This window comes from Armatimonas rosea, assembly GCF_014202505.1.
GTDB lineage: Bacteria > Armatimonadota > Armatimonadia > Armatimonadales > Armatimonadaceae > Armatimonas > Armatimonas rosea.
This window is the reverse complement of the sequence record NZ_JACHGW010000010.1, coordinates 1-57,671: the sequence shown is the minus strand read 5'-3', so window position 1 is coordinate 57,671 and position 57,671 is coordinate 1. Positions and strand designations below refer to the sequence as shown.

The following is a 57,671-nucleotide window of genomic DNA, read 5'->3' as shown; positions in this document are numbered from 1 at the left end:
GCTCGCGCCGTGGTTGTACTTGCCCCAGATGCTCCGGTGATGACTAAGGTGGTAGATGTCCCAGATCCAATAGCTTCTCCAGGATTTGAGCGATTTCTGAGTGGGGCGATGGTTTCCAGTGGTCAGACACTTCCTGACTTGGAGAGGGTCTACGAGGCTCGGCGCAGTGAGGTTGCCCGGCTTGAAGAGATCGGCGCTGAGATACTGGAGCTACAAGAAGACGACAAGAAGTCTCGCTCTGGTAGATCAGGTCAAGCGGCTCGCCCCATAGCCTATAGGAGCCCCACTAGGGTGGACTCTGGAAAGACGGCTCTAGCACTGCCAGAAAGCTTGGAGGTGGACAGCGATGGAAGCCTCGCCTAATACCCCTGTATCGCGCACATCAAGGTATCGCCGCTGCCCAACGGCAAAACCGCTGGTCGCCCTTACCCCGATCAAGCGTAAGCTCCTGAGATTTCTGGTCGAGTGTCGAGTGCTCTCGCTCCCTCAGCTTATTTCCCTTGGCCAACTCTCCCCAAAGGGGACGCGCAGGCAGATGCGCCAGCTCTTCGATGCGGGACTTGTTGAGGTTGTAGCCGTCTCACGAGCGGCGCTTGCGCCAGAGGATGCCCCCGCGGACGAGACCCTTCTCTATGGCAGTGCACCTAACCTGTACGTGCCAACCACTGCGGCGGTACGAGCTTTGGTCGAACTGGGGATTGTGGACAGCCGCTATCTCGGGCATGGCTATCCAACCTATAGCCCGAAGAACGGTCTCTTCCTGCGCCATGAGCTTCTTGTGCGCGATGTGCGTGTCTGGCTGGAGGGGATGGCCTCGCAAGAGGTGGGCAAGACACTTCGTTGGGAGGATGGGACGGGGGCAGCTCTTGAACTTGGTGAAAAGCTTACCCTCAAGCCTGATGCCTGGTTTGTCTTCGAGATCACCCAGAAGGAGCGCCCTCTGGTGCTGGTTGGCCTGGTGGAGGTGGATCGAGGAACAGAGCGTGGCAAGACGCGCTGGGCGGAGAAGCTCACCCGCTACCATGCTCTGTTCAGCTCCGATAAGCTGCTGGAGCATACGGGCTACAAAAATGCCCGTGTTTTGGTGCTGTGTCCTGACGATGCACGGCGAGAGCGTCTAGCTGCCCTGATCGCCGAGCTCGCGGGTGATGAACGGCTTGCGGGAAAGTTCTGGCTGATAACGGTGCCAGCTCTGAACCAGACTGGCTTGCATGATCCACAGTGGCAGGTAGTCGGCCAAACGAGTCTACGAACGCTTCTGTAACCGCAGTGATGTGCACATCGACGATCAGTTGAAAAAATTGGTGAGTGCTGACCAGATAATGGTGATAATCCAAATAACGGCGATAATTGCGAGAATCATACCCATGTTCGACATAAATTGATTTATGGGAACGATATTGACTAGAATCGTCACTGCAAGAAACTTCAAAAATTTGATTATCTTAGGCTTGCTCAGTCTAGACGAAGTGCCAATTTTTCGGATGGCTTCTAGGGCATGGGGAGTGAGGTCAGAATCTCGGCTTGCGATAACTTGTTGGAATGCGATGGTAGCATCACTCTTATCCCCCGAGGCGACAAGAATCCTTCCTAAGGTGAAGTAGGCCAGCGGCAGCTTCTCGTACCCCAGGGCAGTGTTGGCAGCTATACGTGCCTCATTAAGATACTTATCTCGCTTTGTTACTTCTCGTGCCACTGCTACATATTCGTTTTTGGCTACTGCCATCCCATAATTTGCACGACTCTCAAGGACGTAGCTCATTGCTGTAGCGGTTCTTCGTAGGTCCGCATCGTCGAGTCGTGATGCGTCAGATCGGATTTGGGCAATGTCACTACTAATGAGACGAGAACCTGAAGCCTCAACACGGAAAGCATCCTCCCGTTCAAGCGCATCGCATCGCTCTATAACCTTCTCGATACGTGAAAAAATACGCGAAAAATTTAGGCTATCTTGAGTCTGCATAGATCTGTCCTTTGAATGTACATCTCAGATGTACACAGGCGTTATGCCCGACAGGTACAAGACGCCCTTCTCCTTGCCATCTATGTAGACGGTGTGGCTTCCTGGCGAGACGTCTTCAAAGTGAGCTAGTCCCTTGTCATCGGTGTACTGCACATGATTGCCTCCTGAGTAGACTACTACCCGGCTCCCACGCACAACGCTTCCCGTTGCCTCTGAAACCACTTTGATACTGACCATCTCCCGCTCCTTCTAAATCGCTCGTTTCGAGCCGTAACAGATTAGTCATTTTACCATGTATATATACCGTGGGTTTTATACTGTGTGATCTTTCCCGTGGTTTGTATCCGCTAATTCTTCAATCCTGTGGGGATGCAAAAGAGAAAAACCTTGGAGAATCGCGATCCGCTTCTCCAGGCGGTGGCGACAAGAATTCGAGCGCTTCGTGAAGGGAAGGGGATTGCTCAGGAGGTCTTTGCCTACGAGGCGGGGATAGATCGGAGCTACTACGGTGGGATCGAGCGCGGCAAATACAGCCCGACAGCGATCAACCTTGCCAAAATCGCCGTGGCGCTAGATGTTGAGGTAGGGGAGCTCTTTCCGGGGCGTGAGGAATTGGTAGTGCTTTTGACTAGTCATAATTAGGCGACTCCGTTTTTATATTGTCCGTTTCCATTGATCCAAAATATGGAATCGAGCGGCTAAACTGGGCATGAAGTGAAAGAGATTGGTAATGGTTATGAATAAAAAAAATCCGATGTATGTTGTTTTATTTGATGATTTTAAAAATAAAAGAGATGTATATATGCCATATATATCTCGCGAAGAGGTTAGGGAAAGCATAAGCTCGATAACAGTGCCACATGGATTATCTAAAGAATTAGTTTCGTGTATAAAGTCTATATGGTACTGCCTTCATTTACCGGCTTCATTTTTTGATTTAATTGATCTGCAGGCGAGACACATTATTTCTTTTAAAGAAGCGAATATTGCTCATCAGATTATTTTGATGCCTCTAACTCTAATTGCTGAAGCAAATAAAATTATTAAGTTTTATGATTCCGAGTTTGTTCCTGTTACTATTTTTTGTCCCGATTATTTAGTTGATTCAGCAAAAAAACTGGCCGAAGAGATTGGTAATGGAGTATTTGTAATTCAGAATTCTGAATTAAATCCGGGAAAAATTACTGATATTTGGAAAGAAATTCATAAAAATATGAATTATGAATCAGATTTTCTAGATATGAATTTTGGCTTTATAAACCGTCTAGATATTGCACCAATTTTACTGACTAATAACATTTTGAGACGCCGACTTAAACAGGATATGTTAGTTGAACCAAACGGTATTGAAGAAATAAAAAATCTCAAAAACATAGTTATAGATAACCATATCGCAGTTGCGGCCATTGCACGCTGTGAAGATGCTGAGATGAGTGTAGTGGAAGCAGAAGAGGCAATCGGTGAATTCATCGAGCATGAGTCTCGATCTTTAAAACTTCCACTCAGTATCGTCGCTCCGGGTGTTCCATCGTTATATATTGATAGCATATATGAAGATGGAACGGTATTAACGCGTAGTAATCTGTTTTTGGATCCATTATTAACTTGGAATGATGTTGAAAAGTTTGATGATAGTAAGATAGAAAATGCAATTATAAATTTTATTGCGACTCACCGTGCAATAGCACGTAATGGAACTGTAATATCGACTATGGATATTCCAAATACTCTTTTTAAGAAATTGAATAATATTGAAAAGCAATATTTAGATTCTTCATTGACAAAACGTAGACATGTGTGGCGTTGGATAAATGATATGGGAAATTCAGCTGCTAGTTTATTTGATGAAGAATCGGTGGATACTCTAAAACGTGCATCTTTTGTAAATATTTTTTCTAATTTTCCTCTAGGATTGGCAATCTTACCTGGTGATACATCTCCCTATTGCTGTCGTGTTCCTATAGCATACCGTCCCATATTGCCACTCACAAGAGCATTGCAGGTAGAATTACTAAATCCTCCATATATTGAATGGAGTGAAACAATTTCAATTCTGATTGTCGAGTGTATAAGTGAAAGTGATCGTATTGGAAAGTTATCAAGAAGTATATGGAAACATATTGCGAAAGAATATGCTAATAACGCAAATATAAAAATTATTTATGTGGAAGCTGAATCATCATCAGATGTTGCTTCACTGTTGAGTGAATATGATCCTAATGTACTGATCATAAGTGCACATGGACATTATGCTCAAGAGAGTAATAGTGCCGGAATAATGATTGGAAAAGATTTTTGTATGGGCGATGATTTAGGCGACATGCCTCCTTTAGTGATATTAAGTGCTTGTAATGTTGCACCTCGTGGTATTGGAGCTGTTAATATTGCAGATTTACTAATGCGACAAGGTGCATTAGCAGTTATTGGAACATTAGTACCTGTAGACATAAGACATAATGCCATTCTGATTAATCGCTTGTTTGTGTATATCAATGAAACAATGTCAGGTAAGAATTCAATGAAAAATTTTGCAGAAATCTGGCATCATGTAACGACTTCAAATGCAGTTAATGATATTTTATTTAGTAGTACAGGAATTTCTCAATGGGCTTCGATGAAGCATGAAGGTAAATCTATATTGGAACTTTTTACTCAGGAGCGCTCTGTGGGGAGATTACGTAATGCACATATATATAATGATACAATTACAGTTCTGAAAGAGATTGCAGTTGAAAATAAAACATTAGATAAAGTTAATGCTTGGCTGTCGAGGCCAGGTTATGCTCCGGAAACACTTTTTTATATAATGATAGGTTGGCCAGAGAAAATTACGATGAATTTTATTAATTGATATTAAAAAATGTGATATTTTTATATTGAAATGATTTGTATGTGGATAATTAAAGTTCATGAAAATCTAAAAATACTGAGTCTATATCTTTTTGAGAAATACAAAGAATATTAGTAACTAATTTTTTCCAATTGGTAGATTCATTGGTAAAAGTTCGAAACTCATCCCTCATCCTCAGCCAAAAGGGATGACCTAGGTCTAGGTTGTCCTTTTTTTCTTTCTCAGAGCTAATTTCTTCCGGTTCGAAATCTATAATTTTATTTTGGGGTGAAAATAAGGTTTTCGAACTTTTTATATCCTGTATTACATCTAACAGGTTACTAAATAGTTCCGTATACTCAACAACCGTTCCCATTGGGGAAATGCTTACACTGGAAAACATTTTTCGTAGAACTGTTCGCTTTCTGTCTGGTGATGCTTGAGAAAACTGTATGGCGCAGTTTTGCGTCAGGCTAATCAAGGTTGATATGTCATCCATAAAGCCCATCTGCCTCTCAGAGACGTTGCTAAGACGTTCGATAATGAGTTCTTTATCGTGGGAGATCTCGTGTTTTTTGCGATCAAAGTCTTGCTCGGTGATCGAATCATCGATTCGCATATCGAGTAGACGGCTCAGCCGTTGATCGGCCTTAGAGAGCAATCGCTCGAGTTCTTCTCGGCTTTCCTCATGTCGTGATCGCTCATCTTGGTGTGCTGCTTTTAGTGCAATACGTAGCCATTCGGCCATCTTTGGAGTTGTCAAAGTAAAAGCATCTAGATAAGGTAGCAGCTCTGAATCGAGAGCATCCTCACGAATAGAGGCTCGCTCTGTACAGCTCTTTTTCTGCCGACAATAGCCATATGTGTGTCCTTTTTGGATTTCCCAAGTTAGGCGTTTTCCACACCCTGAGCAAAAGACGAGGCCGCGATAGAGATGGTCGTGGCGCTGCTTTAGGGTTGCACCCACTCCCATGTTAGGGCGATTGATCCTGCGCTGTACTCGGTCAAACAACTCGTGGGACACGATTGGAGGATGAACACCCTCCCAAAGCTTGCCCTCAAATAACATCTTTCCGACGTAGAAAGGATCCTTGAGCATGAGATGAATGTGGCTTGAGTAAATCTGGCGATCCATCTTTGTTCTGAGCCCTTCTTTATAAAGGTGCTCTGATAGGCGCTGAACAGACCACTCCCCCGTGTCATAAAGAGAGAACATCTGAGCAATCAAGGGAGCCCTCACAGGGTCTAGTTGAATAGGGCTTCTGGGGTTTGCTTTATTGCGGATATAGCCGATGGGGGTCTTGTTAGGCCAGATCCCTTGTCTGAGCATGGCATCAGTAGATTTGCGTATTTCCTCGCGCAGATTGTCAGTGTAGTTCTTTGCAAGGACGACGCGCATTCCCCAGTTAAGTTTGTCTCCTGATCGGGAGAATTTGTGCAGATCGATACCATCCTTTACGCAGTGGAGGTGGCGATTTGCATCGGTCTCAAGCCAGTCATCGATCATTACCCCCTCTTTTAATCCTGAGCGAGTCAGGCGATCTACCTTCTCGACCACAATGTGCTGGATTTTAGTCCTATTGACCTCATCCATGAATGCCTTGAACTTCTTTCGGCGTAGATGTTTTGATGCTGTCTCCGAAAGTCTTAACATGAGTGGTACATCAAAGCCTCGTTTTGTACTAAAATCACGCAAGAGATGCTCTTGGGCATCGAGACTATAACCATCTTCTTGTTCTTTTGAACTAACTCGACATATAATTGCTGCTGTTTGATTCATATAATCTAAATTAAATAATAATTAATCGCCAAAAAAGGGCAGCTCTGTGCTATCCCATCCAACGACTCTCGTACGCTTTCTGGCAGAGCTGCCCTTAAGAGGCAGAAAATTGTGTAGCTTAAGGATTGGGATAGCAAAAAAAAGATAGCAAATTATTTATGCCCCTAATAGGGCTTGGTATAGTTCGACAAGCCATTCAGCCATCGCTGCTGCTTCTTCTTTAGAGAACGAGCGACCCCACTCTTCTTGAGCAATAATAATAAAGTTATCTATGAGCTCAGGGGAAAGCATGTCGAGAAATAAATAGTAATAATGATGTGTTGCATGGCAATAAATGTTAAGAAAAAGCCTGCACATCGACGTGTGTCATAGTGCAGGCGAGTTGTTGGTTTTGCGCTTCCGCATCTCCGTAAATGCGTAGATGCGGATTTACGTATCTGTGGATAGTTTTAGTAAGTCTGATCCGACGAGTTTCTCGACCTCGGTGCGCGGGATTCTGCGCCACCTTGGTTTCTCAAAGCTGCCATCAGGCTTCCTGTCGAACTCGACGATGTCGAAGCTCTCGGGGAACTGCCATCTGTCACGGGTCGGATTGTAGACCCCGCGATTGAGGTAGTGCTCGATGACGATAGGGGGCTTCTCCGGCTTTTGGAGGTATTCCCAGGCAGACGTTGCCAGCACCTCGATCCGATTGGTTATCGAAGTGCCTTCGTTGTTATGTGCCTCGGTGAAGAGGGCGACAGCAGGAGGAAGAGTTTCAGGGGTGTCTAGCGCTCCGTCCTCGGCCCGTGGCTGGTAGAGCCTCAGGATGCAGACAGATGGAGTGTTATGGTAGCCCTTATAGTGCCAACCTCCCGCGTAGATCACTACGGCGGGTTCAGACTCGTTCAAGCTGCTACCAACCTCTCCAGAACCGTATAGGTGATCTCGGAGCTGTCAGTAAGAGCTTCAGGTGGCACTGGGGAATCTAGCGACTCGCCCACTACATCCTCGACCGCCTCACGGCAAAGGGGAGTCCAGTGGAGCAGGCGACGCTCGCGCACCGCAGGGGCATTGTCTGCCGCCTTGGGCTTGCGCCGTCCTGTCCGTAGATTAGTGGCGGGGCTGTTGCAGTTGGGCACGGTGTTCTTAAAGAGCACCAAGCCCAGCTCCTCGTCGAAGTCCATCAGGATGCTACCCATTTGGTACTTGCGACCCGCATAGTGCTCGATGAGCAGGAAGTCCAGCTCACTCTGCACGTCGGCCAGGCCACCACGGAAGCTAGTGACGATGGTCTCCAGCCAGGGGCCAGTGGGAAAGTCGGGCACTTGTGGTGCCCAGCTCACCAGCACGACCGCCTCGGACATCTGCTCATCAGGCACGGGTACGAAGACCCGAACCCGACAATCGGCCTTGCGCTGCTTGCTGTCTTCCAGCTCGAAGCGCTGATCCAGTGTCTTCTTCACGAGTCCCCTCCTTCCGATTGCTCGGGTGCAAGGTGAAAGACCAGACAGCCTTCCGCGTCCTCGACGCTGAGCCAGTAGGCGGGAAGCTCTAAGACTCCCTCGCGCACCGCTCTGAAAAGCCGCATCCAGCAGCACAGAATCACGGTTCGATCTTCCAGCGTTGCGACGATGTGTGGCACGGTGAGGTCAAGGCTCATCGCCCGTCCCTCATCCATGTCTGGTCGCCACTGCCGACAAAGCTCCTCTGTGATGCTGTAGTCTGCTAGAACCAGTGGGCTCTCTGGTCTCTTGCTTGTGGTGACAATGTGGGCAGCGTGCCCGACGTTCCACAGGTAGGTGTGGCCAAAGAGATCTTCTCTGAGGATCACGTCGCCAAAGGCTCCGTACTCAAGAGTCTTGGAGGCGATAAGCGCCTCACGGTCAGTGGCCTCATGTAAGGCCGTTCCTTCTTTCAAGGCTTTCGCCGTCCTTTCTTGGTGTCCATCGGTGCCAGCTTGGGGCGTGGCGGAATCTTCATGACGAGCACCTGCTGGGCTTCCTGTGGGGTGAGCTCGTAGCAGGGGAGGAAGGGAATGCCTTCCATCACGCAACGAGCCAACCTATGCCAGCCATCAATGAGCACCGAGGTGCCATCATGGAAGGGAAGGAACAGAATGGGCTTGGACAGATCGACCGTCCGTGCATACTGCTCGTCGAGGTCGGGGTAGCGGTGGCGAAGGTGCACCAGGTCTATCCCGTGGTCGCTCGGGTGCAACTCTAAAGCTTCGCGGGGAGCTTGCTCGATAAGCCGATAGCCCTTGGAGGCGTTCCAGTGCCACTCTGTGCCGGTCGCGTCAGTGAAGGTGAAGACCTGATCACTCAGATTCAACTCGATCACTTTGGGAATCTGCTTGGTTGTGGGAGAGGACATTTTCAGTAATCCTCCCTGACCATGGCGACGCTTTCTTGCCAGCCTGCGCTCGTGATGATCCAGATGACTGTCTTATCCTTGAGCGTGTAGCTGGAGAGAACGCGCCCTCCGCGCTTGATGGATTCCTCGTTTACGACTCGGTCGTCGTAGCACATCTCCGCTCCGTAGTCGCCTTCCCGATGCCGCTTGAGTAGGTGCATGAGCTCCTCCTCATTGCGGATCAGGGCCTCGACTGCGGCTTGGGTGACATAGACCTTGCCCAGAGAGAACTTGATGGGCCGCTGGTAGGCGCTCATGTGGTTTCTCCCTTGGCCTCGTAGACGAACGTCTCGCGTCGTTTGCGCTTGGTGGGCTCGGGGACTTGTCCCGTGAGCCTCCGCACAACTTCGGCAGCGCCCTTTCGGTAGACTGCCACGACGACGATAGTGCCCGTGTCGGCTTCACGTACCGCCCAGTGCCTCCCGCCCTTGTAGCGGGAGATTGTCAGGAGAGACACAGTGGTACCTCCAGACGAGCGGACAGGGCACGAGACGCGCTCAGGAGCACCTGCTCGATGGTGGCCGCTTGCTCATGAGTCTCCCAGCGAGCCGATAGACTCGCCAAGTGGAAGCGCTGAGTGATGAGGAGCTTCTTGAATCCTAAAACATGCTTGCAGGAGTATCGCCCGCTGTTCTTGGTGAAGAACGGGCAGGTGCAGCTTCCTTCAGCTCGGTTGAGGGTGTAGGTGGCTCCATGCTGTGTGTGAATCAGGTGCAGGTTCCCGTCGAGGGAGCGGATTCGGTATCCGTCCTCGAAGAGCCGCTGCGCCCGCTTGTTGACGTTGGCAAGTTGCCTCGCCTCGTCTAGGTTCATGGGGAGGTGTCCTTTCTTTGGTGAAGGGGCCATGCCATGAAGTCCCATCTCATGGGCGGCATGGCCCGTAAGGTAGGGATTTAGTGTGTGATCCCAGAGTAGAAGTGTGTGATCTGGGAAATCTATCCCACTATTGGCTGTCGCTTGAGGAGATCAAGAATGTCCTGGAGCAACTCGGGGTTAGGAGCACAGGGCGAGGTGATGCCTCGTACTCCCTTGCACTCTTCCACGACCCGCCTAAGCATCAGGGAGGTCTCCTCGATGCCCAGAGGCAGCGGTACGAGCTCTCCGTCCTCGGGCTGGCCGATGTAGTCGTCTAGCTCGGGAACGGGGACTTCTATACGCCACCCTCTGTGCGCTTGAATGACGTGCTGCTCGGTAAAGAGATGCACGACACCAAAGTGCCATTTCTCCTCGATCTCTGCTGCCAGTCCACGGAGGCGCTGGCAGACGGCGGCGAGCCGCTTATCTATCGTGGGGGAAACGGCACTCACACGAGTAGCCCTCCTTTGGGGGAGAGAATCCGGGTGCGTAGCGCCTGGTCGGCTCGGCTCTCGCTGGTTGTGTCGATAAGGACACTCGCCAGCGTTTCAAGCTCGTAGCGCCCTTCCACCGACAACCGCTGAGCGGCGTTGGTAACGGCATTTACTAGCCCGTAGAGCGTGTCCTGATGCGTCTCGCCGTACAGCCCGAACTTGATGTACTCGGCGGTCTGCTTGGAGAGCTTCCAGGCATCCGCCAGCACTTCGATAGCACGGGCTGGGTCAGGAACGATGGTCTTGGTAGAGAGGATCATCTGCTCGATGAAGGCCGCCGCGACAAGCCGAGCTTGCGCGATGGCATCTTGCAAAAGAGGAACGAACTGCTCACCCACGACATGTATATGCCGCTGCTTGAGCATACTTCGCCCCGCGATCTTGCGAACCATACCGTTGGTGCAGACTTCCCTGAAGATGCAGGCGTCCACCGTCACGGCCCGAAGTCCTACTTCACTGTTTGCGATATGGATCGCAACGATGAGTGGGTCTCCAGGTAGGGCAAGCCGAGACATGCGAGGATCAATCAGGCGCAGGTGGAGGCTCTCGCTGGTTAGGTCAAAGAGCTTCACTTCGTGGCCGCTTCCCGCGATGGCTGGCAAGAGAGCGTTCAGGAGCTGACGGTTATCGAGCTTCTCGTAGCGAGCAGAGAGCACGCCGCGTACCTCCGAGTTCTTGGCTCGGATGGTCCACTGTTGCCCACCATCACCACCAGCTTTCTTGCGTAGCTCCTCGGGAATGCCTTTCCAAAAATTCCACTGGGTATCTTGCAGCTCCTTGGGGCAACGCCCGAAGTAGGCGGCAGGCATTCCGAGCTTGGTACAGGCTTGGCCCATCGCCCAGGGGGAGAGGGCAAAGCCGAAACCATCGTCATCAGCACCAGGCCAATAGAGGCGTCCGTGCTGCATGGAGACTTCATGGATAGCTACGAGGTGATCGTGCTTACCTGCATCGTCTGCGCTCACGCGGTCGCAGACCTCATCGAGGTTCATGGGAGAGTTTCCTTTCAAGTTTCCCCAAAGTTGGGGAAGGGGGTGATTGTAAAGATTCACGCGGCGTGGGGCCTCTTTGGATTTGGTGGAGAGGCGTTGCCTCGCCGCGCCAGGCAAGAGTAATGGACTTGGGGAAAATCTCCAACGAGACTGAACTAAACCTCTCAGCTTTAGTAGAAAGGCACTGAAAATAACAGATTTGAGGGCTATCGCCGTTTGGATTGAGATCAGGTATAAAGTGTCAAAATTGGGCGGGTGATGAACCACTTCTCCGTGGGTGATCTCGCCAAAATCAAGGAGTTTGAGAGATGGGAAGACGACCTAAAGCAGCGACAGAGGGTACAGAAGCAACAGCCGAGGCCGTGGCCGCTCCGATAGTGCGCCGCCGCCGCCGTTCTACAACGGTGGATCATAATGCTCAGGGACAGATTCTGATCGAGTCCCTACTGAAGTCTCGTGGTGAGCGTGGAGCCACCCAAGAAGAGGCGCTTGCTGTCGTGACCTGGGCGCGTGGTGTTCATGCAGAAGCCGCCGAGCTGAAGGCGCTTACCACCCGTGTACGCCGAGCCAAAACTGAGAACGCTGCGGAGCGTCAGATAGCCCTTGGGGTGAACCAGGCTCTTCTCGATGGGGTGCTCTCTGGAGCCCTAGCTATCGATGTGAACGAGGTGGGAGCGATAACCTTCAGGGCAGCCTAGTAGCTGCCCTGCCAGTCTCGAAAACGACCATTATTGGTATTACGATTAACACCCGTAACGGTGTCAAAGTAGTCGCGCCCTTTTGCCATTGGCGCCTTGACACTATGGGATAAGATGATTAGAGAGGACTAACATGACTTTTGAACGCGAGATTGCCGAATTTTTTTGGCCACAGCATGCGGAAATGCTTTCTGAGCGTAATTGGATTGCTCTTTCGGAGCTTATCGAGGATGAGAGACCTGTAAGTGAAAGCCTGAATGTGCCAAAAGGAGACAATCAAGATGCTTATTTTGCCTCTCTTCTCATTTTGCTTTGGACAATGCGCATTGCGCGTTGGGCATTTCAGCTTTACAAGAAGTTAAGCAAGCTTGAGGGTAAAGAAAAGACAGCGGCAATCATAGAGGATATTAACTCTCGTATCGACGAGTCGACGCCGCAAATAGTAATTGACCGAATCAAAGATATTATTGAACAGGTGCAAAGATGAGCCCGCCAGCCGCAGGTAGACGACCGATTCCTGCGGCTCAGGACACAAGCATCAAGGAAGTCGCAAGAATCTTAACGTTCTTTGTCCCAGCTACGATCCTTCCTTTGCTCGCCTATTCCATGGGAGCTGCAATGCGGGAAGCACCGTGGTTTCTAGCCGTAGGGCTGGTTGTACTCATAATTACCCGCTTCTTTTTTGTCTTTGGGTGCCTCACTTTTCTCGTGTCGATACCGATTATCGGACTGAGGGATGGGTGGATAGCTATCTTCCTTATATTGACAGGGATGCTAATACATTTGGAGTCATTATGTAATTCAGAACATACTAAACGACAATCCTCGTATTTACTTTCAGGGATCTTAGATGCTAACAGCAAATACGAGTTTGAGGAGATCGATGTACCGCAGGAATTATTAAAATCTTTTGAAGTTCTCCAACGCAAAGCGACAAATCAATCAGCCTGGGTTCGCGCGGCCAATATTACAGGTGCGGCCGGTATTATAGGTTTGTCTGGGGCATCACTCGAAAAGCCAATCCGAGTGTTTCGTTATATCTGTAAAAACCCCAGTGAATTGGCTGGTGCTGCCATTGCATTTCCCCTCTTGAAATATCCCAGCTTGATATTTGTCGAGAATTCAATAGCCGATCTCAACGATGCTCAACGGTTCCAGCTGTATCACGAGTTGGCTCATGGCTCCTATGACGGATTACAGATCAATTTGCGACGACTCCGATGGGATCTGGCACATCCTCTCAACCGAATAACGATGAATCCTGTGATATGGGGGTCAATCGCGCTTGCTTGTTTTCAGCGGAGTATCGGATCCGATATATCGGTTATCGCGGTCATAATTGCTAGCTTTCTTCGATTTTACGCGGACAAGTTGGAAGCCGATATCGCACCTGGCACTGCGGAAGCAATGGCAGATTCCATTGCCATGAGGCATCCCGATTTCCTAGATAATGACAAATGGAAGGTAAGAGCTCAAAATCTCTTCATGAGATTGTCTGATGAAAAACATAGTATGAAATCAACCGATCCGCGCTTCCGCCAGGTGTCATACCGTGCCAACTGGATAAAACGATGTATCCAGTTAGGCACGCCAGATCCTTATCACTATACAGATGTTAATCCGATACTCTTGCCGATCTTCATTCTCTATGTTATTTCGGGGTACTTTACACCTATTTCTAATAATATGGCATATTGGGGAGGAATATTCATGGTGATATTATATGTTTATACATCGAATGCTGTGGGCAAAAATTCCAAGGAATCCTACTATGCAATTAAGAATATCGATGAAAAACTCCAACCTAGACCTTCGCACGGAATGTTTGTTGCCACTTGAAGGCAAACCTGTCAACGCTACTCACCCCACTCGGTTGAGCAGGGAGTTTTCCAGAAAACAGTAGAGATTCCTGTCAAGTAGATGGCCGAAGAAGGACTCATCAATCTCCATGAGTCCTTCCTTTGTGAGACGGTGCAAGTGGGGTAGGCAGATGTTGCTCCCCCCACCTCTGGACGTGAACCAAAACCCATCTCTAAATCAAGGGGCCAATTGGCTCTCCCGAACATTTGGCGAAAATCGGTTTAGAGCTACTGCCTGTAGAAGATTCTTGTGGGAAAACTCAACCGGTAGTAGGCCATCACCAAAAGTGCGGAAGACCCGGCCAATTCCTCGGCCCCCTCCAGACTTTTGAGACAACTTTCTAGGGTGATAGAAGAAAAGCCCTCAGCAAAGTTGCCAAGGGCACAAGATCAGAGTGTCACGGTGTATTCTCCGAGAGGCCAGTTGAAGCGTAGAGGCTCCCAGCGACGCGTCCACCGACAGGCAATGGCGATAGACAGACCAGGTTTGCCCAGCTCCTTCCAAGCGGCGTGTGCCGCCTCCAGCGTGTCGTAGAGACCAAACGCCGCAGGAACCATCTTGTCGCCCAGCGGAGCGCAGAGGGCGTACTTGCCTGCCACGACCTTGAGCCGCTTGATTGGGATCTGGTAGCGACTCGGGTCGCCCTTGCTCCCGTGTGGTGGCTGGATGCGCCTCGCTAGGCGCTGCTCCTCGACGATGGCATATCGAAACGCGACCACAGCTTTCTCCTGAGCCATCGCCTCGATGCTGGCGGCATCACGGCCCAGCTCGTCCATGTGGTAGGCATAGGGGAGCTGACCGCCACCATAGTCACAGCGGAAGATATGCCACCTGGGGCCTTGCCGCGTGTAGTGGCAGGTACCTTGGGTGCCATCGGGGTAGGTGACGGGGCAGTCATACCAGCGATGGTGTAGCGGGTTGTGGCGCTTGACTTCCCACGAGTTGGGCACGTCGGCGACAACGCCTGTTTTGAGGGCGAGGGCTTTTAGAGCCTTCTCAAGCTCGCCAGGCGCGAAGGTCGTGTAGCGCTTGCCTCCTGCTGAGGAGCGCCTCGTTTTTGATGTTGGGGATCGGGCCAAGGGGGTATGGCCTCCTTTTTGTGGTGTCTCAGCAAGCCCTACCCTGGGGATAGAGCTAAGCCCGAGCGGAGACATCATAGAGAGTTTGCGGAGATATGCAACGTGGCTGAACCAAGCCTAAACACCCCGAAAATCTAAAGGCGTTTGTGGAGCTCCAATCGAATGCCTCGATGGGCGACAAAGAGCCTCAACAGGTTCAGCCTCGTTGCATGTTCGGTATCTATTCGGGCAAGATAGGCAAGTCGCGCGCAAGACACTGGCTCCCCAAAAGGAGCCTTTCCCTTATCCCTAACCCGTCTGTACCCATGCCCAGACCACGAGTTCTCATGCCAAAATTGGCATCACAACCAACCCCACCTCAAGAGCCACCGCCGCTACTTGCCTTTAATCGCCTGCGGGCTGTTCTGATCCATGTCCCGTACTACTCCATCGCTCCTAAGGCACGGCTCGCCAGCGATACGGAACTCTCTCAGAACGCTATCTCCCGCATCGTTCGGGGGAAGCTAGAGCCAAGCTACTTCACTGCCCAGCTCATCTGCCGAGCCATCCAGAAAAGAAGTCGCCTGAGGATTCCTCTAGAGGAGATCTTCTCCACAAATGGGAGCTACCCAACGGCGTCTACCTGCTCTCTGATGGGATGTCAGGGCTGTCTACCATCTGAGGCATGGAACGAGTGCACGGACAGGCTCAAGCCCCAGTGGAGGCACCAAAAGCCGGGAGATTGGTCAAAAACAAAACCAATCGCTATGGGAGAGATTCCAATCTCCACGCATTACAAACCAATTTCGATAGGAGACAACACAAAACCAGGGGAGTGGTCCCGCCTCGAAGCTGACCCAACCCACCTGGTCTGACCATTTAACTGATATTTCATGAACTTGCCTATCCCAAACAAACTCCAGCAACGACTGCTGAGGCTCCCTTTCGATGCCTACCTAAGACTACTCTCCCTTCTCCTAACTCGCCTTGGCTACCAAGACGTTCAGCTCGCAGGCCGAACCGACTGGAAAGGGCGAAACAAGGGCGGTGGCTACGACCTCACGGCAACTCTGCCCGGCGGTCTCTACCCCCGTCGCATTGTCATTCAGGCAAAGCAGTTTGATAAGGACTCGCGCATCTTTCAGCGCCATGCCGACGAGCTGCGTGGTGCTGCCATTCGGGTAAGCGCTGCCGAAGCCGTTCTCATCACCAGTGGCCCCATCTCCAAGTCCATTGATGCAGTAGGGCTCTGCCTACCCATCCTGCCCATTCGCCTCATGGGTGGGGAGCAACTTCTGGAGCTTCTCGTCAAGCACCAGATCGGGGTCACGCCAAGCGGCGAGCTCGACGAGGCGCTCTTCAAGGAGCTGGAGCGAGAAGCTAAGGGCAACCGCCAGAGCGACTGCATCGGCTCGTCGGAGCTACTGCTTACCGTCGCCCTCAAGCACGTACCTAAAAAGCGTCTGTGACCTGGCGGACGCACTTCATGGGCGGGATCGTGAGCCTCTGGCTCTTGCCACTGGGCACCCCTTACTGGTCGGTCGCGCTGGCTATCGTCTTTGCCTCGATAGGGAGCCTCTTGCCTGATCTGGATGCCAGAGAGTCTAAGCTCTCCAACGTCCAAGTTGGCGGGATCACCCCCCTCAAGCCCGCGGCTTATGCCCTGAACCGACGACTCGGCCATAGGGGACCGATGCACTCGCTTCTAGGACTGTTCTTTGTCGCCGTCATCTTTGGCATTCCTCTTGGGCTCTTCCTTGATCCGTTAGCTGGAATTGGGCTGGTTCTGGGCTACCTGTCTCATCTACTGCTCGATGCCTGCACCAAGAGTGGGATTCCCCTCTACTGGCCCAAGCCTGGCAAAATTCACCTGCTTCCTTCGGGCTTCCGCGTCGTCACTGGCTCCTGGCAAGAGGATCTCGTCTTTCTGCTACTTACCTTCGCCGCTACCGGCTTCTTGCTGGGGCAGCTATTCACCTCATCCAACCGTATCTCAAATGACTCAACGACATCACCTTTCATCACCCAATACCAATCAACTATCCATCAATCATCTTGACCTTGTTGCACTCGGACAGTCGGCAAGGCTGACCCTACGAATTCTCGCGACCCTGGACCTGGGCGAACTGCGCTTTAGAGACCGCCAGCGCCTCGCTCGCCTTCTCGTTCGCTTGGAGAAGGTCGCAGGGGATGTGCACGAGCTGATAACCCTTCCTCGCTGATGAACCCCCTCCCTCTCTACGCCACCCCAGGAAACCCAGAGATAGCGCTGTTTCAGCTACAGCATCGAGTAGGGCTCGCGCCGCAAGTTGTGCTCTCTCCCAACTTACGGCTGTCGGGGCTCTTACACATCTTCCCCGCAGACCTGCTACAAGTCTTTATCGCCCTTCTGACCTTTCAGGAGGGCGGCGGCGAGGTTCGCGCCAGTGTCGCCCAAGTGGCAGATGCGCTAAGGCTCCACAGCGACCAGGCCGCCGCACTGCTTCAGACACTGGCAGGCTATACCTTCGATGGTGCTCCCATGATCTACGAGACGACTTTTGTACATGGAGAGCAAGGCTACGGCCTCTCCAAGCGGGTAGGCGTGCCCATCAATGAGGTGCCCCAGTCACCTCAAAGTGAGCGGAGCTACAAGACTGCATCCAAAGAGCAGCTCATCGCCCTCTCACGTGAGCGCTACGCTACCCCCATCTCTGAGGCTGAGGCCATCGTCGCCGAGCAACTTGGCACCATTCCCGAAGAATCGCCCCCACCAGGCAGGCATGGCGACGCTTACCGCGCCTTGCTGAAAATTGGGGTGCCTGAGCCGGATGCTCGGGAGCTTGTGGGCGAGTACGAGCTAGAGAGCATCGAGCAGCAGCTCGCTTGGCTACCCGAGCGTGGGGCGAGAAACCCCGCCCGATTCATTGTCGCGGCGATCCGAGGCACCTATGACTCACCTGAAGCGCGAAGAAGGGGTGGAGCGTGAGCGGAACTACTTGGGATGAATTAACCCCTGTGGTGCCAGTTCCCGCGATCTACATCGACTATGTCATGCCCGCCCTCACCGACGTTGAGTGGCGCGTCTTGCTGGTCGTGATCCGTCAGACTATCGGCTGGGTTTTTGAGGAGGGCGGCTCGCCAGCTCGCAAAGAGCGCGACTGGCTCTCTCACAGCCAGCTCAAGGCTCGAACGGGCAAGGGGGGCGATGCGATAAGCCGCTCCATCGACAGCCTCGTGCGCTATGGCCTGATCGTCGTCGAGCGCGAGGACGGGCGCGTCGTCACCAATGCCCAAGAGCGGCGCAGAGTTCGCCACAGGCTTTACTACCGGCTCGGGCAGCTCCCATACCCCACAGGGGAGGGTGAGCAGTGACGCTCTCTGAGCACCAGCGCCAAAGGCGGCAAGGCTTTAATGGGGTGCAGCAAGGCTTGAGCACAACCTCTCTGTTTCCGATGAACGGTTTCCGTTTATCGGAAACTACAAAAGAAACTAAATACATAGATTCCGGTAATCGGAAACGGGAGAGCAGCCCCCTTGGGGAGGCTGGCTCCTCCCGTTCCTCTTCGACCGCAGGAGAGGGGAAGCTGCTGGGCGAGGCCCGGTTGGTTTTCCCAGCCCGGCAGAAGCTCTACAGCGTGGACGTGTTCGGGCGGCGTAGTGAGATAGATACCGGGCACATGGGGGCGGTGGCTTACCAGAAGCTGCTCGATGCCTGCAAGCGCCCTATGTACCTCGACGACCCGACCAGCAGACTCACGGCCACCAGCCAGCCAGCACAAGAGCTGCCAGAGGGTTGCAAGGTCGGGCGGGAGACAGGTCTGCCGCTGCCCGAGTGGTGGGAATTGCCTGAGGAGGGAGCTACTAGCGCGGAGCTGCAAGTCATGATCCGCACAAACCTTGCACGAGCCAGCAAGGAAGGAAGAGGGATTTTCCGGAGTTGGGGGATCGAGAAATGAGCGGGGAAGTTAAAACAGAGCTTCCGGGTGGCATCCTCTACCATGAAGATGCTCTAGAGCTGCTTGCCACCCTTGAGAGCGCCAGCTTCGATGCCATTGTGACCGACCCGCCTTACTGCTCAGGAGGGCTCACTGCAAGCGAAAGAGCACGACCTGCCTCAGTCAAGTACGTTCAGACCCGCCAGAAAACGACTTGGCCGGACTTTGAAAGCGAGAGCATGGATCAGAACGCATGGGCGCAGTGGACATACCGCTGGCTCAAGGAGTGTAAGCGGGTCGCCAAAGACGGAGCGCCCATCGTGATCTTCATAGATTGGCGTCAACTACCCCTCATGACTACACTCCTGCAATGGGCGGGGTGGCGCTGGCTTGGCGTCGCGGTCTGGGACAAGACCGAAGCTTGTAGGCCGCAGAGAGGAAGGTTTGCAGCGCAAGCCGAGTACATCGTCTGGGGGGCTAAAGGTAGGCTCCCTCCAAAGCGGCACGTTGGAAGCCTTCCTGGAGTCTTTCGCTATCGGGTTGAGGTGCCAGGTGTGAAGCTCCATATGACGGGCAAGCCACTCGCACTTATGGAGGATCTCCTCCGGATTGTAAAGCCGGGTGGAATCATCGTTGACCCATTCTCTGGCTCTGGAACTACCTTACTAGCAGCAAGAAATCTTCAGTTAGGCTACATCGGCATAGAAGCAAGTCATATCTACTATGAGATTGCAAAAAAGCGCTTAAAGTATTGACATAATATAACTTCTATGTTATATTACTTCTGATGGATGAGGCAAGGTCGATCATCCAGATTTTATCCAAGTAACTATTTACCTACAAGCTCATTAACAATCTGACATGGAAGCGATGTACCCTTCCTTTGCACTAGCAATAGCCGTCGGTATCTGGATGCAACTATCATCCGAGCAAAAAACACAACAAAAAAGAGCGCGAACCCGGAAGGAAACACGCTCGTAGCGAGTTCTACTAGGATTAGCTCCCTCTGTCAAGGGGGGAGCTAATCCGATCTAACTAACATTCATTGTCATGCCTACGCCACTCATCTCTACCCCTGAGCCTGTTCCTTTCCCTTGGCTTGGTGATCTACTGATCGCTGTTCGTAAGCAGCAGGGTATAACCCAGACCGAACTTGCCGAGCGCATCGGCAGTCACCAGGCAGCAATCGCTAGATGGGAGGGAGGCAAATATCGCTTGGCAGAGATCGAGACGATCCTTACCATTGCCCATGCTCTTGGTCTAGAACTTTTGGTGACCGCCGTACCCAGAAAAGCCGATCCACTCAAAACATAGGCTGGAGGCCGTCGGCATAGAGGGAAGCCCGCAGTATTACCAGAATACAAAGGAGCGACTTCAGTAGGGCGGGGAGACTCGCCGATGATTTCTATCATGCCAGCTACTCCTGTTGCTTTCGATCCTATCTCTCTAATTGTGCCCGTACTCAAACAAGTCTGGCCGATGCTCTTGCTTCTTGCCGGTGTCAAGCTCCTCACCCTCGTTCCCGGCATCCTCAAAGGCCGTCGCCTCGCGGCATCGGGAATCCACGACATCGACCAGATGGACGGTAAGACCTTCGAGGAGTGCCTTGGGGCGATTTTCTCCCGCCAAGGCTACGCTGTCGAAGTAACGCCCTATCGCGGCGACTGGGGCGCGGATCTGGTTCTGGTCAAGGGGAGAGTTCGCACCGTGGTTCAGGCCAAGCGCTACAAGAAGAGCGTCGGGGTGCGGGCGGTACAAGAGGCGGTCGCGGCGAAGGCCAAGTACAGATGCTCCGAGGCGATGGTGGTGACCAATAGCACCTTCACCAAGCAGGCGGTAGAGCTGGCAAGAGCCAACAAAGTCACGCTCGTGGATCGTGAGCAACTCGTGTCTCAGCTCCTCAGGCAGAAGGGCACTCCCCTCAAACAAGCCGCGTAGACAGGGATGTTTACGTCGCCTAGAAAGGGCCAGTGGCACCAAGTGCTATACTGGCTCTACCGAGGCTCCCAATTAGAACAATATCCCTCCTCTCGCCATTTGCCCTTCTGCTGACCATGCCCCTCCTGGGGTGTAACCATCAACCACAGGGGAACGGGACTGTGTCACAGAAGCATGAGACACCGTTTCAGCTCGTACGAGGCGTCAAAGTCGCCGACCTCTCGGGAGTTCATGAGGGCTACTCGCTTCTTCACGCGCAGGAAGGCTACTGGGTCTTTACGGTGAACGTCTCCGCCGAGAATCTCAAGAGGGACTTCTACCGGCTTGCCGGAGAGGTCTCGGGCAGAGGCTTCTTAGTCCTGGAGAGGGGCACGCCAAAGGCGGTAGAAGAAAAGCTGCGGAAACGCCCCAGTGATCCTCTCCATGTGGATGTCTACTACCTCGACGGCCAGACATGGGCCACTGTTAAGCCCCTGATCGAAAGGTTTGAAGAGACCCTATTCTGCGACGGCGAGATCAACTTCGGCTATGGGTCTCACGTCAACAACGATGAGGTGTTTGTGGGAGCCTACAAGCGGATAGCGATATACGCTGTCGATCCCCAGAAGTACGAGACTGCTCTCAGAGAGTTAGGGATACCCCGTGAAGATGCTCTTAGAACTGTCTGGGATACCCTCTCACCGAGTAATCCCGGCAGCCGTCACGCCCTCAAGGACACGCCATTCACGATCCAGCAGGTCTTTGAACACCTAGAGCCAAAGGGCTTACACTTCGCCGAGCACCGACTCGATAGAGATCCATAAAGGTTAAGTGCCATCCGCCTATGATCCTCCCTGTGCAAACGGAGGTTTTCCTTGGACGAGTGTCGAAGAGTATCCCGTGCCAGAAGCCACATCAAGAGAGAAAGAAGCAACATCGCCTGATCCCAATCCTAGTCCAGAGCGGATCTTCCTGTGCACCGAGGGCGATGCCAGCAAGTTCTGGCGTGTGAAGGTTGCGGGCAGTATTCAGAAGGTTCGCTACGGCCGAATCGGCACCGAGGGGCATGAGTTGGTCAAGACCTTCGAGGGGCCAGTGGCGGCGGGCAAAGCCACACAGAAGCTCATCGCAGAGAAGCTGGGTAAGGGCTACCGCGAGGTCTCAGAAAATGAAGCCACAGCAGCACACGAAGCGGAGCGATCCGACGCCGGGACTGCGCACGTCAAGCCCAAGTCCCGCCGCTCGGGGAAAGCTCTGGTTGTGGGCTTGCAGCAACTCACCCTGTCTTTTGACGAGGCGAGGGACGAGACTGAGATGCAGATGCAGATGCAACCTATACCTCAGGTTTCCCTCTCGACACCCAAGCCACCGCCCGCCTTGGCCCTTGAGTTCTGATCGGCTATCTGGGAAAGAGTGATGCAACCAAAACAGAAACCAAGAAATGGGGCCGAAAGCCCATTTCAGCTACCGCCTGGTATCACCGTGAGCAAGCAGACGCTCCCAGGGGCACTTGCCTACGTCTTCAGACACAAAGAGCTGGGGGAGCTGGGAAGAATCCTAGTGCAAAGTCTTGGACCCGATCAAAGTCAGATCTCCTGCGAGGTGGCGGGCGATCCAGAAGACCCCATGACAGTGGTCCGTGCCCGCATCTTCGAGCCGCTGGGAATAGAGATTACGAACCTACTGGAGCAGCAAACGGGCTCGGTACCCCCTTCTGAGTGGAATTGGTCAGCACCAGCACCGCCCAGGCAGAGTGAGCCCATCGAGTGCAGGCTGGTACAGTGCGAGAGATGTGATGCCTTTGTCGCCTTGCTGATCTTTGCGCCAGAAGCAACGGAGCCTGCTCACTTTGAGGACTGTGCTCGCCTGATGTACCCTGAGTACATACACCACAACCTGCCTACTTGGATCATTGGTTCCTCACTAGGGAGTGTCCCGATGGAGCTGCGGCCAGCCGATATTCTCCCTGTATGGCCGCAACGTTCCCCCATAGAGCGCCTGCGGCCTGATGAGTTCACCGTACGCACGGAAGCCCTTGCCAAAAAACACTGCGCCCGAGGGTCGAAAAACGACTCCGTGACCTATTGACGACCGCTGACCTGATGGGGTATTCTTGAAACAGATTCAAGATTCATAAAACCCATGAGCGACTATAACCCTGTCACCTATATCACCGTCAAGGCAGCCGCCGAGATGAAAGACGTTACCCCGGCTGCCCTCTACAACGCCATCAAGGGCAAGGAGCTGGTGGAGTACCTTGTCGATGGCAAGAAGATGCTCTCTGAGGCTGAGGTGCAAGCCTGGACGCCTCGAAAATACGGCAACAAGGAGCGCTCTGCCCCCTCGCTGGAGACCGTGCTCTGGCTCGCGGCGGACAAGCTGCGCGGGAGCATGGACGCCGCTGAGTACAAGCATGTCGTGCTGGGGCTGGTCTTTCTACGCCACACCTCCGAGGCGTTCGAGCGCCGCCACGCGGTGCTGCTGGCAGAAGCTGCCAACCCGGAGAGCGATCTGTATGTGAAGGACGAGGCCAGCCGCTCCTACGTCGCCGAGGAGCGCGACGAGTACAGCTCTGAGGGGATCTTCTGGGTGCCGCAGGAGGCGCGCTGGAGCTTCATTGCCAGCAAAGCACGACTACCTGAAATCGGGGAAGTGATCGACGGGGCGATGGTGGCTCTGGAGCGTGAGAACCCAAGCCTTACGGGAGTGCTCCCCAAGGACTACGCCCGGCCCGCGCTAGACAAGCGCCGTCTTGGGGAGATGGTGGACCTGATCGGCAACATCGGCCAGGACGACGCCGAGGGCAAGGGCAAGCGCGGTGACCTGATCGGGTGGGCCTACGAGTATTTCCTCGGGCGCTTTGCCTCGGCTGAAGGTAAGCGTGGTGGTGAGTTCTACACGCCTGCTCCTGTCGTGCGCCTGCTGGTGGAGATGCTCCAGCCCTTCAAGGGGCGCATCTACGACCCTTGTTGCGGCTCAGGCGGAATGTTTGTGCAGAGCGAGAAGTTCCTGGAGAGCCACGGCGGGAAGCTGGGCGACATCTCGGTCTACGGTCAGGAGATGAACGCAACCACCTGGAAGCTTGCCAAGATGAACCTGGCGATCCGGCACATCGAGAACAACCTGGGGCCAACCCATGCCGACACGTTCCACCAGGACCTGCACCCCGATCTCAAGGCGGACTTTATTCTCGCCAATCCGCCCTTCAATATCTCCGACTGGGGTGGGGAGCATCTCAAGGATGATAAGCGCTGGAAGTATGGCATCCCGCCGACCGGGAATGCGAACTATGCCTGGATTCAACACATGGTGGCGCACCTCTCGCCCAAGGGGAAGGCAGGTTTCGTTCTAGCGAATGGCTCCATGTCCAGCAACTCAGGAGGGGAGGGGGAGATTCGCAAAGCACTGATCGAGGCCGACTTGGTGGACTGCATTGTCGCGCTCCCTGGTCAGCTCTTCTTCACGACCCAGATCCCTGTGTGTCTGTGGTTTCTGAGCCGCAAGAAGAAGTTCCCCAGAGAGACGCTCTTCGTTGATGCTCGCAAGCTGGGGCGGATGGAGAATCGAACGCTCAAGACGCTGGATGATGCGGACATCGAGAAGATCGCTAAGACCTACCACGCTTGGCAGGAGGACAGCGAAGACTACAATAACGAGCCGGGATTCTGCTTCAGCGCGACCATCGAGGAGATGGAGAAGCAGGGCTTTGTGCTGACTCCGGGGCGCTATGTCGGTGCGGCAGAGGAGGAAGTGGACGAGAACGCCGAGCCCTTCGATGCGAAGATGCAACGGCTGGCAGGCAAGCTCACGGAGCAGTTTGCCAAGTCAGATCAGCTGGAGGCGACGATTCAAGAGAACCTGCGGAGGATGGGATATGCAAAGTAATCCGGCTTTTCCTTTACACGTCGGCTCAAACATGCAAAGGAAACGGCTCTTTTCTATACATGTGATCTTCCTGGGAAGTGACCGGTGAGCCAAGCACACGCCCCTTCATCAGAAGAACTAGAAGTCTTTCGAGGGTATGCAGAAAGCTTCCAAGCTCTGGCTCGCCAAGCCCTTCCTCTCTACACTGACACAGTAAACACGCTCATCCGTGACGAGTGCCGCGACCGACACCAGATCGAATACACCTTGGATCATCTGTTGGACTTCTGCTATGACGCCAAAATGCTGGTGCTCTACAAGCGTCTGTGTCGGTACTATTTCCCCCTCGATCCCGAGGCAACAGTCTCCTATATCCATGCATACCGGGATTTGTGGGACAGCGACAGTGAAGACCGGGAGTCCAATGAGGAGGCAGAATAAGCAAGAAAGGGCCGCCCAGAGGCGACCCAGTCAAGGCTCGGACTCGATTTCGCTCAAAAGCTACGTCAAGTATTACAGAATTAATTATGTCACAAATTTCATATTCCGCTAGTCACGCCCGCAAACACAAAGGATGTCGATCATGAGTAATAAGACTACGATCGGCGACTACGTTACCCTTCAGCGTGGAACAACGTACAAAGGAATGTTGGTAGGAAAGCCAGGCCCTGCCTTACTAGGGCTCGGCTCAATTCAGCCCGGAGGTGGGTTTAGGGAATCTGACTACAAGACCTACGGAGGAGACTGTCCGCCGAAACTCATGCTCACCCCTGGCGATCTCTTTGTATCGCTCAAAGGAGCAACGAAAGACGGAGAGATGATCGGATCGGTGGCACGTGTACCGGTCACGGTTCCATCCGGTCGTCTAACTCAAGACACCGTAAAACTCGAGTTCAGTGATGCGGATAAGGAGACAGTGAGCTACATTTACTGGATTCTCCGCACACCACAGTACCGGAGCTATTGTGCTGGCCATGCGACGGGCAGTGCGGTAGTGGCACTCAGTCGTGGTGATTTCCTCAGCTATCCCGTGCCGCCTCTAACGGAGGCAAATAGGCAAATCGTTGAGCTACTGGAAGCAATTGAGGGGAAGGTTACACTCAACCGTCAGATGAACGAGACGCTGGAGGAGATGGCCCGCACTCTCTTCCGCTCTTGGTTCGTGGACTTCGATCCCGTTCACGCCAAAGCCGAAAGCCGCCAGCCCGAGGGGATGGACGCAGAGATGGCGGCGCTGTTTCCCTCGGAGTTCGTGGAGTCTGAGCTGGGGATGATTCCGAAAGGATGGGAGGTGCGCTCCCTCGATAAAATCGCGGAGTTTCTCAATGGGCTTGCGCTCCAAAAATACCCACCGCGTGAAGACACCACCGATCTTCCTGTGATTAAGATTGCCCAGCTCAGGAAGGGAGATAGTGAGGGTAGCGATAAGGCCAACTGTGATGTACCTAGCGCCTATGTTGTTCAAGATGGCGATGTGCTTTTCTCTTGGTCAGGCAGTCTTGAAGTCGCCGTTTGGTGTGGGGGACAGGGAGCTTTGAATCAGCACCTGTTCAAAGTAACGTCAGCCGAGTTTCCAAAATGGTTTTATCTGAGCTGGGTGCAATACCATCTGCCAGAGTTCCAAAGTATTGCTGCCTCAAAAGCAACTACAATGGGGCATATTCAACGACACCACTTGGCGGACGCAAAGGTTATTGTCCCAGAATCGGCGGTAGTGAAAGCGGCGGATGGGATGATTGCTCCAATCATAGATCAGATTATCCAGAACAATCTGGAGGCAAAGCAGCTCCACGAACTCCGTGATGGCCTACTCCCTAAGCTCATCTCTGGGGAGATTAGACTTCCTGAGGACATGATCGCGGAGTTTGCATCGGGAGCGGAGAGCGCCTGAGAAGGTAGCTACAAAAACGGAAGGAGGCAACGCACACAGGACTTAAGTCCAAGGCCGAGCCTCCAGTGGGATTATAGGGCTGAAGACACCTCTTTCGCCACACCTAGAAGAGAGGCTTTAACATAGTCCATTCCTAGGGGCATTCCGCCTTGGGGAGGGAAACGGGAGTCCCGTTGTGAATTTAAGCCTGATGCAAAACCAGTGGCAGGAACAGTTCAGCTATGCGTACCTCCGCGCGGTCGCGGCGGCGGCGGGGTTTCAGGTGACCAAACCGGAGATGGACTTCTGCAAAATTGACCTTGAAATATCGGCCATAGATGAACACTTACATGATGCACTTCCAAAACTCACGCTGCAAGTTAAGTGTGATAGCGACTTTAAGTTTCAGAATAATGCTTTGGTCTACTCGCTCGACATTGATACTTACCAGAGGCTACGGAGCAACAGAACTCTCCACCCTCGTATCCTGGTTGTTGTCACTGTCCCAAGAGACCAAGGAGCCTGGGTGTCACAAACCGAGGATGAGCTAATCATGCGACATTGTGCGTACTGGAAATCTTTAGAAGGGGAACCCGCGAGCACCAATACGACTGCCCAGACAGTCTACCTACCACGCGCTCAGATTTTCGATGTGGCTTCATTGAGCTACCTGATGGGACGTCTAAACCAAGGTCAGCGCCCATGAAAGTTACAATCACCGACCGTGAAGTGCTTTCTTCAGTGGGAACTAGTCAAATCGCAGCCTATCTAGGGTCACGAAACTGGAAATATATAAGTCGCTATTTTGACACGGGAACTGTCTGGCAGGGACCCGATGATCAATCAAAACTTGTGCTACCTCACTCGAGTACGCTAGACGATTATGCTGAGGGTGTTGCTGACATTTTGGCAGTCTTGGCTAGAGTAGAGCGGCGCTCACAGGAGCAAGTTCTTAGAGACATAGATGAAGCGACTAAAGACGTGATCCGAATTCGCCTCTCTGGTGACGACCTTGAAGATGGTGCAATACCTCTAGAAGAAGCAGCGCATCTAATTGGTCACGCTCGAGATATGATGATGGCTGCTGCATGCTCTACAGTCCGCAGGCGCACCATTCACACGGGGCGCAAGCCAACTGAGGCAGTTGAGTATATCAAACGGGTTCGCATGGGACAGACAGAGCGGGGAAGCTTTATTCTTACGATGCAATCTGAGGTTGCCCCACAACTCGACAGTGGACAACAAGAGCTTTTTCCTGATCTTTCGGTAGAGGTCGCCGATTCCGCAGATCCTTTTGAGCGTCGTGTTACTCGGACCCTTGCACGGGCGCTCATGGAAACCCACAATGCCTTGACAGAGACCCTGACTACTCGATCAGTTGAAAGCTTTCTCAGGGCCACTGAGGCTGGCGTAAGTGCCAACCTGTGCGATGCAGTGGCAGGATTGACACTGGACAACTATGATCGTGATATCTCTATCAGTCTTTCATGGTCACCAACTCGTAAAGTGCCTACTCAAACACCGAGTTTCATTCATTTCCCTTCGGATCACCTTCCTATTCTCCGTGAGGTTGCCCGTGTTCTGCGTGAGAGAGCGGTTCATGAGTCGTTCGAACTACGCGGTCCTGTCATAAAGCTACATCGTCCTGACGCTACAGCTGTTGGACAGGTAACTATTGATGGGGTTGTGGAAGGATATCTTCGCCGCGTCACTGTCGAACTTTGGGGCCAAGATTACGAACTTGCAATAGAGGCGCATAGACAAACGGCTATACTCTCCGTTGAGGGGGAACTCAGCCGTGAGACAGCAGGCTTCAAATTACGCAACCCGCGAAACCTCATTATAGAGAAAATAGAGTAGAAGATTTGTACACATCTCGTTACTGACTACAGCCTGATGGGGAGAGGATTGCATCCGAGACCACGGAGATAATTTAGAGCACCGAATCCAGCGATTCCCTATTGGGGATTATTTGCCAACTGTCAGTGTCGTCTATCCACCTCGGCAGCAAGTAGCTCCCGTAGCTACGCCGCTAGTGCTGGAGCTGTAAAAGCAGCCCCCAAGTGATGCACACGAAGCCGCCCACCAGAACTGCGAGCTGCGTGCTCGGCAACAAAGAGCCGGTGGCAGGTATCAGGATCGGCTTCAAAGCAAAGCAAGCAACAGCGCTTACTACTCGCAATTTGGGCAAGGTGCTGCAGAGGCTCCTGCTGAGTCACCAGATAGGCAAGAAATGAACGCGTGTAGCGGGCCCAGTCACCATCCGCTTTGTAAGTGTCCCGAATGGACTTGGGGCAGCCAAACGCGGAGAGATGAATATACTCAAAGCCACGCGCACAAGCTGCTTCGCGGAGCGAGTTCTTCGAGAAACCCTTCTTTCGAGAGAGAGGCATCTGCCGCACATCTACAATCCGCTCCACGCGGCCTTCGCGCAGGAGCCCGAAAAACTCCTCCAGGCTCAAGCCCTCATACCCAATCGTCATCAATTCCACGCCCCGATTGTACCCCTTTTCACAAAGTCTGGCAGAGAAATTGCCGGTTCTGTTGGGATCAACGGAGTAAAAAGCAGGAAAGGGGTAGGGTATTCTTAACCTATACGCCGTGGCCCATTTTTGAAATAATGGGCGTATGCTCGCTCGAACTGAGGACACACACAAATTGGCATTCTTTACTGAGTCCGTTGTTGAAGAGGCTGCCTTAGAGTGGCTCGATGCTCTGGGCTACATCATACTCCACGGCCCCGACATCGCCCCAGACGGCGAGGCGCAGGAGCGCGAGAGCTACCAACAAGTCGTCCTCACCGACCGCCTTGACGACAAGCTCCGAGAGCTAAACCCTGGAATCCCTCCCGCAGCGCTCGTAGATGCCCGCAAGAAGCTCCTCGCCCCTGTTAGCCAGTCGCTCATTGTCAACAACCGAGTCTTCCACAAGATGCTCGTCAGCGGCGTGGAAGTGGAATACTCCCAAAAGGACGGCACGATCCGCGGTGCGCGAGTCAAGGTCGTAGACTTCGAGAATCCAGCAGCCAATGAGTTTCTGGCTATCAACCAGTACACCGTCAAGGAGAAGAAAGAGCGCCGCCCCGACGTAGTGCTCTTTATCAACGGACTCCCTATCGCGGTTATCGAGCTCAAGAACCCAGCAGATCAGGACGCCACGATCTGGAAAGCCTTTGACCAGCTCCAGACCTACAAGCTGCAGATTCCCTCCCTGTTTCTCACCAACAGCCTCTTGGTCATCTCAGACGGCACCAGCGCCCGTATCGGCTCGCTCACCTCGGACAAGGAGCGCTTCTTGCCATGGCGCACCATCGAGGGCGAGGAGCTGGCACCAGCCAGCCTTAGCCAGCTAGAAGTGCTGCTCAAGGGCGCTTTCGAAAAAGAGCGCCTGCTGGATCTCATCTACTCCTTCACCGTCTACGAGGGCGACGGGGAGAAGACCATCAAGAAGATCGCAGGCTACCACCAGTTCCACGCCGTTCGTACTGCTGTTGCCGAGACGGTGAAGGCATCAGGGCAGGGGGGAGACAGGCGCGGTGGCGTTGTCTGGCACACCCAAGGATCGGGCAAGAGCCTGACCATGGCCTTCTTCGCCGCCAAGATAGCTCAGCACCCCGCCATGGCGAACCCCACGCTCGTGGTGCTCACCGACCGAAACGACCTCGACGACCAGCTCTTCGGGACGTTCTCCTCCTGTGCGGATCTTCTGCGCCAAACACCCGGCCAGGCTGAGAGCCGCGATAGCTTGCAGGGGCTGCTCAAGGTCGCCCAGGGCGGGATCGTCTTCACCACGATTCAGAAGTTCAGCGTAGACGAGAAGGGCACCGACTTCCCACTGCTCACCGACCGGCGCAATGTCGTGGTTATCGCCGACGAAGCCCACCGCAGCCAGTACGACTTCATCGACGGCTTCGCAAGGCACCTGCGCGACGCGCTCCCTCAGGCAACTTTTATCGGGTTCACCGGAACGCCCATCGAGCAGTCCGACCGCTCAACCAAGGGAATCTTTGGGGAGTACATCTCCGTCTACGACATCCAGCGCGCCGTCCAAGATGGAGCCACCGTACCTATCTACTACGAAGGACGGCTTGCCAAGCTCGCCCTGAGCGAAGCCGAGCGCCCCAAGATCGACCCCGATTTCGAGGAAGTCACCGAAAAGGCAGAGGCCACCCAGAAGGAAGCCGCCAAGCGCAAGTGGGCACAGCTGGAGGCAATGGTGGGCACACCCAAGCGGCTGGAGCTGGTTGCGGCAGACCTAGTGACGCACTTTGAGAAGCGGCGCGAGGCCATCGAGGGCAAGGGCATGATCGTGGCCATGAGCCGCCGAATCGCCGTGGCTCTTTACGACGAGATCGTAAAGCTGCGCCCCGAGTGGCATACAGACGATGACAAGACCGGCGCGATCAAGATCGTGATGACCGGCTCTGCCTCCGACCCACTCGACTGGCAGGGACATATCCGCAACAAGGCCGAGCGCGACGCCTTGGCCCAGCGGCTCAAAGACCCTAGCGACCCGCTCAAGCTCGTGATCGTGCGCGATATGTGGCTCACCGGCTTTGACGCGCCGTGTCTGCACACCCTCTACGTAGACAAACCCATGAAGGGGCATAGCCTCATGCAGGCCATCGCCCGCGTGAACCGTGTTTTCAAAGACAAGCCCGGCGGCCTGATCGTGGACTACATCGGCATCGCCGACGAGCTCAAAAGCGCCATGGCCGAGTACACCCGTAGCGGTGGTAAGGGCGAGGGGGTTCTTGACCAAGCCGAGGCGGTGGCGCTCCTGATGGAAAAGCTAGAGGTCTGCGCGGACATCTTCCACGGCTTCGACTGGCGCAAGTTCTCCACGGGGACACCAAGCGAGCGCCTTTCTGTACTTCCCCAAGGTCAGGAGCACCTGCTAGCTCGTGACCATGAGGAGCCGGGTCTGCGCGAGCGCTTCATGGAGAACGCCCTGGCCGTGAGCCGTGCCTTCGCGCTGGCCGTCGCCCATGACTTCACTATTCGGGTGCGCGATGACGTGGCTTTCTTCCAAGCTGTGCGAGCGGCTCTCTGGAAGAAAGCCGACGAAGATGCCGAGGGTACAGCCAAGCCCACTAGCGAGGAGATAAACCACGCAGTGCGGCAGATCGTGTCGCGCTCCGTGATCTCTGACGAGGTGGTGGACATCTTCTCGGCAGCAGGTCTCCAGAAGCCCGATGTCTCGATCCTCTCCGACGAGTTCCTGGCTGAGGTGCAGGGGCTGCCCTACAAGAACCTGGCGGTCGAGGCCCTCAGGAAGCTGCTGGAGGGCGAGATAAAGAGCCGAGCTCGGGGCAACGTGGTTCAGTCAAAGCAGTTCTCCGAACTGCTAGAGGCGGCAATCCGGAAGTACCAGAACCGAGGCATTGAGACGGCGCAGGTGATCCAGGAGCTGATAGACCTCGCCAAGGAGATGCGAGCGGCCAAGAGCCGTGGTGAGGAGCTGGGGCTTACTGAGGACGAAGTGGCCTTCTACGACGCGCTGGAGGTCAACGACAGTGCTGTAAAGGTGCTGGGTGACGACATTCTCAAGATCATAGCCCGTGACCTGGTGAAGTCGGTTCGTGAGAACGTGAGCGTGGACTGGACGGTGAAAGAGACTGCTCGGGCTAAGCTAAGAGCGATGGTGAAGCGGGTTCTTCGTAAGTACGGCTACCCGCCCGACAAGCAGGAGAAGGCGGTCGACACCGTGATCCAGCAGGCGGAAGTGATCGCCGCGGAGTGGGCATAGAAAGCCCAGTTATAGTACTCTTTGTAAACCCTAGAACAAAAATTTATGAGCATCAACTGGAATAGTCTTCGTCCTTGGGACGGGTCACAACAAACAGCTTTCGAGGAGATTTGCTGTCAACTCGCCGCATGTGAAGCACCCTTTGGAAGCAGCGCACGTTTTATCCGCAAAGGAACTCCTGATGCGGGGATTGAGTGCTACTGGGTATCCCCCTCTGGAGAGGAGGTGGCTTGGCAGGCAAAGTTTTTCACTGAGAGCCCCGGCGTTCCTCAATGGAATCAGCTTGATGAGTCAGTGAGAGCAGCACTGGATAAGCATCCAAATTTAACTCGCTACATCGTTTGTCTTCCTATTGATCGCGCAGACCCACGTATCACTGATAAGAATGGCAAGCAAAAGCGATGGTTTATGGATCGTTGGAACGAGAAGGTTACAGAATGGCAAGGCTGGGCTACTGCCAAAGGAAAAACCGTTTCTTTTGATTATTGGGGAGAGCACGAAATTTTCCTGCGCTTGAGCAGTGAGCAGCACAAGGGACGTTATTTATTTTGGTTTAATCAAGAGGTTCTTAGCATCTCATGGTTCGAGAAGCGGTTGAATGAAGCGATTGCAAATGCTGGCGAGCGATATACTCCAGAATTGAATGTCGACCTACCGGTGACTCAGCTTTTTGATGGCTTAGGAAGAACAAAATCATTTTTTATCAGACTGAAATCACTCTATGGAAATATCCGCCGTTCTTATCAAGATACCACGGGGATATATATTACTGAAGTCGTACCTACTGAATACGAAGCACTCCGTGCGCCTATGGCACGCCTACTAGGTTTGCTTGAGGCAATTGAGCCCGGTGAACTTGCACATATCCCATTTAAAGATATTGAAAATTTATCTACTGAGGCAGAAGCTGCTGCATATCAGTACCAATCTGCTCTCAGGCGAATAGTAGATAAGAAGAAATTTGAACCAGGGCGAGCCATCGAGCCAAATACGCAACGTGAAGATTTAGCACGCGAGCGTTACTCCGCCGACGAACTTAGAAGATCACTTTATACGCTGATACATCTAGCGGCAAGCACAGAATCTCAACTTGCTAATGTACCTGCTCTACTTCTGCTTGGAGATGCAGGTACCGGAAAGACACATCTTTTTTGCGATATTTCTAAACACCGGATTGCCCGTGGAGCACCAACGGTACTTCTTTTGGGGCAACACTTATCATATGGAGATCCATGGCCGCAGTTGCTCGGGTTGCTCAAACTTACCTGCTCGCCTGAAGAGTTTTTAGGTGCACTTAATTCATCAGGGCAAGCCTCGGGTGAGAAGGCACTTCTGCTGATCGATGCCCTCAACGAAGGAGAAGGAAGACGTATCTGGAAGAATCACTTACCAGGTTTCCTCACACTCACCCGAGAATACCCATGGATTAGCGTCGCTGTTAGTGTTAGAACCTCATACGAGCCCGTTATAGTCCCAACACATCTTACAGAAGAGAATATCATCCGTGAGAAACATACAGGTTTTGCAGAACATGAATACGAAGCGACCAAAACATTTTTTGATGCCTATGGAATTGTTCGACCTGCAATTCCCCTCCTGAACCCTGAGTTCCAAAATCCACTTTTTTTGAAACTCTTTTGTAAAGGATTAAAGGGTAGTGGCTTAACAGAAATACCAAGAGGTTTTCACGGTGTTACAGCAGTGTTTGACACCCTTCTTGCTACAGTAAACAAAAAGCTTGCAAATGAGGATTTCCTAGACTATGATGAGAAACTAAATATCGTGCAAACGGCACTAAATCATATTGCGGAAGCGATGTCTGATGCAGGAACCCAAATGCTTCCCAGAAATTCGGCTATAGAGGTAGTTGGAAAAGTTTTGAAGACAACAGGTGGCTATCAGCAATCTCTTTTTCGACATCTCATCTCCGAAGGACTTCTGGCAGAAGATTATACATACGTTGGAAAAAATGAAAAAACTGGTGAGTACGAATATGCGGAGGTAATCCGGCTCACTTACGAGCGATTTGCCGACCATCTTATTGTGAAAAACTATCTCGACCGCTACATATTAATCCCTTATAAATGGCGTAAGTTTCAGAGAGGACTGTCCCTGTTGAGACAATTAGCTTCTTATATACCAGGCTTTTCAGACGCAATTAACAGATATAGTAAGAGATCAATAGGAAGTGCATTTAATCCTGAAACGCCACTCGGCAAACTACTCGATAATGAATACACAAGCTACCAAAATAAAGGAATTTTGGATGCACTCTCTATCCAGTTACCAGAACGGACCGGCAAAGAGCTAGCCGAAATAGTCCCCCGCATAGCAAGTTACGAGTCCGTAAGATCGAGTTTTGTTCAAAGTCTAATTTGGCGTTCTTTGACCGCTTTCTCGGAAACAACTTTAGAATATATCAATACACATGTTCTAGAATCAGAAGAAGGGCAAAGTGAACTGTTCAATGCATTCCTTACCTTAGCTGCCACACCAAACCATCCCTATAATGCTAACAAATTGCATGAGTATTTACATGGCTTTACGCTCGCAGAAAGAGATGCTTTGTGGTCTATTTTTCTTCACAATCAGTATGGCGAACATGGAGTTGTAGACCGATTGATTGAATGGTCTTGGGAAATAGAGGACAAAAGCCATATTAGTGATGAAGCATTACTGCTTGCGAGTACAGCACTTACCTGGTTCTTGACATCTTCAAACAGATTTGTAAGAGATCGAGCAACCAAAGCATTAGTATCCTTACTGACTCACCGAATCCATATACTAAATTTGCTTATGGAGCGCTTCCATAATGTGAATGATCTTTATATTACGGAACGTCTTTATGCTGTTGCGTACGGCTGTGTCCTACGAAGTACAGATGCACCAGAGGTAGCATCTCTAACGAAGAATGTTTATCAGTGGATATTTGCGGATGGAAAACCGATACCACATCTGCTTATTCGAGATTATGCACGGGGTGTTGTGGAAACTGGCATTCACCTTGATGGAGAAATCGATGAAATAGATGTATCAAAAATCCGTCCGCCGTACTGTAGTAATTGGCCTGAGACATTTCCCACCGAAGAAGAAATAAAGAGTCTCAATAAATACCAATCAAGCGATGTGCGATCTTCCAGAAGCCTAGCAAGTAGAGCACTCTATTACTCAGTGATGGGATTTGAAGACTTTGCACGATACATCATTGGTACTAATTCTGATGCATTCTTTTGGAGCCCTTCATCGTTGAGTTCTCCACGCATACCAACCTGGCAAGAGCGAAAATCTGCCTTTGAAGCAGTTCTCACGGAAGAACAACTACAGTTGTTTCACGAATTAGAAAAAGTTCAATCCCAGTCAATTCTAACTACAATACGAGCACAAATAGAGATTGTCTACATAGACACAGAAGACAACGATACTGTATCTCAGTTATCAGACCAGGAAAAGCAAGCAAGCGACGAAGAATATATCACTGAGGATGATGAAATCACTTTGGCTAAGTCTATGTTTTTTAGTTCGCTGGATAAAGAAAAATTGAGCCTCTATGAGTCTCTTGGTACGATGCCTTTCTGGCCTCAACAAGAGCAAGAAGATCTTTTTGATTTAAAAAACGCGCAACGCTGGGTTTTAAAGCGGGTATATGACCTCGGCTGGACACCAGATCTTTTTGCTGATTTCGATGGTTATCTCAATATAAGCCGATCAGATCGATCTTCTCATAAACCTGAAAGGATTGGGAAAAAATATCAGTGGCTTGCTTGGCATGAATTTCTTGCCTACGCAGCCGACAATCTTCAAATACATCGTCGCTTTGGGAATGAGGATAGCGATTATATCGGCCCATGGCAGATGAGCCGACGTGACATTGATCCATCATGTCTTCTTGCCGAAACAAAGGCTTCAAGTTCCGAGCAGCAGGATAAGTTACCTTGGTGGGCTGCTGTTCGGTACGATGCATGGGATAAAACCTCAGCTGATTTAGAGTGGCTCCAGAAAAGTAGTGACCTGCCAGATGTTGATGCACTCATCAATGTAGTTGATCCAAATGACGGAACCCAGTGGATTGTGATGGATACATTCCTAAAATGGCAGGAGCCTGTTCCACCTGAAGAAGACCCAAATGAAGTCGCCCGTCGTCAACTTTGGTACATGACAAGAGCCTATGTGGTAAAAAAGGATGAAGCTGAGTCTTTTTTTACGTGGGCTTGCGACCAAGATTTTATGGGGAGGTGGATGCCAGAGGTAAAATCACTCCACGATGTCTTTCTTGGAGAATTTCACTGGTCACCTGCGTATCTTTACCATAGTAATGAGTACTATGGCATACAAGAATGGCATGATGTCAGTCACGGTGCACCTGGTCAAGTTAGTATTACCACCATAGAATACACGGCTGAGGGAAACGATTACGACTGTTCTATTGCCTCGGGATATACTATCACTCTACCCTCAAAAGGACTCGCTGACAGGATGCAACTTTCTTGGTGTGGTCAAGAAGGTAAATTTTTCGCACAGGATAAAACACTTGTAGCATATGATCCTTCTATTAGAAAATCTGGACCTAGTACTTTATTAATACGACGAGAAGCTCTTTTACACTTTCTAAAAGAAAATGACTATGAAATGTTCTGGACGGTGCTTGGAGAGAAAATTATTATGCCAGGTAGTTTCTCAAGAGACCATAAAGGCAGGCTGAACATTTCTGGAGCATGCCGATTCGTAGGCAACACTTTGGAAAAAACCATCAAGGCTGAATTTAAGCCCAGTGCTTAACTACGATAAGATCGATCAGTGATAGCTCTCTGATGAAGCAGCCTTCTTGGGAGTTGGCGGTAGCTCAGCCGCCGCCCTCCCCACAGGCGCTTTACGCTTAACTATGCTCTTTCCACTGCGAGCCTCTGTTTTCTGAGCTACTTCTTCCTCAGTACGAATGTACTTGTAATAGGTGTTGCGACAGACCCCCAGAATCTTGCATATCTCAGCCACAGAGCGGCTCGTGTCGTTCTTGAGCGCCAGTGCCGCCTTCTGTTTATTGGTGTCCATGATCCCCTTGGGACGGCCACCAGTGCGCCCACGAGCACGAGCTGCCGCTAGCCCCGCATTCGTTCGCTCTTTGATAATGTCACGCTCAAACTCGGCCAGAGATGCGAAAATATGAAAGATCAGCTTGCCGCCACTGGTCGTGGTGTCGATGCTCTCCTGGAGGCTCTTGAAGCCTATGCCCTTGCTTTCCAGATCGCGCACCGTCTCGACCAAGTGCGGCAGGGAGCGCCCGAGCCGATCCAGCTTCCAGACCACGAGTGTGTCTTTCTTGCGGCAGAGCTCCAGAGCGGCGGTAAGACCAGGGCGCTCGGCTTTTCCGCCGCTTGCCGTGTCCGTGAAGACTTTCTCGCAACCCGCGGCCTTGAGCGCGTCCAGCTGGAGATCGAGGTTCTGGTCGGTGGTCGAGACGCGAGCGTAGCCAATTAGCATGGTCGGAAGTGTCCTTTGGGTTCTGGTAAGTCATTTGTACCACGATACTCACTTTTTTTGAGGCTCTTGGTACTTTGATTTAGTATACTAGTTTCGTGAACACTTTTTGCTGATCCTGTCGGTGGGAGTGTGAGTCGTCTCTTGGAAAATCTGACGTACCATGAAAACGAACGTTTTTGCGTATTTTTGTCTACTTGTCTAATACCTAACTCGCAAAGGTCTCGTATTTGGAGTCTACCTCGTAGGGCGACGTAGCATCCTTAGGCCATTAGCCACCACGAGCAAGCTCGCACCCATGTCAGCGAAGACTGCCATCCAGAGCGTCGCTGTCCCCGCTAGAGCCAGGGCGAAGAACACTACCTTTATCCCGAGCGCCAAGCTGATGTTCTGCACGAGTACCTGCCCGGTCTTTCGGGAGAGCCGCACGAATGCCGGGAGCTTCCTTAGATCATCTTCCATCAGGGCAACATCGGCGGTCTCTATTGCCGTATCCGTGCCCGCAGCGCCCATCGCGAAGCCCACCGACGCTTTCGCCAGTGCGGGCGCGTCATTGATCCCATCGCCCACCATCCCGATACTCTCCGGCCCAAACTCCTTCAGCAGCGACTCGATGGCCGTGAGCTTGTGCTCTGGCAGCAGGTCTCCCTTGGGATCGTCCACGCCTGCTTCCTTGGCTATCGCTTCGGCGGTGCGCTGGTTGTCGCCCGTGAGCATCACGGTGCGAATACCAAGAGCGTGAAGCTCCTTGACCGCAGCAATACTCGTTTCCCTGAGCGTGTCCGCGACTCCCAGAACCGCGAGCGCCTGCGTGTCATCGGTCAGGATCACGGGTGTCTTTCCCTCCGACTCCAACCGCGCCATCACCTCCTCAACGTGCGGGCCGCAGACCTTGTTTTCCTCGGTCAAGCGATGGTTACCCACGTAGTAGCGCCGTCCTTCCAGCGTTCCCGTGACGCCCCGGCCTACCAGCGCCTCAAACTCCATGACGGGGAGCGGCTTGCAGTCGTGGCCCAGAGCGCAGGAGGCCACGATAGCGGAGGCAACGGGATGCTCGCTTCCTGCATCGAGGCTTGCCGCGAGGTGCAGCAGGTATTCTGGAGAGCCATCGCCTAGGGGAATCACGTCCGTTACCACCGGTCTGCCCGTCGTGAGCGTTCCGGTCTTGTCGAGCGCGATGACCTTCAGGTTCTTGCCTGCTTCCAGGTAGCCGCCGCCCTTGACCAAGATTCCCTGACGCGCTGCTGCTGCCAGCGCCGAAACGACCGTGACGGGAGTGGAGATCACGAGGGCGCAGGGACAAGCGATAACCAGCATGACAAGCGCCTTATAGAGCCACACGCTCCATGTCCCATAGCCAAAAAGCGGAGGAGCAACTGCCACCAGGAGTGCCAGCACGACCACAGCAGGTGTGTAGATACAGGCGAACTTGTCCACGAAGCGCTGGGTAGGGGCTTTCTCGCTTTGGGCGTCCCGAACGGCCTTGGCGATGCGATCCAGCGTCGTGTTGCCCTTGACCGCTGTGACCTCGATAACCAGAAGCCCGCGCCCGTTGATCGTCCCCGCAAAGACAGCATCGTTTACTTGCTTCTCGACGGGAAGACTCTCGCCGGTGATGGGAGCCTGATTCACCGCCGAGGCTCCCTCCATCACCTTGCCATCCAACGGAATACGCTCACCAGGTTTAATCCGGATGCGTTGACTAAGAGCTACCTCTCCAACAGGCATCTCGTGCCAGTGGCCTTCAGTCTCACCCTCGTGAACGTCCCAGACGCTCGCAGTCTCGGGAGCAAGCTGCATAAGCGCCGAGATCGCGCCACGGGCTTTCTCCAGCGAGTAGGACTCGATCAGCTCGGCCACGCCAAAGAGAAACGTCACCATCGCGGCTTCCGGCCACTGCCCAACCACCATCGCCCCGACGACCGCCAGTGCCATGAGGAAGTTAATATTGAGGGTCAGGGTCTTGAGGGAAGTGAAGGCTTTACGGAACGTATCGCGTCCACCAAGCGCTAGCGAGACGAGCACCATCCCGATAACCACAACGCTTTTCTCGTTGCCCGTGAGCCAGGCTGTCAGCTCCGCGCCGCCCGCCAGCGCCCCGGAGAGTCCCAACCAGACCCACTTGAGCTTGTGGCCTTTACTGGTCTCTTCCTGCGCCTTCTGGACGCTCTCGTGGCTGTCTGCGATCTGAGGAGGCATGCCAAGTTTGGTAAGCGCAGCCTCGACGGTGGCTGGGTCGCTGCCTTCGATATTGGTGACCGTGAGCACCCGATTGATGAGGTCGAAGTCCAGCCGCTCGACTGCCGGGTGGCTTTTGAGGCCATTACGAATGATCTGCTCCTCGGTAGGGCAGTCCATCGCAGAAATGTAGTAACGGGTCTGGTTCATAAGATCTGATCACCAGTACGAATGCGCACCGCCCTCTCAATCGGAATGACGAAGATACCACCATCACCGGGGTTGCCCGTGTGAGCGCTCGATTGGATTGCAGTAACGATTGTCTCTACCAGTTCGTCGGGTGCAATGATCTCTAGCTTAGACTTGACGACTTGCTCGTAGTGTCCTCGGGTGACGCTCGCAGCTCGCGCCTCGGAGATTGTCACGCCTGGCAAGCCCTCTATTTCATGTAGAGCTGCAAGGACTTGCTCCAACCGGAAGGGCTGGATGATCGCTTTTATCTCTTTCACAGTACGTCTCCTTTCTCGGGGGACACTTCGACATCGACGCTCTGCTGCTTCTCGAAGAGGATATAGAGCACTGGTAGGACGAGGAGAGTGAGGAGCGTGCTGGAAGCAATTCCCCCGATAACGACGGTAGCGAGTGGGCGCTGCACCTCCGCCCCGATTCCCATATTGAGCGCCATGGGTACGAAGCCCAGCGACGCCACCAGCGCGGTCATCAGCACCGGACGCAGACGACTCCTGGCTCCTTCACGCACGGCCTCTGGTATATCCAGCCCCTCTCTCCGTAGGCGGTTAATCGCACTGACCAGCACGACACCATTCAGGACAGCGACACCCGAGAGTGCGATAAAGCCAATACCTGCCGAGATCGAGAACGGCATAGACCGCACGACGAGGCCGAGTACACCACCGGTAACAGCAAGCGGCACTCCGGTGAAGATCAGGGCGGCTTGCTTCAGGCTCCCAAACGAGAGAAAGAGCAGCAGGAAGATTAAAGACAGTGCGAGAGGGACGACCACGGTTAGCCTTGCGCGTGCCCGCTGGAGGTTCTCGAACTGACCGCCCCACTCCAGGTAGTAGCCCGAGGGAAGCTTGACTTGCTTCTCGATAGCTGTTTGCGCCGCTTGCACGAAGCTGCCTAGGTCCGCGCCTCGGACGTTACACTGCACCACGACACGCCGCCGCCCGCTCTCCCGGCTGATCTGCGCGGGCTGGCCGACCGTTTCAAAGCTTGCCAGGCTTCCTAGGGTTACTGTGCCACCAGACGGCGTGACAATGGGGAGGTTTTTTACCGCTTCTGGGTCACCGCGCACCGACTGGGGCAAGCGAACCACGAGATCGAAGCGCTTATCGCCCTCAATGACCTGGCCCAGCGGCTCACCGGTAAACGCCGACCCGATCCACTCCTGAACCTCCGCGGCACTCACTCCGACCCGCGCCGCGGCTTCCCGATCCACCGTTAGCTGGAGCACGGGCACATCGTCTACCTGCTCCACACTCACATCTGCCGAACCGGGAACCTTACCCAAAACCGACGCGATTGCATCGGCGTTCTTCTTGAGCGTGTCGAGATCCTCACCAAAGACCTTGATGCCCACATCTGCTTTCACGCCCGCCACCAGTTCTGAGAAGCGCATCTGGATCGGCTGGGTGAAGCCGTAGCCCTGGCCGGGAACGTCCTTGAGGGCTTCTTCCATCTCCGCAATTAACTTCTCCTTGGTAAGCCCCTTGCGCCACTCACTTTTGGGTTTAAGTGCGATAATGCTATCGGTCAGGCTCATGGGCATCGGGTCGGTGGCGACCTCCGGCGTCCCCGAGCGGGAGAAGACCGTGATGACCTCAGGAAACTCCTTCAGGCGCTTCTCCATGGCCGTCACAAGGCGGATGGTCTCTTTCTCGCCTACGGTGCGAAGCCGTACGGGCTGGACAACGGCATCTCCCTCGTCGAGCTGGGGAACAAACTCACTGCCCAGCCGAGAAAAGAGGATCAGGGAAAGAGCCACCAAGCCGATGGCTAGCCCGACCACGAGCCCGCGCAGGCGCAGTGCGCCCTCCAGAGCGGGCTGGTAGACCTTGGCAAAGAAGCCCATGACAGGGTTCTTGCCTTCTCGCGTATCCCTGGAGAGCAGGAGCGAACAGAGGGCAGGAACGAGCGTCATGGTGAGGATCAGGGCACCGATGAGGGCGAAGATCACCGTGAAGGCCATCGGGTGGAACATCTTGCCCTCTGTGCCTTCCAGCGCCAGGATGGGCAGGTAGACAACCGTAATGATCGTCACCGCGAACGCCACCGGCTGGGCTACGTCCCGCGATGCCTTCCCTACCTCGAAGCGAACCTCGTCACGGGTGAGGGTTCTACCGAGCTTCTGCCGTGCATGGGCAAGCTCCGCAACCGCGTGCTCGACCATCACCACTGCGCCATCGACGATAAGCCCGAAGTCGATTGCCCCCAGGCTCATCAGGTTCCCAGAGATGCCAAAGCGGTTCATGTTGATGAAGGCAAAGAGCATCGAGAGAGGAATCGCTAGTGCAACAATCACCGCGCCTCGCACATTGCCCAGTAGCAAGAGAAGAACCGCTAGGACGAAGATACCGCCCTCAACAAGACTTTTCTGGACGGTGCCGACCGCCTGGTTCACCAAGTGCGAGCGGTCGTAGACGGGGGTAAGCGTCACGCCCTCAGGCATCTGCTTCTGGATGGTAGCCAGGCGCTCCCGCGCCGCGCTCGCCACGGTGCGCCCGTTGGCTCCCTTGAGCATCATGACGATTCCTAGCACGGTTTCCTTACCATCGCGGGTCGCGAGACCGGTGCGAGCAGGAGTTCCCAGCCCCACCTTTGCGACATCGCGCACGAAGATCGGCGTCCCTCGCTCCGCCGTCACCACGATCTTCTCGATGTCCTCGATTCCCGTGACAGCTCCGACGCTACGGACGAGAAGTTGCTCGCCCTGGCGCTCGATAAAGCCCCCTCCGACATTGGCGTTGTTCTTCTTCAGCGCCTCCAGGAGTGCATCTAAAGAAACCCCTCGTGCACGGAGGCGCTGCGGGTCGGGCTGGACTTCGTACTGCTTCTCATAGCCGCCGGTCGCGTTCACCTCCGCCACTCCGATAACCGTTCGGAGCTGGGGCTTTATCTGCCAGTCAAAGAGGGTGCGAAGCTCCATGGGAGTGAGCCGGTCGCTGTCCACGCTGAACATGAAGACCTCGCCCAGGCCTGTCGAGACCGGCGCAAGCTCTGGCGCAGCGACGCCCGCAGGGAGCTGTTCTCGGACGCTGTTCAGGCGCTCGGTGACGAGCTGGCGTGCGAAGTAAGTGTCGGTGTGGTCGCTAAAGGTGATGGTCACTTGCGAGAGGCCGTACTGGGAAAGAGAGCGAACGCCCTGCACTCCTGGTAGCCCACCCATTGCGGTCTCGACCGGGAAGGTGACGAGCTTCTCGACCTCCGGTGGAGCCATGCCACCAGTATTGGTATTGATCTGCACTTGATTGGTCGTGATGTCGGGGACGGCATCGAGCGTGAGCTGCTGCCAGCTGACAACGCCAAAGCCAACGAGAGCAAGCGCTGCAAGGATCACCAGAAAGCGTTGCGCGAGGCTGAAGTTTAAGATGCGCTCTAACATAGCTACTCTTCTCCCTTCAGCTCATCTTTTTTGCTCTCGCTCTTGAGAACAAAAGCCGCTTCCACGACGACGGCCTCTCCAGCTTTGAGGCCGCTCTTGACCTCGACAAGCCCGCCCGACTTTACTCCCTGTACAATTTCTCGCTTCTCAAACTTGCCGCTCTCCTCCACAAAGAGATGGGGCTTGCCCTCCAGTTCGACGAGTGCGGACTCTGGCACTGCAAGAACCTTCCGTGCGCTGCCCAGCCCGAGCGCGACACGGGCGAACATACGGGTCTTGAGCTTGCCCTCCGGGTTGCTCACCAAAAGGCGGACCGGCAGGGCGCGGGTCTTGTCGTCCACTTGGCTCCCGATGCTCTGCACCGTCCCAGTGAAGCGCATCTTGGGGAAGGCAGTGACAAAGATGCTGGCCTGCTGGCCAATTCGCACTGCGCTTATCTGCGCCTCGGGAACCTGCGCGGTGACCTGCACAACACTCTCATTCTGAAGGGTAAAGAGCACCGTGGTGCGCTCGATGGTCTCCCCCTGCGTGACGCTCCGCTCGGCGACGATCCCACTAATAGGCGCTTTCACCACAACCCGTCCCCCCTGACCGGGGGCATGATCTGGCCCTTCGAGGGAGTAGAGATTGGTTTGGGATGCTCGGAGGGCTGCTTGTGCTCCCACAAGCATCGTGCGGGCTGCGGCGACACCCCGCTCCGCCTTTCGTAGCACCTCGACGCTCTGGCTGCGCTCGCTCTGCGCCTTGCGTACATCGGCTTCTGTATCGCGCAAGGTTGCCTCCGCCGTCTGTACCTCACGGGCATTGAGCAGACCCGCCGAGGCGATCTTTTGCTCGCGCTCTAGCGTCAGGCGGGCGTTCTCGACCCGGCGTTTTGCCTTCTCGACATTGGCCTCGTCTTGCCGGTGCTCTAGCTGTGCTTGCTCCAACTCAGCCCGACTGACGACATCTTCCTTAAAGAGCCGCTCGGCACGCTGAAGGACAACGAGGTGCCCCTGAAGCTCGGTCTGGCTCTTGAGCAGCTCACTCTGGGCTTCGGACAGCTCGCTCTGAGCGGCTTGGAGGGGAGCCTGTGCAAACGCCCCCGCCGCTGCGAGCTCCTTCTGCCGTGCGAGCGCTTGGCGTGCGCCCTTGACACGCTCCTGACCTTGGTCGATAGCGGCATCGGCGACCTTGACTCCCGCTGCCGCTTGCCGCACCTCGGCCTGTGCGGTCTGGAGAGCCGCGCTCGCTTGGGCGATATTGGCCTGTGCTTGCTCTGCGGCGGCATGGGCTTGTGCCACCTCGAAGCTATCGAGCGTCGCCAGCACTTGGCCTACTGACACGCTGTCGCCGGGCTTTGCAAGGAGGGAGATGATCTTTCCCGGTGCGCTTGGGGTGAGCTTAATCGCCCGATTTGCCGCGACCTCGACCACACCTGGAACGTCCTGAGTGGCTTGGAGAGACTGGAGAGTCGCCGGTTCCGTGCGAATCCCTGCGCTCTTCCTGGCCGATTCAGAGAGCTCGATACCAGCACCTTCCGTTTTTGTAGCGCCCTTTTCTTCAGTGGCTTTCTGGACGGCAGTTTCCTTCGGCTGACAGCCGGAGAGTAATGCAATGGGCACCAGCGCAAGGATGATAAGGTTTCTATACTTGAGTAGGGTCACTTTTGGCCTCCCATGGCGCGGGTGAGCTCTACTTGGGCAAGCGCCAGCTCCGCCTGAGCTTCGGTGTACTGGGTGAGTGTGGCTCGGTAGGTTCGCTGCGCTTCTAGGACGGCAAGAACCGAGGTCTTGCCCTCGGCAAATCCAAGCTGGGAGGCTCTCAGGAGCTTTTGTGCCTGGGGAAGTGCCTCGGCAAAGCTGGCAAGAATCCCATTTGCTCCTTGGAGCCGTGCAAGCGCTTGGACGACCTCTTGGCGAATCGCCTGTTTTGCCTGCTCGATCCGGTCCTCCTGTGCTAGCGTTGCCACTTCTGCCTGCTGAATCTTGTTCTTGCGTGCCCCCCAGTCAATGAGAGGAAGGCGCATGGCGATGGAGAAGCCATAGTCGCTTCGCTTGGGAGTCTGGAACGTGACGTACTGGGACCGGAATTGAGGAGCGATGTCGGGCTTACCCTCAGCACGAGCCAGAGCGGCATCTTGCACTAAAATCTCACGTTGGGCACTCTCAACAGCCACTTCAGAGCGAGCGACAAGCGCACCGGATAGGGCGACCTCTACGGAGGGAAGCTCCATTTTAATGAGGACTACTTCAACCGTAGGAATGGGAGAGGAAGGGGCGCGACCAAGAGCGACATTGAGTGCAGCTTCTGCTTGTCGAACTTTGGAGAGAGAGAGGATCTCTTGCTGCTGGGCGCGAGTGACTTCTAGGCCCGTCTGGGCAATGTCTACTCCCGGACGGCTCCCTAGATCGACCTGCCTTTGTGCGAGGCGCTGCACCTCTTGGGCGGTCTCGACCAGAGACTTAGCCACAGCCTGGAGTTCGCGCTCCCGCCAGAGTTCGATATAGGCGTTTTTGACCGAGGCGATGGTTTCGCGGAGCTCTGTGGTTAGGCTGGCTTCAGCAGCTTGAACTTGGGCGAGTGCCCCGCGAGTTCGGGCAGTACGCGTGCCATTGATCTCCAGCGGCTGGGTAATGAGCAGCTCCTCGGTGGTGCCGTTGAACTGATCCAGAGCAGGCGCGAAGCTAATCTCCGGGTTGGAGAGCGCCCTTGCAGCGCGTAATGAGAGTCGGGCCGCTTGGGTCTCTTTGCGAGCTGCTGCAAGCCGCCGATGGTTTAAGAGTGCCTCCTGCACCGCCGCCTCTAGCGAGAGGATGGGGGCAGGGGCTTCGTGAGTTAAGGTAAGGACAAACAAAAAATGCCTCCGAAAACGAAGTCAGCGAGTAGCAGAAGCGACTCGCAAGGTGACGTAGATCGTTTTCAGGAAGCGGGTGGGGCGCGAAGGCCAGAGGGCAGCAGGTCATGCTGCAAGGCGGGGGGGCCGCGATAATCGGGAATACGAACGAAGCGGACAGCAACGAAAGGGACTGCTTCAAGTAAGAGTGGTGTGGGAACCAGGACAAACAATACGCTGGGGAAGGGTGCAGCAGTTGCCAGCGATCCCTGATGGTCGCTGGCACTTGTCCAAACGGGGGTACAGCCACAACCTGCCTGACAGAGACCGGGGGCCTTGGTGTCGGTTGTGACTTTTCGGCAGTTCTTGTCGTTCTTTTTCGTGTCGAGCTGATCGCAGCAACAAGACAGAGTGCCACAGAGCCGCCCGTCACAGAACCAACTTATCGTCGAGGCGAGCGAAGGCGCGCTGGCTGAGAGCACCAGCAGCAAGGCCACGAACAGTCTCCAGGACCCAAGTCTTCGCATCGATTATGATTAGTATACCGGCTGTCAGGGAGCGAGCGTTTCCTTGATAGTGCTCTTGATCTCTTTTACATCGATCTTGCCGCTCCAGTGCCTCAGTATCTGCCCGTCTTTAACCAGCATCACCGAGGGCACCGACTTCACGCCCCATTGCTTCCAGGTATCGCCACTGTCTAGCAAGATCGGGTAGGTGAACTTGACCTTGGACTTGGCAAGAAACGGAGAGACCTTCTTAGCTCCCTCTTCGTCAATGGAGATGCCAACGACGGTTAAGCCCTTGGCAGCGTACTTTTCTTGGAGCTTCTGCATGTCGGGCATAGCCTTGACGCACGGGACGCACCAGGTCGCCCAGAAGTCCACCAAAACCAGTTTTCCCTTGAGAGATTCCAGCGTCACCGTCTCGCCCGTTGGGGTCTTGAGTGTGAAAGCGGGCGCGGCTCGTGGGACGGGCGCTGGAATGAATGTCTCCGGGTCTTTGAGAAACTTCTCGACCTCGCCTTTGTTGCAGAAATAGTAAGTCTTGCCCTTGTAGGCCACGGCCCCCGCAGGCTTCTCTTCCTCAGCTTCCCCGTTCTGGGAGCAGATGAAGCAAACTGCCTTCGCCGGAAGCTTGCCCGTGACGCGCTGGGCCTTCTCCTGAGCAAAAGCTCCCACGACGATACAAAGAGCGGCCAGTGCCGCAATAACGTATTTCATCCTAAAAGTTCCTCGCAAAGGCGATACCGATGCGCTTGTTAAACGCCGCGATGAGACTGATGCTCTCGCCGCGCTTGCTAAACCATGAAAGAGTTGTGTGGCCGTACTTACCATCACACATTGGCAGGAGCACCAAATTGTCCTTCAAGGCGAGACTAGCCCCAAAGGGTGTGAGCACCTCCTTACCGAACTCCGAGTAGGAGAGCCCAAGATAGGGTGCTACCCGTCCCTTTTCTCCGCTGAGCTGCTTCTGCGCGGAGACGAAGTAGCTCATGCCATGAGGTGTTCCGATCCTATCACTGGAGAAGCCCGCGATGATTCCTGGGCGGCTCTCATTCTCTGTCTGAATGAAGTAGTTTCCCACCGGATTGAGCTTCGCATCGGGCGCATTGGCGTTGTACTCCACTCCGATCTGAAACTTAGGCGAGATTCTCTCTGTCAATGTCGTGCGCCAGCGGGGGCGCTCCTGCACGGAGTCCACATAACGCTGAGCGAACTGAAACTTACCTTGCACGCCACTCGCACGGAGCGGCGACCCCTCACCGGGTCAGCCGGTTCACGGGGGGAGTGTGGAATGCAGCTTGTCCTTGATAGACTGGCCGCCTTCTTCCTGAGCCCAGGCAGGAGCGACCAGTACGGCAAGGAACGCTGCCGCAAGAAAACGGCATCGCATTCTTACTTACTGGCTCCATCGGTCTGGCAACAAGCACAGGTGCAGTTGCAAACGCCATCGGTGCAGCAACCATTGGCGGCGCAGCAGGCATCACTACAACAATCACAGCAGCTATTTTTAGTTTCGGTATTCATGGTCTTTTCCTTCTTTGTTTACTTGCCACTCACGAAGGTGGCGATGGCTCCGAGGGCGTCAGGCTTTACTTTGCAGTAGACAACTCGACCGCGCTTCTCCGTTTCAATCAGGCCCGCGTCGCGCAGCTCGTTGAGATGGTGCGTGAGGGTACTAGGAGCACAGGGCACCTGGCAGCGAATCGCACAGATCGCCGTGCCGTCGCACGAGCCGCAGCACTGCCCCGAGTCGGTGCTATAGCCACAGGTAGGGCCACAGCAGCGGATGCAGTTGTAGACCGCGAGCCGGGTGGGATCGGAGAGTGCTTTGAAGATCGCGATAACATCTGGCATGGGCGAGTCCTTTCGATAACTGTCGAAGTTATATCGCGCCCCCGTGAATACTTCAACATCTATCGAAAGATTTTTTGGGAAAGACAAAGCCGAACCGAGCGATAATCTCACTCAGCCCGGCTTCGTCTCAGCTTACGCTACTTGCCGTGGGGCTTGGTGCCAGTGTGCGGCTTCTTGGCATCGCAGCACTTATTCTTGCTACAGCCACAAGAGTCTTTACAGGCTTTCTTCTTGGCGTCACAGCACTTGCTATGGGGCTTGCAGCAACCCTTCATCGAGCAGCAGGCCTTGCCGCCAACGCAGCAGTTGCCACCCTCGCAGCAGGACGCGGCGAAAGCCGCAGGGGTAAGCGTGGCAAGAGGGGTAAGCGTGGCAAGGCAAGCTGCCACGAGAAAGAAGGTCGAACGTTTCATAGATTTTCTCCAAAACGAAATCGGTGGGTTCTAGAGCGTCGGAGCCCCGAACACAAAATGACGATAGTTTCAGGAGAAGGTTGGAGGAGCGCGGGGAGAAGCTGGAGAAGGCGGTGGGCCTCGGTACTGGGGAGTGCCTTCGTAGACAACGGGAGGAACGACCTCAAGGTACTCAGGACGAGGCACTGGCACAGTAGCCATCGTCAGAATAGCGATGCCCGCTACGGGCTCTTGTGTCAGTGCACCAGGAAGTGGTGCATGACCAGGCGTGGTCTTGATCTCGCAACAAGAGCGATTTGCAAGTTCAAGCTGGCCTGAGGGAGTTGGTCGGATGGCACAACAGGACTTGGGATCATCTTCCACGGCAACGGGCTGCATTGCCTGACCGGAGACGCGGCAGACGAGGCGAGCTTGAGCAGCTAGCGGGAAGGAGTTCACCACCAGAAGCGTCACCAGTAAGATCGCCAAAAGTCGTCGCATGGTTATGTATTGTATACCATCGGTTCGTAAACAAGAGTTCCGCAAGTGTTTGTGTAATTGCCGTTTTCTCACTCAACATCCAAACCGTTCATTTTAACGACCGTTTTTATGGTACACCTCTAGACTGTCGTGAGTCGCCTTGACCTGCTGGGGCAATCATCTGCTAAAACGACCACTATCTCGAGCTCACGTTGTATACTTTTATGCATGCACCTTTCTGCTGATGTTCTGTTGGTTACGGTCAATTCTCACGAGACACGACAACTTTTTGAAGCCTTCAATGAGATCCATAAAGTGACCCCTAATCCGCTTCGCCCTAGGTCACGAACCTACAACGATTTTGGTGAGATCAATGGGATGCGCGTTCTGCACACACTCTGCGAGATGGGAACCTCAGGGCTGGGCAGCGCCCAACAAGCGATTGATGAGAGTATTACTGATCTCCAGCCCCACTCGGTAATCATGGTGGGAGTTGCGTTTGGGGTGAACCCGAAGAAGCAAGCAATCGGTGATGTGTTGGTTTCTCGACAGCTCTCTCTATACGAGCAAGCACGAGTCGGGGCTAAGACAAACATTGCTCGTGGCGATAAGCCGCACGCTTCGGCAGAGTTGGTGAACTACTTCAGCAATACACAGCTTTACTGGAGCGAAGCCAAAGTTCGAATCGGCTTGGCGCTCTCGGGAGAGAAGCTGGTGGATAGCCCTGAATTTCGTGACCAGCTTGTGGCACAAGAGCCTGAGGCTATTGGCGGCGAAATGGAGGGGGCGGGTCTTTATGTTACCTGCCAAAAGCGAAAAGTCGACTGGATTTTGGTCAAGGGGATCTGTGACTGGGCGGATGGCAATAAGGGCGAGGACAAAGACGCACGCCAAGCCCTAGCCGCACGAAACGCGGCACGCTTTGTGGCGACAGCCTTTCAGCTCGCGCCACTAAAGCGAGTAACGAACCCTTTTGAGCAGGCGGCCCTCCCAGAGCCGCAATCCAATCTGGGGGAGTCTGAAAATGCGTTTATTGGGCGTGAGGCGCTGGTCGAAACGGTCCAGGTGTGGGCCACTGACCGAACGGTGGAGTGGATTCTCTGTCTTCGTGGGCCGGGTGGGGTGGGCAAAACCCGACTTGCGCGCGAGGCGGGGCGCACGCTCCGGGGGCAGTTCGATCGCATCTGTCTAGTGAACTTGGAGTCGCAGAGCCTGGAGACGGTGACTCCAGCGCTCGTTGCTAGTGCGATGGCACAGACGCTAGGGCTGAGCGAGGGGCTGAAGGAGCCGGATAAGGAGCTGGCCGGGTTGCTGGTAGGGCAGAAGCTCTTGCTGATCCTGGATAACTTCGAGAGCGCCGATACGAAGGCGACCCGGACCTGGCTGAAGGACTTTGCGCTCACGGGGATCAAGTGCCTGGTGACGAGCCGCAAGCGCTGGACGGTGCGAAACATAGCCCGGGATGTGCTGGTCAAGCGGCTAGTGGTGCCTTCCTCCCCCACCCGAGACTTCGATATGTTATTCGCCGTCCAGCTCTTTCGCGACCGCCTAGACTCTGAGGTGGCACTCGCTCCCTACGCTACCCTCTCCGACTCCGACCGTGCGGCACTGGTGCGGATTCTCCAGGTGACGGAAGGATTCCCTCTGGCGATTCAGATGGTCGCGGCGAACCTGCTCCACTGGGAGGGCACCCTGGCATCGCTGGCAAGTGGCCTGGGGGTGAAGGAGCTGGCCTACCGCCACGACCTCGACGAGTCCGGGGGCGGGCCGGAGCGCCACGAGAGCATGGGGGCATGTTTCCAGTGGTCGCTGAACCTGCTCCCGGAGGACGAGCGGGCACGGTTCCTCAAGCTAGGCGTCTTCCCCTACGACTTCAGCCCGGAGGCCGCCCAGGAAATCTGCGGCGTCTCCCTCGAAGATCTCCAGCGTTGGTGGCAACGCTCGCTAGTCGAGCGTGACACCACCCCCAACTCCACCCGCCGCTTCCTCCTCTCCCTCGTGCGCGAATATGCACGTGAAAAAATTCGTAAATCTGATGAAAGTATTTTAATAGGTAAAAAGACTGATTATTTTATCAAATATATGATCAATTCTGATAAAAATACTATTTTTGAAATATTAAAAGAAAAAGAGAACGTCGTGCATGCAATAAAGAATTGCATACGTAATGATGATTCTAGATGCTTAGTCTTTTTTAATAAAATTGCGGAGATTTTTTATACCAATGGTTTCTATGAAGAAGAAATAATGACTGATATGTTAAAATTATCTAATAATAACATTCTTATTGCTAATATATATTACAGAATTGCTGAATCTTACTACCATAAATCAGATAATTTGAATGCCAAGAAATATTTTAAAAAATGCTTTACTGATATTAATGATTGTTCGGAAGATTATGTACATTCTGATTTACTAATTTCCGCGTCAGTACGTGGTAGGTATGATATTTTGCGCAGAAGAGAAGAGAACTTATTCGGAAAAAAAGTGATTACTAAATTTAGGAAAAAAGATCTCATTATATATGGCTATAAAAAAGCTATTGAATTACTTCGTGATAATAGAGAACTTGAAAAACTGCACCTTGAATATAAAATAGGTGTGACTTATGAAATCCAAAAGGATTTCGGAGAGGCAAATGATATTTTTTTAAGGTGTCGTGATGGTTTTTCGGGGAAAGATATAAGATATTTTGCAAATAGTTTGTTTAGACTAGGTAAAATATCATATGCTTATGAAGATGATGAAAAAGGTGATCAATATATGAATGATTGTTTAAAAGAGTATAAAAAAATTAACAACAAATTTGGGATATGTCACGCAAATTTGCAACTGGCAAGTTCTTATTGTAGAAGATCTCATAGTGACTATAAATTATTTCTTGACTGTGCATACGAAGCCGCCTTGGAAACTAATTCGAGACGAACAATGGAGCAGTATAATAAAATATTGGAAGGTATGAAAAATAAATGAAAATCGAAAAATGCACTATTAAAAACAACGAATATGCTTATGAGAAGCCTAACGAAGATTTTATGATAACTGATATAGATAAAGGCATTTATATAGTGTCTGATGGAGTTAGTCGAAGTCCTAAAATGGGTAAATATCCAAATCCTAGCCCATCTGCTGAAATCGCTAAGATCTTTTCGGAGAAATTATACCAATTAATGACTCTAAAGGCAGAAGAGATCAGCGAAAGTATGAGTCAAAAAGATTTATATGTGAGTATATTTCCAGAGTTGAGAAAATTTAATCAGCTGAAATTTCCTGTGATGAATTATAATGAAGAGGATTACGCTGGATTAGTTTGTATTTCAGTCTTTGTTTATAACAATTGTATATATTTTTCATATGTGGGTGATTGCATAGGAGTTTTTTTGGGGAAAAATAGGATTAATGTATTTACAGAATTTCAAACCGATGTTGTGGACATCTTCAAAAGAAATAATAAGAGTTTGAAAAATTTGACTGAAGTCATAAGGAGAGATCTACGAAATAATATTGAATCTGAATACGGATATGGGGTTTTAAATGGAGATTTTGAAGTAATGAATTTTTTAAAAGAGGGAGTCTTTCAATATGAGGAAGGAGATAGGCTTGTTTTATGTTCGGATGGGATACGTCCCGTAATAGATCATAATTTAGATATGCTAAAAAATGGAAAATGTGATGAAATAATAAAAAAATCTATAGAATTAGAAAATCTATATAGTATAAGAAGTGATGATAAAACTATAATAATTGTTGATTTTTAATAAATGTCAGATATTTTCTCTCTTAAAGATCTACTTCGATCAGTTTCCCGTGCTCGCGTAGCCAATCTTTGGCCTGCTCGTAACGCGGGACTTATACAGTCACAATGTTCCAGAAGCGTGGGGGGTGGACACAAGCAGATGGGCTTGCTAGTGCACGATGAGATAGTCGATCACGTAGGTGAGAGCCTTGATAATGCGCCAGTCGAAGTTGAGGTTGTTGCTGGACGTGCAGGAGCCCCAGTGGTACTTGCGACCGGACACCTGAACTTGGTTGTAGCTTGCTCCCATCGCCCTAGTGAAGTGCCGTACATGGGCTACCCCCGTTTTTATATCACCAGAGTCCTCACGCCCTACCACTTCTCGCCAACGTTAAGCTGGCATCCTCTTTCGAGCTGGTCTCCCACTCCAAGCGTGACGGTAATACGTCTCCAGATGTCTACCCTTTAATAGGTCGCGAACTCACACTGGCTTTGGTAGCCCATGGCCACCTGTTACTGTGTGCTCATTACTCGAAGTGAGAGGGTATAGTGTTGGATTATGACCAAGTCTGCTCAACTCGCTACCTAAGAAGCCTCGATGGTCGGCTCCCTTGAATTAGATCTATAAGGCACTATAGTGGTCTAGGAAATGACCCGCCCCCCGTTTAGGTCAATACCTTGCAACGGAACGAAAAGTACTAATAAGGGCAAACGCTTTAGGCAAACAACCTCTAGATGTAGATGTAGGAGCAGGCATAACAAGGCTCTGGAGGCGCGGATTCACACCAACTGCCTCTCCCTAGCCCCCAGCGTTCCAGGGCAAGTGAAGCGTCCAAAAAGAGTAGTTTTTGGTCATGCCTCAGATGCCCAATTTCTTGATGGAGCAATGCCCGTAGATGGAAGGAGGTTTTTGGTCACCCAGAAATCTGCCTGTGGCTCCCCAAGAAGGTGTTTGAACGTTTGCCTGTGTTTGCCCTTATTAGTACTTTTCGTTCCGTTGCAAGGTATTGACCGTTTAGGTCCAACAGGAGCGTTACTCGGCTCCCGATTTCTCGGGTCGCGGCTGGCTCTCCAGCCACGCGCTAGGAGTTAAATCTCACAAAGAACTATGCAGCCTGAACTCTCCATGTTGTGCATTAAAACGTTCCTTTTTGGCGACAACTTAGAGATCGAGCAACTGCCGTGGACCGGAGACCACCGCCAAAAACGGTCATATACATCGGCATGCTTCTTCTTGGAAAGGCGCATCAGCCTCAAGAGTATGGCATGATATAATCCTAGTGTTTGCTATAGTTTGCTTTGGGTTAGTGCTTATCATTAGGTATGATGTATGATTGAGAGATTTGAAGGCGTAGATGGGAAAAGGCGGCTAGCTGAGTTACTACTTGAGCAGACACTCGTTGGGCACAATACCTCCCTAGCCGACTATCTAGCCTCATGCGGTGAGCTAGTTCCGATAACTGCGGGAACCGTTCTGATCGAACAGGGGAACAGTGATACCGACCTTTACTTCATTATCACTGGCTCTTTTGATGTCATCGTTAATGGAAAGAAAATGGCCTTCCGAGCAAGTGGGACACATGTTGGGGAAATGGTATTAGCTGATAAATCCCTTAAAAGATCGGCTACTCTCCTTGCTACAGAAGAGTCTGTGGTACTACGTATCACAGAACCCCAATTTAAAGAAGCAGCAGATAAAAATCCTGAAATATGGAAGAGTATTGCAAAAATTCTAGCGAGACGTCTAGAGCAACGTAATTCACACGTTGCAGCAACACGCGATAAAATCAGAGTATTCATCATGTCATCTGCAGAATCACTAGAGATTGCCCGCGCAGTTCAAAATGCTTTAGAGCATGACCCTTTCCATGTTGTTATTTGGACAGATGGCGTATTCTGTGCATCATCGTACCCTCTTGAATCCCTTGAAGAACAGGTCGACTTAGCGGATTTTGCAATCGCCATAGCACAAGCGGACGATAGCACCATGACGCGACGCAAAGATTGGCCTACAGTTCGAGATAATGTTGTCTTTGAGCTAGGCTTCTTTATGGGCAGAATTGGCAAGAAGCGATCGATATTGATAGAACGCCGAGGTGAAGAGCCAAAATTACCTTCCGACCTTGCCGGTTTTACAACGCTTTCTTATAAATGGTCAGGAGAAGTCAAGGAACTACCTGCTGCGATTGCTCCAGTCTGCAATAGGCTTCGTGCTATCTTTCATGATCTAGGAACTAATAACTGAGGACGCTCATGTCGCTTGAAGAAAAACTTAAAGAATCTGTAGCCTCGACTCTAAAAGAGCAATGGACTGAGCGCCAAGGTAGAGTAGTTCCTGATCTTGACAGTCTAAAATTAGGTAATGATGCAGTTAAAATAAATGGGACTGTTCTTTATGCAGACATGTCTGGATCGACAAGTCTCGTAGATAATTTTAAACAGCACTTTGCAGCAGCGATCTATAAGTCATATCTAGAATGTGCTGCGAGGATTATCAAAGATGAGGGTGGTACGATTACAGCATATGATGGAGATCGCATCATGGCTGTTTATTTGGGTGATAAAAAAGACATAAGCGCAGTCAGAACAGGATTAAAAATAAATTACGCAGTTAATAAGATTATCAATCCTGCTATTAAGATCCGGTATCCAAAAACAACATACTCAATGAATCATACTGTAGGTATTGATACGAGTGAGTTATTTGTTAGTCGTGTAGGAGTACGGAATGATAATGATTTAACCTGGGTAGGAAGAGCAGCTAATCATGCGGCAAAGATGAGTGATCTTGCTGATGGATATGTATTTATTTCATCCGATGTCTTCAGTATGCTTGATGATTCTACGAAATATGGCGGTAAAGACAAGACGTCAATGTGGGAAGCTCGAAGCTGGACTGCAATGGCAAATAAAACAATTTATCGTTCTAACTGGATTTGGAAGTGCTGACTATCGCGACAAATTTGAAGCAAGAATAGTTTGTCGCTACTACCTCTGTTCGTGATCAAAGAGTTGGCTTTTGATAAAATATTGGCTCATTCGTCTGAATGAGGATTGATCCCAAAAATCTAGTTTCCGCTTTGGGAGTCAGAATATAGTGGTCCGGGAAAATCGGACAGTCGGACGGGCTTTTCTAAGAAATTCGGAAAGCCAAAATAGACACCATGAGAAAGCAACATAGCCCCGCCTTCAAAGCCAAGCTCGTCCTGGAGGCACTACGCGAAACAAAGCCACTCACACAGATCGCAGCAGAGAACGAAGTCCATCCCGCACTGCTCACCAAGTGGAAGAGCGAAGCTGTCAACTCACTGCCCGAAGTCTTTGAGCGAGGAGCCAACAAAGACAAGAGCGCACAGGAACACGAGAAGCAAACCACAGAACTCTACGAACAAATCGGAAGGCTCAGCGCACAGCTCGCCTGGATCAAAAAAAAAGCTGGCATCGGAGCTGACACGAAATGAAAGAGTCAATCTGCTCGAACGGGGGCAGGCAGCAGAGCTACCCCTCACTCAGCAAGCCGAGCTACTCACCCTCTCGCGTACCCACCTCTACTACAAGCCTAGTCCGCCAGGGGAAGAAGAACTCAAGATCAAGCGGCGGCTCGACGAGATCTACACCGAGGCTCCCTTTCTCGGATCACGCAAGATCGTCACCCTCTTGGCAAATGAGCAAATCCACGTCGGAAGGCACAGAATACGAGACTATCGCACCCAAATGGGGCTTGAAACCCTCTATCCGAGGCCAAATCTCTCTAAACCAGGGGCAGGGCCAGAGCACAAAATCTATCCCTACCTCCTGCGAAGCCTCACCATTGACAGGCCAAATCAAGTGTGGGGAGTCGACATCACCTACATCCGGATGGCATCCAACTGGATGTACCTCGTGGCCTTCCTCGACTGGTACAGCCGATACGTCGTTGCTTGGGAGGTCTCAGAAACCCTGGAGCTACCCTTCGTGCTGGACTGTTGCCACGAGGCGCTGGGCAAGACCGTGCCGGAGATTATCAACTCAGACCAAGGTAGCCACTTCACGACGGAGCGCTTCACCAGCTGCTTCACGGCGGCGGGAGCCAGAGTCTCCATGGACGGTCGAGGCCGTTATGTGGACAACATTTTCACCGAACGCTTGTGGCGCTCGGTCAAATACGAGGAGGTCTACCTGAAGGAGTACACCTGTCCCCGCGACGTCCGACAAGGGCTGAGCTGGTACCTATCCTTTTACAATGAGCGCCGTCCCCACCAGGCGTTAGGGAACGCTACGCCTGCTCAAATCTACTATGGGGCGACTTTAGTTTTTCGGGCAAAACATACGCTAAGGAATCCCATCTTGGCCCCCAGGTAAGAATTGACGATAGAATCGGTGCACCACAAAAC

General features: G+C 52.8%; 54 protein-coding genes and 1 pseudogene (1 of these 55 running past the window's edge). 30 read left to right on the top strand and 25 right to left on the bottom strand.

What is annotated here, in order from left to right; all coding sequences use genetic code 11:
- Positions 1–363, top strand: partial view of a type IV secretory system conjugative DNA transfer family protein gene (locus HNQ39_RS28715; RefSeq protein ID WP_184204046.1) — the 3' portion only. It extends 1,746 nt beyond the left edge of the window; only the last 363 of its 2,109 coding nucleotides appear in the window; the start codon falls outside the window, past its left edge; the stop codon is at positions 361–363.
- Positions 347–1,264: a replication-relaxation family protein gene (locus tag HNQ39_RS28710; RefSeq protein ID WP_184204045.1), complete on the top strand. Its 918-nt coding sequence runs from the start codon at positions 347–349 to the stop codon at positions 1,262–1,264. Before HNQ39_RS28715 ends, HNQ39_RS28710 begins: the two co-directional genes overlap by 17 nt.
- 24 nt (positions 1,265–1,288) lie before the next feature.
- Here HNQ39_RS28710 and HNQ39_RS28705 read toward each other — a convergent pair whose 3' ends face one another.
- Together HNQ39_RS28705 and HNQ39_RS28700 are read right to left on the bottom strand one after the other, a co-directional pair.
- Positions 1,289–1,963, bottom strand: coding sequence for a hypothetical protein (locus HNQ39_RS28705; RefSeq protein ID WP_184204044.1), 675 nt, complete (start codon positions 1,961–1,963; stop codon positions 1,289–1,291).
- 24 nt (positions 1,964–1,987) lie between these two features.
- On the bottom strand, positions 1,988–2,200 hold the full coding sequence (locus HNQ39_RS28700; protein ID WP_184204043.1) for a hypothetical protein: 213 nt from the start codon (positions 2,198–2,200) through the stop codon (positions 1,988–1,990).
- A 132-nt stretch (positions 2,201–2,332) separates the two neighbouring features.
- Here HNQ39_RS28700 and HNQ39_RS28695 point away from each other — a divergent pair, with 132 nt between their 5' ends.
- Together HNQ39_RS28695 and HNQ39_RS28690 are read left to right on the top strand one after the other, a co-directional pair.
- A complete protein-coding gene (locus HNQ39_RS28695) occupies positions 2,333–2,605 on the top strand; it encodes a helix-turn-helix domain-containing protein (protein WP_184204042.1) in 273 nt (90 codons plus the stop codon).
- Between the two features lie 94 nt (positions 2,606–2,699).
- A complete protein-coding gene (locus tag HNQ39_RS28690; RefSeq protein WP_184204041.1) occupies positions 2,700–4,814 on the top strand; it encodes a CHAT domain-containing protein in 2,115 nt (704 codons plus the stop codon).
- Positions 4,815–4,863: 49 nt separating this feature from the next.
- Here the strand turns inward: HNQ39_RS28690 and HNQ39_RS28685 are convergent, their stop codons facing one another.
- The 9 genes from HNQ39_RS28685 to HNQ39_RS28645 all read right to left on the bottom strand — a co-directional run bounded on the left by HNQ39_RS28685 (position 4,864) and on the right by HNQ39_RS28645 (position 11,308).
- The gene (locus HNQ39_RS28685; protein WP_184204040.1) at positions 4,864–6,573 is read right to left on the bottom strand and encodes a recombinase family protein; all 1,710 of its coding nucleotides are present in this window, start codon (positions 6,571–6,573) and stop codon (positions 4,864–4,866) included.
- 429 nt (positions 6,574–7,002) lie between these two features.
- Positions 7,003–7,464 carry a hypothetical protein gene (locus HNQ39_RS28680; RefSeq protein WP_184204039.1) on the bottom strand — a complete coding sequence of 154 codons (462 nt, stop codon included), beginning with the start codon at positions 7,462–7,464 and terminating at the stop codon, positions 7,003–7,005.
- Entirely contained in the window at positions 7,461–8,018 is a 558-nt protein-coding gene (locus tag HNQ39_RS28675; protein WP_184204038.1) for a hypothetical protein, read from the bottom strand. The genes HNQ39_RS28680 and HNQ39_RS28675 overlap by 4 nt, the downstream gene beginning before the upstream one ends.
- Positions 8,015–8,473 carry a hypothetical protein gene (locus HNQ39_RS28670; RefSeq protein WP_184204037.1) on the bottom strand — a complete coding sequence of 153 codons (459 nt, stop codon included), beginning with the start codon at positions 8,471–8,473 and terminating at the stop codon, positions 8,015–8,017. The genes HNQ39_RS28675 and HNQ39_RS28670 overlap by 4 nt, the downstream gene beginning before the upstream one ends.
- Positions 8,470–8,928, bottom strand: a complete 459-nt coding sequence (locus tag HNQ39_RS28665) for a hypothetical protein (protein ID WP_184204036.1) — start codon at positions 8,926–8,928, stop codon at positions 8,470–8,472. The genes HNQ39_RS28670 and HNQ39_RS28665 overlap by 4 nt, the downstream gene beginning before the upstream one ends.
- Before the next feature lie 2 nt (positions 8,929–8,930).
- Positions 8,931–9,224, bottom strand: coding sequence for a hypothetical protein (locus tag HNQ39_RS28660; protein ID WP_184204035.1), 294 nt, complete (start codon positions 9,222–9,224; stop codon positions 8,931–8,933).
- 187 nt (positions 9,225–9,411) lie between these two features.
- Positions 9,412–9,780 carry a hypothetical protein gene (locus HNQ39_RS28655; RefSeq protein ID WP_184204034.1) on the bottom strand — a complete coding sequence of 123 codons (369 nt, stop codon included), beginning with the start codon at positions 9,778–9,780 and terminating at the stop codon, positions 9,412–9,414.
- A 122-nt stretch (positions 9,781–9,902) separates the two neighbouring features.
- Positions 9,903–10,274: a hypothetical protein gene (locus tag HNQ39_RS28650; RefSeq protein ID WP_184204033.1), complete on the bottom strand. Its 372-nt coding sequence runs from the start codon at positions 10,272–10,274 to the stop codon at positions 9,903–9,905.
- Entirely contained in the window at positions 10,271–11,308 is a 1,038-nt protein-coding gene (locus HNQ39_RS28645) for a DUF932 domain-containing protein (RefSeq protein ID WP_184204032.1), read from the bottom strand. The genes HNQ39_RS28650 and HNQ39_RS28645 overlap by 4 nt, the downstream gene beginning before the upstream one ends.
- A gap of 308 nt (positions 11,309–11,616) precedes the next feature.
- Here HNQ39_RS28645 and HNQ39_RS28640 point away from each other — a divergent pair, with 308 nt between their 5' ends.
- The 3 genes from HNQ39_RS28640 to HNQ39_RS28630 all read left to right on the top strand — a co-directional run bounded on the left by HNQ39_RS28640 (position 11,617) and on the right by HNQ39_RS28630 (position 13,845).
- Complete coding sequence (locus HNQ39_RS28640; RefSeq protein ID WP_184204031.1) at positions 11,617–12,006, top strand: hypothetical protein; 390 nt, start codon at positions 11,617–11,619, stop codon at positions 12,004–12,006.
- A 133-nt stretch (positions 12,007–12,139) separates the two neighbouring features.
- Positions 12,140–12,493 carry a hypothetical protein gene (locus tag HNQ39_RS28635; protein WP_184204030.1) on the top strand — a complete coding sequence of 118 codons (354 nt, stop codon included), beginning with the start codon at positions 12,140–12,142 and terminating at the stop codon, positions 12,491–12,493.
- Positions 12,490–13,845, top strand: coding sequence for a hypothetical protein (locus HNQ39_RS28630; protein WP_184204029.1), 1,356 nt, complete (start codon positions 12,490–12,492; stop codon positions 13,843–13,845). The genes HNQ39_RS28635 and HNQ39_RS28630 overlap by 4 nt, the downstream gene beginning before the upstream one ends.
- A gap of 410 nt (positions 13,846–14,255) precedes the next feature.
- Here HNQ39_RS28630 and HNQ39_RS28625 read toward each other — a convergent pair whose 3' ends face one another.
- Positions 14,256–14,945, bottom strand: a complete 690-nt coding sequence (locus HNQ39_RS28625; RefSeq protein ID WP_184204028.1) for a hypothetical protein — start codon at positions 14,943–14,945, stop codon at positions 14,256–14,258.
- An 872-nt stretch (positions 14,946–15,817) separates the two neighbouring features.
- Between HNQ39_RS28625 and HNQ39_RS28620 the strand changes: the two genes are divergently transcribed.
- The 16 genes from HNQ39_RS28620 to HNQ39_RS28545 all read left to right on the top strand — a co-directional run bounded on the left by HNQ39_RS28620 (position 15,818) and on the right by HNQ39_RS28545 (position 28,352).
- Positions 15,818–16,393, top strand: coding sequence for a restriction endonuclease (locus HNQ39_RS28620; RefSeq protein ID WP_184204027.1), 576 nt, complete (start codon positions 15,818–15,820; stop codon positions 16,391–16,393).
- Complete coding sequence (locus HNQ39_RS28615) at positions 16,390–16,983, top strand: metal-dependent hydrolase (protein WP_184204026.1); 594 nt, start codon at positions 16,390–16,392, stop codon at positions 16,981–16,983. The genes HNQ39_RS28620 and HNQ39_RS28615 overlap by 4 nt, the downstream gene beginning before the upstream one ends.
- A 162-nt stretch (positions 16,984–17,145) precedes the next feature.
- A complete protein-coding gene (locus tag HNQ39_RS28610; protein WP_184204025.1) occupies positions 17,146–17,892 on the top strand; it encodes a hypothetical protein in 747 nt (248 codons plus the stop codon).
- A 29-nt stretch (positions 17,893–17,921) separates the two neighbouring features.
- A complete protein-coding gene (locus HNQ39_RS28605; RefSeq protein WP_184204024.1) occupies positions 17,922–18,278 on the top strand; it encodes a replication protein in 357 nt (118 codons plus the stop codon).
- On the top strand, positions 18,275–18,862 hold the full coding sequence (locus HNQ39_RS28600; RefSeq protein ID WP_184204023.1) for a hypothetical protein: 588 nt from the start codon (positions 18,275–18,277) through the stop codon (positions 18,860–18,862). The genes HNQ39_RS28605 and HNQ39_RS28600 overlap by 4 nt, the downstream gene beginning before the upstream one ends.
- Complete coding sequence (locus HNQ39_RS28595) at positions 18,859–19,596, top strand: DNA-methyltransferase (protein ID WP_184204022.1); 738 nt, start codon at positions 18,859–18,861, stop codon at positions 19,594–19,596. The genes HNQ39_RS28600 and HNQ39_RS28595 overlap by 4 nt, the downstream gene beginning before the upstream one ends.
- Before the next feature lie 295 nt (positions 19,597–19,891).
- Positions 19,892–20,155, top strand: a complete 264-nt coding sequence (locus tag HNQ39_RS28590; protein WP_184204021.1) for a helix-turn-helix domain-containing protein — start codon at positions 19,892–19,894, stop codon at positions 20,153–20,155.
- 138 nt (positions 20,156–20,293) lie between these two features.
- Positions 20,294–20,779 carry a restriction endonuclease gene (locus HNQ39_RS28585; protein WP_221290438.1) on the top strand — a complete coding sequence of 162 codons (486 nt, stop codon included), beginning with the start codon at positions 20,294–20,296 and terminating at the stop codon, positions 20,777–20,779.
- 161 nt (positions 20,780–20,940) lie between these two features.
- Positions 20,941–21,582 (top strand): hypothetical protein, encoded by a 642-nt coding sequence (locus tag HNQ39_RS28580; protein ID WP_184204020.1) that lies wholly within the window; start codon positions 20,941–20,943, stop codon positions 21,580–21,582.
- 76 nt (positions 21,583–21,658) lie between these two features.
- The gene (locus HNQ39_RS28575; RefSeq protein ID WP_184204019.1) at positions 21,659–22,153 is read left to right on the top strand and encodes a WGR domain-containing protein; all 495 of its coding nucleotides are present in this window, start codon (positions 21,659–21,661) and stop codon (positions 22,151–22,153) included.
- A 165-nt stretch (positions 22,154–22,318) separates the two neighbouring features.
- Positions 22,319–22,846, top strand: a complete 528-nt coding sequence (locus HNQ39_RS29730; RefSeq protein WP_221290435.1) for a hypothetical protein — start codon at positions 22,319–22,321, stop codon at positions 22,844–22,846.
- A 186-nt stretch (positions 22,847–23,032) separates the two neighbouring features.
- On the top strand, positions 23,033–24,643 hold the full coding sequence (locus tag HNQ39_RS28565) for a class I SAM-dependent DNA methyltransferase (protein WP_184204055.1): 1,611 nt from the start codon (positions 23,033–23,035) through the stop codon (positions 24,641–24,643).
- Between the two features lie 84 nt (positions 24,644–24,727).
- Positions 24,728–25,063: a hypothetical protein gene (locus HNQ39_RS28560; RefSeq protein WP_184204018.1), complete on the top strand. Its 336-nt coding sequence runs from the start codon at positions 24,728–24,730 to the stop codon at positions 25,061–25,063.
- A 142-nt stretch (positions 25,064–25,205) separates the two neighbouring features.
- The gene (locus HNQ39_RS28555; RefSeq protein WP_221290430.1) at positions 25,206–26,513 is read left to right on the top strand and encodes a restriction endonuclease subunit S; all 1,308 of its coding nucleotides are present in this window, start codon (positions 25,206–25,208) and stop codon (positions 26,511–26,513) included.
- Between the two features lie 175 nt (positions 26,514–26,688).
- The gene (locus tag HNQ39_RS28550; protein ID WP_184204017.1) at positions 26,689–27,198 is read left to right on the top strand and encodes a DUF4365 domain-containing protein; all 510 of its coding nucleotides are present in this window, start codon (positions 26,689–26,691) and stop codon (positions 27,196–27,198) included.
- The gene (locus HNQ39_RS28545) at positions 27,195–28,352 is read left to right on the top strand and encodes a hypothetical protein (RefSeq protein ID WP_184204016.1); all 1,158 of its coding nucleotides are present in this window, start codon (positions 27,195–27,197) and stop codon (positions 28,350–28,352) included. The genes HNQ39_RS28550 and HNQ39_RS28545 overlap by 4 nt, the downstream gene beginning before the upstream one ends.
- Before the next feature lie 164 nt (positions 28,353–28,516).
- Here HNQ39_RS28545 and HNQ39_RS28540 read toward each other — a convergent pair whose 3' ends face one another.
- Positions 28,517–28,975, bottom strand: coding sequence for a DUF488 domain-containing protein (locus HNQ39_RS28540; protein ID WP_246386331.1), 459 nt, complete (start codon positions 28,973–28,975; stop codon positions 28,517–28,519).
- Positions 28,976–29,120: 145 nt separating this feature from the next.
- Here HNQ39_RS28540 and HNQ39_RS28535 point away from each other — a divergent pair, with 145 nt between their 5' ends.
- A complete protein-coding gene (locus tag HNQ39_RS28535) occupies positions 29,121–32,240 on the top strand; it encodes a type I restriction endonuclease subunit R (RefSeq protein WP_184204014.1) in 3,120 nt (1,039 codons plus the stop codon).
- 45 nt (positions 32,241–32,285) lie between these two features.
- A complete protein-coding gene (gene avs2, locus HNQ39_RS28530) occupies positions 32,286–37,016 on the top strand; it encodes an AVAST type 2 anti-phage system protein Avs2 (RefSeq protein WP_184204013.1) in 4,731 nt (1,576 codons plus the stop codon).
- A gap of 150 nt (positions 37,017–37,166) precedes the next feature.
- Here the strand turns inward: avs2 and HNQ39_RS30430 are convergent.
- The 11 genes and pseudogenes from HNQ39_RS30430 to HNQ39_RS28475 form a co-directional block, all read right to left on the bottom strand.
- Positions 37,167–37,715: pseudogene (locus HNQ39_RS30430) on the bottom strand (recombinase family protein); the annotation flags it as partial.
- A gap of 234 nt (positions 37,716–37,949) precedes the next feature.
- Positions 37,950–40,100 (bottom strand): heavy metal translocating P-type ATPase, encoded by a 2,151-nt coding sequence (locus tag HNQ39_RS28520; RefSeq protein ID WP_184204011.1) that lies wholly within the window; start codon positions 40,098–40,100, stop codon positions 37,950–37,952.
- A complete protein-coding gene (locus tag HNQ39_RS28515; protein WP_184204010.1) occupies positions 40,097–40,399 on the bottom strand; it encodes a P-II family nitrogen regulator in 303 nt (100 codons plus the stop codon). The genes HNQ39_RS28520 and HNQ39_RS28515 overlap by 4 nt, the downstream gene beginning before the upstream one ends.
- Entirely contained in the window at positions 40,396–43,515 is a 3,120-nt protein-coding gene (locus tag HNQ39_RS28510; RefSeq protein WP_184204009.1) for an efflux RND transporter permease subunit, read from the bottom strand. The genes HNQ39_RS28515 and HNQ39_RS28510 overlap by 4 nt, the downstream gene beginning before the upstream one ends.
- Positions 43,516–43,517: 2 nt before the next feature.
- A complete protein-coding gene (locus HNQ39_RS28505) occupies positions 43,518–45,119 on the bottom strand; it encodes an efflux RND transporter periplasmic adaptor subunit (protein ID WP_184204008.1) in 1,602 nt (533 codons plus the stop codon).
- A 38-nt stretch (positions 45,120–45,157) separates the two neighbouring features.
- Entirely contained in the window at positions 45,158–46,351 is a 1,194-nt protein-coding gene (locus HNQ39_RS28500; RefSeq protein WP_184204007.1) for a TolC family protein, read from the bottom strand.
- A gap of 530 nt (positions 46,352–46,881) precedes the next feature.
- Positions 46,882–47,550 (bottom strand): redoxin domain-containing protein, encoded by a 669-nt coding sequence (locus HNQ39_RS28495; protein WP_184204006.1) that lies wholly within the window; start codon positions 47,548–47,550, stop codon positions 46,882–46,884.
- Between the two features lies 1 nt (position 47,551).
- The gene (locus HNQ39_RS28490; RefSeq protein WP_184204005.1) at positions 47,552–48,064 is read right to left on the bottom strand and encodes a hypothetical protein; all 513 of its coding nucleotides are present in this window, start codon (positions 48,062–48,064) and stop codon (positions 47,552–47,554) included.
- A gap of 311 nt (positions 48,065–48,375) precedes the next feature.
- Entirely contained in the window at positions 48,376–48,687 is a 312-nt protein-coding gene (locus HNQ39_RS28485; RefSeq protein WP_184204004.1) for an ArsR/SmtB family transcription factor, read from the bottom strand.
- Between the two features lie 137 nt (positions 48,688–48,824).
- Positions 48,825–49,100: a hypothetical protein gene (locus tag HNQ39_RS28480; RefSeq protein ID WP_184204003.1), complete on the bottom strand. Its 276-nt coding sequence runs from the start codon at positions 49,098–49,100 to the stop codon at positions 48,825–48,827.
- Between the two features lie 69 nt (positions 49,101–49,169).
- Positions 49,170–49,580, bottom strand: coding sequence for a hypothetical protein (locus HNQ39_RS28475; protein WP_184204002.1), 411 nt, complete (start codon positions 49,578–49,580; stop codon positions 49,170–49,172).
- A 207-nt stretch (positions 49,581–49,787) separates the two neighbouring features.
- Between HNQ39_RS28475 and HNQ39_RS28470 the strand changes: the two genes are divergently transcribed.
- Together HNQ39_RS28470 and HNQ39_RS28465 are read left to right on the top strand one after the other, a co-directional pair.
- Complete coding sequence (locus tag HNQ39_RS28470; RefSeq protein WP_184204001.1) at positions 49,788–52,535, top strand: phosphorylase family protein; 2,748 nt, start codon at positions 49,788–49,790, stop codon at positions 52,533–52,535.
- Complete coding sequence (locus tag HNQ39_RS28465) at positions 52,532–53,320, top strand: hypothetical protein (protein WP_184204000.1); 789 nt, start codon at positions 52,532–52,534, stop codon at positions 53,318–53,320. Before HNQ39_RS28470 ends, HNQ39_RS28465 begins: the two co-directional genes overlap by 4 nt.
- Positions 53,321–53,467: 147 nt before the next feature.
- On the opposite strand, the gene HNQ39_RS28460 is transcribed toward HNQ39_RS28465, so the two are convergent.
- Entirely contained in the window at positions 53,468–53,677 is a 210-nt protein-coding gene (locus HNQ39_RS28460) for a M48 metallopeptidase family protein (protein WP_343075995.1), read from the bottom strand.
- A gap of 951 nt (positions 53,678–54,628) precedes the next feature.
- Here HNQ39_RS28460 and HNQ39_RS28455 point away from each other — a divergent pair.
- From HNQ39_RS28455 to HNQ39_RS29720, 3 genes are all read left to right on the top strand, one after another.
- A complete protein-coding gene (locus HNQ39_RS28455; RefSeq protein WP_184203998.1) occupies positions 54,629–55,543 on the top strand; it encodes a TIR domain-containing protein in 915 nt (304 codons plus the stop codon).
- A gap of 8 nt (positions 55,544–55,551) precedes the next feature.
- A complete protein-coding gene (locus HNQ39_RS28450) occupies positions 55,552–56,247 on the top strand; it encodes an adenylate/guanylate cyclase domain-containing protein (RefSeq protein WP_184203997.1) in 696 nt (231 codons plus the stop codon).
- 215 nt (positions 56,248–56,462) lie between these two features.
- A protein-coding gene (locus HNQ39_RS29720; protein ID WP_343075994.1) for an IS3 family transposase occupies positions 56,463–57,639 on the top strand; the annotation gives its coding sequence in 2 pieces (ribosomal slippage) (positions 56,463–56,723 and positions 56,725–57,639; 1,176 coding nt in all).
- The last annotated feature ends 32 nt before the right edge of the window (positions 57,640–57,671 follow it).

Coding starts and splice junctions, on each gene's coding strand:
- HNQ39_RS28590 (WP_184204021.1), top strand. CDS start 19,892: ATGCCTACGCCACTCATCTCTACCCCTGAGCCTGTTCCTTTCCCTTGG.
- avs2 (WP_184204013.1), top strand. CDS start 32,286: ATGAGCATCAACTGGAATAGTCTTCGTCCTTGGGACGGGTCACAACAA.
- HNQ39_RS28520 (WP_184204011.1), bottom strand. CDS start 40,100: ATGAACCAGACCCGTTACTACATTTCTGCGATGGACTGCCCTACCGAG.
- HNQ39_RS28480 (WP_184204003.1), bottom strand. CDS start 49,100: ATGAAACGTTCGACCTTCTTTCTCGTGGCAGCTTGCCTTGCCACGCTT.
- HNQ39_RS28655 (WP_184204034.1), bottom strand. CDS start 9,780: ATGAACCTAGACGAGGCGAGGCAACTTGCCAACGTCAACAAGCGGGCG.
- HNQ39_RS28470 (WP_184204001.1), top strand. CDS start 49,788: ATGCACCTTTCTGCTGATGTTCTGTTGGTTACGGTCAATTCTCACGAG.
- HNQ39_RS28545 (WP_184204016.1), top strand. CDS start 27,195: ATGAAAGTTACAATCACCGACCGTGAAGTGCTTTCTTCAGTGGGAACT.
- HNQ39_RS28620 (WP_184204027.1), top strand. CDS start 15,818: ATGAACTTGCCTATCCCAAACAAACTCCAGCAACGACTGCTGAGGCTC.
- HNQ39_RS28455 (WP_184203998.1), top strand. CDS start 54,629: ATGATTGAGAGATTTGAAGGCGTAGATGGGAAAAGGCGGCTAGCTGAG.
- HNQ39_RS28595 (WP_184204022.1), top strand. CDS start 18,859: ATGAGCGGGGAAGTTAAAACAGAGCTTCCGGGTGGCATCCTCTACCAT.
- HNQ39_RS28565 (WP_184204055.1), top strand. CDS start 23,033: ATGCTCTCTGAGGCTGAGGTGCAAGCCTGGACGCCTCGAAAATACGGC.
- HNQ39_RS28665 (WP_184204036.1), bottom strand. CDS start 8,928: ATGTCCTCTCCCACAACCAAGCAGATTCCCAAAGTGATCGAGTTGAAT.
- HNQ39_RS28610 (WP_184204025.1), top strand. CDS start 17,146: ATGAACCCCCTCCCTCTCTACGCCACCCCAGGAAACCCAGAGATAGCG.
- HNQ39_RS28700 (WP_184204043.1), bottom strand. CDS start 2,200: ATGGTCAGTATCAAAGTGGTTTCAGAGGCAACGGGAAGCGTTGTGCGT.
- HNQ39_RS28535 (WP_184204014.1), top strand. CDS start 29,121: ATGCTCGCTCGAACTGAGGACACACACAAATTGGCATTCTTTACTGAG.
- HNQ39_RS28450 (WP_184203997.1), top strand. CDS start 55,552: ATGTCGCTTGAAGAAAAACTTAAAGAATCTGTAGCCTCGACTCTAAAA.
- HNQ39_RS28635 (WP_184204030.1), top strand. CDS start 12,140: ATGACTTTTGAACGCGAGATTGCCGAATTTTTTTGGCCACAGCATGCG.
- HNQ39_RS28540 (WP_246386331.1), bottom strand. CDS start 28,975: ATGACGATTGGGTATGAGGGCTTGAGCCTGGAGGAGTTTTTCGGGCTC.
- HNQ39_RS28695 (WP_184204042.1), top strand. CDS start 2,333: ATGCAAAAGAGAAAAACCTTGGAGAATCGCGATCCGCTTCTCCAGGCG.
- HNQ39_RS28555 (WP_221290430.1), top strand. CDS start 25,206: ATGAGTAATAAGACTACGATCGGCGACTACGTTACCCTTCAGCGTGGA.
- HNQ39_RS28685 (WP_184204040.1), bottom strand. CDS start 6,573: ATGAATCAAACAGCAGCAATTATATGTCGAGTTAGTTCAAAAGAACAA.
- HNQ39_RS28485 (WP_184204004.1), bottom strand. CDS start 48,687: ATGCCAGATGTTATCGCGATCTTCAAAGCACTCTCCGATCCCACCCGG.
- HNQ39_RS28660 (WP_184204035.1), bottom strand. CDS start 9,224: ATGAGCGCCTACCAGCGGCCCATCAAGTTCTCTCTGGGCAAGGTCTAT.
- HNQ39_RS28710 (WP_184204045.1), top strand. CDS start 347: ATGGAAGCCTCGCCTAATACCCCTGTATCGCGCACATCAAGGTATCGC.
- HNQ39_RS28510 (WP_184204009.1), bottom strand. CDS start 43,515: ATGTTAGAGCGCATCTTAAACTTCAGCCTCGCGCAACGCTTTCTGGTG.
- HNQ39_RS28645 (WP_184204032.1), bottom strand. CDS start 11,308: ATGAACCTCGATGAGGTCTGCGACCGCGTGAGCGCAGACGATGCAGGT.
- HNQ39_RS28465 (WP_184204000.1), top strand. CDS start 52,532: ATGAAAATCGAAAAATGCACTATTAAAAACAACGAATATGCTTATGAG.
- HNQ39_RS28495 (WP_184204006.1), bottom strand. CDS start 47,550: ATGAAATACGTTATTGCGGCACTGGCCGCTCTTTGTATCGTCGTGGGA.
- HNQ39_RS28630 (WP_184204029.1), top strand. CDS start 12,490: ATGAGCCCGCCAGCCGCAGGTAGACGACCGATTCCTGCGGCTCAGGAC.
- HNQ39_RS28640 (WP_184204031.1), top strand. CDS start 11,617: ATGGGAAGACGACCTAAAGCAGCGACAGAGGGTACAGAAGCAACAGCC.
- HNQ39_RS28475 (WP_184204002.1), bottom strand. CDS start 49,580: ATGCGACGACTTTTGGCGATCTTACTGGTGACGCTTCTGGTGGTGAAC.
- HNQ39_RS28705 (WP_184204044.1), bottom strand. CDS start 1,963: ATGCAGACTCAAGATAGCCTAAATTTTTCGCGTATTTTTTCACGTATC.
- HNQ39_RS28690 (WP_184204041.1), top strand. CDS start 2,700: ATGAATAAAAAAAATCCGATGTATGTTGTTTTATTTGATGATTTTAAA.